Genomic DNA, 57671 nt, shown 5'->3' on the forward strand with positions numbered 1-57671 from the left:
GAAAGGATCCCAGCAAGAACGAGGCTTGTTAGCCTTCTACCTTGCGAGGGATCCTTTTTTCTATGAAAGATGAAATTTATTTTTGGCCGCAAAAATCCCTTGTCTGGATTTTTACAGCCGCACTTTTGATCAAGCTGTTTTTTCCGTTATTTTTCCCTCAAACTTCTTTAGTTTTTCATTGAGAAAACGATAGTATTTATTTATATTCCTTCCGATTGCATACAGCATGAATTCTTTGTACACTTTATCTGCAGAACGGTAATTAAAACGGCGGAAGTTTTCGTTTTCTTTGATATCACCGAAATGTCCTTCTGTCTGGATCGAACGTGTCTGCCGTTTTAGAATCCCGCGCTCACTTTGGATGTTTGCATGGGATTTTTCACGCAGTTCTTCCCACTGTTCATTGATCTTCATTACCTTATTTTTCTCAACATCCTTTTCGGCATTATATTTATACAGACAGCGGGCTTTATGTTCGCATCCGCTGCAGTCGGCGCAGCCGTAAACCTCAAAGGTCTGGGTATAGCCATCCTGCTCTTTGGTTTCCGTTCTTATGTGACGCAGTTCACGTCCGTCATGGCAGATATAGAACTGCTCATCTTCAAATACCTCAACCTTCATGTTGTAATATTTGCTGATATCTTCCGCATATGCACGTGTTTTACGTTTCTCATGATCCTGCAGTTTTATATAACTTTCTATCCCTTTTTCTTTTAAATAAAGCAGATTTTTCTCACTACAGTATCCGCTGTCAGCAGTCACCTCTTCCAGGACGCTGCCAAAAGCCTCCTGGTGTTTTTCCAGGACTGGGATCAAGGTATTGTAATCCGTCCGGTCATTACTTACATATCCGTGAACGATGAAATAATTTTCCACGGCGATCTGTACGTTGTACGCCGGCTTTAACTGTCCGTTCAGCATATGGTCCTCTTTCATCCGCATAAAAGCAGCTTCCAGGTCTGTCTTGGAATAGCTGTTCCGGTCTTTTCCCATGATCTCAAAGCATTCTTTATATCCCATCAGACGCTGGCCGAGATGCTCCAGTTCCTCATACAGCTGCTGGATCTCAGGTTTTCTTTTTCCTTTTCCATAAACGAACTCTATCCCTTCTCCAGTGGCAATCGTACTAGAGCGTGTTTGAAAAAGGCTTTCTGCAAGATGTGCGTCACAATTTGTGGGAGATTTTGTCCGGATGAGGGCGCCGTAGCGGGCTACGGCAACTGAATTCGGGCAAAATATACCGCAAAGTGGGGCGTGCAGATTGCGGGAATGATTTTTCAAACACGCTCTAAGGTTCTTCTGCAGTTTCAGGATTTCAAGCGGAGAGCAGTTATCAATCTCAATAACTGTATTATTTGCAAGTTTCTTATGTTTTGACAGCTTCCGTTTCCGGTTCTTTTCTATAACACTGCGGACTTTATCCATTCCCTCGATCACAAACATCTGTGCATTCCCGATATCATACTTTGGCCCATAACCATTCTCCTGCAAAAATGTATTATACCTGGCAAAGTTCAGCTCAATAGAATCTAGCAGACCAGCCAGATGGTAATTGATCGTACCGCGCCAGACAAATGTATAACGGTTTGCATTGGCTTCGATCTTAGTCCCATCAATAAAAAGTTCTTTTAGTGTAACAAGGCCTTCTTTTTGAAGCCGGAGCAAAAACTGGTAATTAAGATCATCCAATATTTCAGAAGTTAGCTTTTTCCCTTTAAATCCATAAAAAGCGTCCCGTTTTGGTTTCTGCCCATGGGTCAGCCAGATAAAAGCGAGATCTCTTTCACATAATTCTACAATACGGTCAACAGAACGTACCCCTCGCATGTTTGCGTAAGTAACCACAGCATACATCATAATTGGGTTATACCCGGTTCTTCCCTTATCTGAACAATTGGCCAGCAGACCAGAAAAATCTAAATCCTCCATCACTTTTTTCAGGGTATAGACTGGATCGTCGTCGGGTAAACTCAATTCATAGAAATTAAAGTTAATTTTCTATTGCCCTAATTCAAAAAAGTCGGTATAATAATTAGTTGTTAGCATAGTTACATTATAACATGTAACGGGGAGAAAGATGGTTGTCGGTAACCATCTTTTTTCTTTTTTTGATAAAAAATTTCGGGATGGTGTGACTCGGTATGAGTCACACCCTCCCTCTCTTAGAACTGTCTATTTCCCGACAGCCCCTTATTATATTATTTCTTACTGCGGTATGCTTCTGCTTCCCAATGTGTAATAAAGTATGTAATATCATCTGTCATGTGAAGCGGTCCGCCAAAGCTTTCTGCATATACTGCAAGCTTGATGGCATCTTTTACAAGAAGCTGTGCTTTTGCAGCTTTTCCCTTATCATCTTCCATAATAAAGGCGCCAACTCCCTGTACCAGAATCAGTCTTGGTTCTTTGTCATTCTCTGCCATAAATGCGTCCAGCGCTGCTTTTGACTGATCAATATTTTCTACAAATAACGGATATGGTCCACAATATACAATGTGATCCGGTGTAAACGGCTTCAGAAGCGGTGCAGCCGCTGCTTTATCTTTTACAAAATGATCAGCTTCTGCTGCAGGTACCACTTCTACTGCATGTCCCAGTAACTGAGAAAGCTTCTCTGCTGCCTGCTCTTTTTCAGGTGTAACCACATCACTGACATCAGCAGTTCTCTTTACCTGTTTCTCTAATTTACTGATCACATCATCAAATAACACTCCGATTTCCTCTACAGTATTTGCCGCAACGAAAATTCCGTGATTCTGAAGCAGAAGAACCTGAACATCTTTTCCGTATTCTTCTTTATAAGCATTCATTTTCTCATAACAGATACGCGCAAGTGTATATCCGGGTTTGCAGATATCGATCCAGAGTACATCTTTTCCAAGAAGCTGTTCGCTGAGTTCCTTTGCCCCTTTTCCGCAGGTCAGTCCATTGACAAGTGTAGGATGAACATGCAGTACATATGTATAGGCAAATAAATTATGAAGCAGTGCTTCCACACTTGGACGTTTGGTTTTGTCAGCATCTGTTACTGCAGCCATAACATCTGCAAGATACAGTGATTCACGTTTGACATCATCTTCAGGATAATCTGTCTTCATGATCTCATTCAAACGTGCTCTGCTCATTTCCACAAATTCCTCTGACTTGATTGTAGCAAGCTGTGTACCAGAGCCTTTTACATACAATGTGGTGTCGTCTTTTACTGAAGTATTACCACCGCCTGCAAGAACATAAGCAGGGTTGCTTCCATAAGTATTTGACATTTTTACTAGGGTTGAAAGATCCATAGTTAAAATTCCTCCCGTATTTATAATAGTTTTGTTGTTCCCCATTCCATTGTACACGATATCCTGCTTTTTTCCAAGTGTTATGGAGTAAACAGTAACGTTATAATAATCCCGCAAATAATCTCATAAACAGTTGTCCCAATCGCAGATATGCGCTGCGTCCGGTACTGTACTGTTCTGTGACTTCACGGCATTCATCCATTATTGCTGCAAGATCATTTCGGATATCCAGAACTGCCTGACAGTCTGCCATAAAGCAGCCGTTTTCAAAATGATGATACAGACTTCTGTAATCCAGATTTATGGTTCCGCAGGTTGCCATACAGTCATCTGCCACACTCATCTTTGCATGACAGAAACCAGGTGTCCATTCATAGATACGCACTCCATGTTTTACCAGTCCATGGTAAAAGGAACGTGTGATATTGTAGATTATCTTTTTATCCGGAATACCAGGTGTGATGATCCTCACATCTACCCCACGCTTGGCAGCCAGACACAGCGCATGGCTCATTTCATCTGTGATGATCAGGTACGGTGTCATAAACCAGCAGTATTTTTCCGCTTTATTCACCATACTGATATACACCTCTTCGCCTACCTGTTCATGGTCCATAGGACTGTCCGCATAAGGCTGGATAAAGCCTGTCTGCTTTGCCTGATAATCTGTCTGAACCAGAAATCCGGTAAAATCACTGTCATTTTTATCCTTATCACTGACAGCATTCCACATCTCCAGGAATGTTACTGTTAGGGAACGGACTGCCTCCCCCTCCAGACGGATACCTGTATCCTTCCACTGTCCATAAGGATGTGTGAAATTAAAATATTCGTTGGCAAGGTTGTAACCGCCGGTAAATCCCACTTTTCCATCGATCACTGTGATCTTGCGGTGATCCCGGTTATTCAGGAACACATTCAGACCCGGAGTAAAAGGGTTGAACACTCTGCAATGGATTCCCACATTTTCCATTTTCTTAATGAAGTCTGTATTGATAAACCCAATGGAACCCATGTCGTCATAAAATACTCTGACTTCTACGCCTGCCTTTACGCGGTCTTCCAGAACTCTCTGGATTTTATGCCAGGCCTGTGCATCCTCAATGGCATGATATTCCATAAAAATGAATTTCTCTGCCTTTGCCAGATCTGCCAGCTGAGCCTCCAGCCCTTTGACTGCCTCATCATAATAAATAACATCTGTATTCTGATAGACCGGATAGGAGGCATTTTTCTGTATATAATCAGAAATATTGCCTGCCTTCGGGATTTTCCTGCCAAGCTTTTCCCTGCACTCACTGTCATTGGGAAGCAACGGCAGAAGTTCCCTGTCGATCTGGTCATAACGCTCCCGCATTTTACGGGTACCGCCATTGAGACCAATCAGTAAGTACAATCCCATTCCCAAGATAGGGAATACAAGGATCAAAATAACCCAGGGCATTTTCATAGATGAAGTCTGGTCTGACGCATACAGCTTAAGAACCAGTACACCTGCAAGAAGCCTTGTCATCAGATTGATAATCTCCGCATATTGATTCAGCTTTGTGATCATAGCAATGATAAAAGCTGCTTCCAGTAAAATACATACTGCGGAAAAGCATAATCGTTTTACACCATTTTTCGTTTTCGCCCTGCCTTCCAGGGTATCCTGTTTCATATTCTTTCTCTCTCCCTCTGTCATTGTACGTTAATATTCACTCTATTCCCAGAACACATATCAGACGGATAAAATCATCCGCTCTTTTACTTGCTTATAACCGCTCCGCAGTTTCAGTCAGGAAAGATTTTCTGCACATTTATTTGTGCCTATATACTCTGCTACTTTATCTGTTACTTTATTGCAGATTACCGTATAGGCTGCTCCCAGTACATTGGCACCTATACGAAGTGCTACTGCTGCCGGCATTCCGAAGATCCCTGCTGCAATAGATAAAGCTCCAAAAGTATTAAATGCAGTCTGCCACGGATATCCTGCTGAATATCCAACTCCGATTCCTCCGATCATTCCAATGTACGGATACATGGATTTAGGAAGTACCAGATACAGCACAATAAACAGCAGACAGCCCACAACATTAAACATTCCTCTGCTCACAGACCTTGGGATACAGTCCTCTGTAAAAGGCAGACATACAGACATACAGGCGATTCCTGCCCACATTGCTCTGGGAAGTCCCAGAAGATTCATAAACAGCATTGCGCTGGATACGATCAGTGTCAGTTTCACATACCATCTGCTTCTTGCTGACTTAAGATCAAATTCCCGGAACAGATCCAGGAAGGTTCTTCGATAAGCTCTGTTTCTCTGATTCTTATAGAAGACGATCATACAGATCACCATTCCCACCAACAGACCGATCACACGGAAGGTATATTCCTTTCCTGTCACATCATAGCCCAGAAGCAGCAGATAGCCCAGAACAAAGGTGGAATGATTGTACATGATCACATTGTGACAGCCCAGTATCATCAGCAATAAGATACACACTACATTCACTGCAAATGCAGCTAACGGAGGTGCCATATTTGCCAGACGGGGGCCTGCCATAAGTATACCGAAGATCCCTGCAATGGAAAGCAGTCCATGTGTTGTCCTGATCCCGAAATCTGCCTGCCGCAGCACAAGCACTGCCAGCAGAACAGTAACACCCACTACACTGTTGTTGTTCCCTGTAAGCTTGCTGTATATGCTTACCACTGCCACACAGAATGCCATGACCAGATACACTTTAAAGTTATAGATCAGAATGTGCCGTCTTTTCTCTTTGGGGTCTGTGGTGTTTCTGATCAGCTGTTTGGAGCCGGTCGAACTCAATTGTAATTCCTGATAAAATGTCATGTCTCGTTACCTCTCTTTCGCGAAAATCTATAAAATAGTAACGAGCACTATACCGCAGTTCCCTCTGTTAGTCAAGACTTAATTATTTCTCCAGTTCTCTCCCAATTATTCTGTTAAGTTTCTTCTGATTATTGTGCCAAGTCTCTCCAGATCCTCATTGTCAGGATGAGATAACGCCCTGTCAAAGTTCTGGATCAGTTCTTCCAGGTTCGGCGCATGATCCGGTTTCTCCTTCATCTTTACATATCTGTCCCTGACTGACTGGGGCATTTTCCCCTGACACATAAATTCTCCCATTACTGTATTACTCTCATCCACAGATTCCTTAACTTTCCCGAGAACCTGCTGGAAATAGGCTTCACTGCCTCCGAAGCCTGCTGTTCCAAACAGAAAAATTTTCTTATTTTTCAGGCTTTTTAACAGTTCAAGTGTTGCAGGATCTGCATTCCCTATATCTGTCCAGAATCCAATGTATAATATATCGGATGAGAGAGCCTTCGCGCCTTCTGTTCCAAAATAATCACAGTTTTCCTCAGGCAGTATCTCCCTGATCTTCTCTGCAAGCTTCTTTGTGTTCCCTGTTTTACTGCTGTACAGAATTGAATATCTTTGTGTTTCCATGCTGTTTTACTCCTTTTGTTTATACACTCTCGGAGTCTTCCTTGTATTTGCTTTTGTGAGAAGATTCCGAGAGTACATTTTTATCTGCATTATTTATATCAGTTATACCTCTTCATCAGACACTCCATCCCGGAACATTTTCAGCAGTTCTTCCAGGCTTTCTCTCAGCTTCTCATTCTTATTATACTGAACCAGTACCACCGTAGCAATGACAGACAGGATCATGCATCTGCGGATCAGTTTTCGGATGCGGATACATCTCTTCACATCTTTTCTTCCCTTTTCATAGAGCTTCTCTGCCATCCTGTCAGCTCTGGCATCTTTGCAAGCAATATAATCATCAATCACCTGCTTATCCTCCTCACAGATATCCAGATTCTCATACTGACTCCTCAGCTCCTCGAGTTCTGCATTATTCTGTCTGATCACGGTATCTTTGCGGTTAATTCTCTCTGCTGCACTCCGGCTCATTCTCTCTGTTCGTTTACTCATGAAAAAAACCCCTTTCGTTTATTTTTTATTATCTCCTATTTTATACTTTTCTCAGGCTTTTCTCAATAAAATAATCAAGCAGATATTCGCAATGGCCTTCTTCTTTAAACTCTCTGAAATACAATCCTAAGCCTTAGTATTATATTTACACATTTTATTTTCTCTCCGACGGATACATATGCAGCCAGGGCACCGGCGATGTAATTTTATGGAAATTTTCTCTTGCAATTTCCCTCTTTTCCCCATTCTCCCCAAGAATCAGCAGGCGATCTGCCATTGCCAGGGAATCCGACAAATTCAAAGATAAGATCACAACTGAAATCCCCTTATCCAGAAACTTTTCCAACATACTCCAGATAAACATCCGGTGGGCAAGATCAGCGCCGCGGAAAGGCTGAATACAAAGCAGAATCTCTGGTTTCTGCAAAAGTACTCTTGTATACACCAGCTGATACTTCTGCTTTTCACTCAGCTCCTCCACCGGCATTTCAAAAACATCTCTCCCTAATATGGGACTGTACTCATTTCGAATACTTTTCCTAAGACATTTGTTATGCCAGATTGAAGGAACTTTCTCTGCCAGACAAATACAGAGATTATTCATATAATCCAGTTCTGGAAAAATCATAGTTTTTGTAGTACGTTCCTGGATTACTGCAATCCTGCCATTTCTCGGAATCTCTGTCTTCTTCCCATTCAACAGGATTTCTCCACTTTCCGGTAAAATATCTCCGGTTAAAATTCTCCTCAGTTCTTCCATTCCACCAGCATCCATAATCTGTACTGCCAGACATTCTCCCTTATGCACATCAAAGGAAAACTTGCAAGCTGCATTCTCTCCGTAGCCCTTCCACTGAAAAACAACTGGTGCAGCCTGCTGCCCTTCCCTTTTTTCTGTATGATAACGGACCATGTCATTATATTCCGTCATGTAAGTTACAGGCGGATCATTGAACAGTTCCTCTCTTTCCAGAATCTTCTGGATTCTTCCATTTGTAAACAGCGCACATCTGTCACAGATACTGGAAATCTCCTCCAAATGAGAACAGATATAAAGAAAAGAAAAACCTTTTTTCACATAATGACGGATAATTGCATGAAGCTTTTTCAACTCGTCATCACTGACAAGGGCTCCAACCTCATCCAGCACGATCAGATGATATCCCATAATCACTGCCCGGAGCAATTCTACAATGATCCGTTCAAAAGCAGAAAGCTTCTCCACATCTTTATCAAGAGGAATGTCCATTCCGATATCTTCGAAAAAGGGCTTCATCTGCCGGTTCAGGATCTTTGTGCGAATCATCCACTGACGAAAGCCCGGACGCAGCACAAAAATATTATCTGCAATATTCAGATTTTCTGCCAGAGAACTTTTCTCCTGGATAATGCTGATCCTGTTTGCTGCCTTATAATTTTCTTTCCAGGTATTTACCTTTTCCCCTCCATAATATATATAACCGTCATAGAGGGGAAGATTCCGTTCCAGAAGCTTCAGAAGAGCTGTTTTCCCATGACTGTTAACAGGCAGAAATCCCATAACCTCCCCCTGAAAGATCTGAAGGTTGAAGTCCTTCAGCTTTACAACCTCATCCTCTTTATACGTCACACGCTCCATTCTGAGAACTTCATTTCTCATGCCAGCACACTCCTGTTTTTTACCTGTCTGTCGTCAGTAAGTATAGGGATGGTGATCTCCACATCTGTTCCTTCTCCCGGTACAGAATAAACGTGCATACCATATTCATCCCCAAAAATCAGATGGATTCTGTTATTCACATTCACCAGAGCGATTCCGCCCTGTTTTTCTTCGTTGTCGTGAAAAGCTTTGGTTGACTTGCCCAGCTTCTGGTTCAGCTTTGCCAAAGTCATCTCATCCATTCCCACACCATCGTCGGAAATACGAATGAGCAGGCGATCCTTTGTACACTGAAAACGGATGTAGAGATTTCCGCCACCAACCTTCAGTTCCACGCCATGGATAATGCTGTTTTCCAGAATAGGCTGCAACGTCAGTTTGGGGATTCTACAGTTCATGATCTTTTCATACTCTGCAATATCATAATCAATATGAAGCTGCAGCCGATCCCCGAAACGATATTTCTGAATTCCAAAATAAGTCTCACAGTTGTCCAGCTCTTCCTCCACAGAAACCAGATTCTCCACCTTGGTAATGGTGTAACGGAAAAATCTTGCCAGAGCTTCTGTCATATCTGCAACGCTGTCCAGGCCTGCAATAATAGCTTCTCCACGGATGCTTTCCAGTGTATTGTAGAGAAAGTGGGGATTGATCTGATTCTGCAAAGCCAGGTACTGAGCCTGTCTTTTGTTCAGATCCATATATTGGGGAGAACGCACAATACGGTCTACCATTTTCATCTGCTTCTGGATGCTTGGAGTCAGGTTCAAGAGCTCCATATCTTCTTTTTCGGAAAAAATATAACCATCCAGAAAACGATTCGTCATTTTTTCACAACGCATGTAAGGACGGTGAATCCACAGCCAGAATACAATTGGAAACAAAATTGCAAATATTGTTATAATTATGGCCATCCACCAGGGTGTTTCTCCTTTATATGCCAATAGCAGCTGAATTACCGCCAGAATAATAAAAACTCCGAAGATCACCGTTCCAAGAACAAGAGCACGGTTGGATATGTATTTTAATTTTTCTTTGAATTTCATTTTTGATTTATCCATACAATTTTCTATATGTAGAGGGTTTCACCCCTGCCGCTTTCTCAAAGGTATGTGTGAAATGTTTCGGATCGTTATATCCTACCTTCCGGCAGATCTCTGTTACTGGAAGATTGGATTCCCGAAGGAGCAGCTTGGCCTGTTCCATTCTCACGTTGATCAGATATTTGGCAAAACCTTCTCCTTCTGTCTTCTTGAATAAGGCACTGAAATAAGCAGTGCTAAGTCCCACCATCTCGCTGACTTCCTCTAAGGTCAGCGGATCACTGAAATGGTTCTGAATATATTCCTTTGCCTTGCGAACCGGGCGGATAGTATCATTTTCATAGCGTTCAGCCTGCTCCTGGATATATTTTTGCTGAAAATCCCCAAGACAGGAAAAAATTTCCTCTATTTTTCCACATTTGTCACACTGTTTACGGAATTCCTCCACAGTGGCAGTGCGCTCTGGAATCCGAATACTTGCTGCAAAAATATCAGCTGCTGCATATACCAGTTCGAAAATCTCGCTGCCCCGGATTTCTTTCGCCTTATTTACCGTATCCTGCAAATCCTCTACTGCTTCTGCTGCATTCTGAATGCTGGAAATTTCTACGGCATGGGTAATCTCACGAAGATACTTTTTCAGCAGCTCACTCTCCTGGATTTCTGAAGCTTTTCCCATACAGTCGAGAACCCGTCCATCCCCTTTTACCAGTCTTTCCTGGATCAGTTTTCGGGCTTCCTGCATAGAGTCTGCCAAACGCTCTGCCTCTTTGTATGCTGCTCCAACTGCCATGGAAAAGCTTACATGCTGAAACATGTTTTTCTGGATTTCCATCTGGGTAAGACTGCTCTTCATGCTTCGGCGGATGGATTCTTTCTCACTTTCCGGATAGTTAAGAATACCATAGCAATAGTCATCACGAATCAGAAGAATTAATTCGCGACTGTCATTTTTCAGATTTCGTTCCAGGGCCTCGCGAACTTTTTCCATAAGTACCTCACTGGAAGTGGAGCTGATTTCTCTCTCGCCAGCCATACCTGTTGTTCCATCCATTCTGCCGCCAGAAATGATCTTTCTTCCATAATCCACTTTTACGCAAAACGCCTGGTATACTCCCTGTCTTGCTTTCAGATGATAAATGCTCGTCAGTGTGTCCTGTGAAACCGGCATATCCGGCTGATCCAGCAGCCGGTCGATCAGATTCGCCCGTAAATGGTCATCATCTCTTTTCGCCTTATTTACAAGCTCCTGGTGATTCAGTTCCGACTCCTTGCGCTCCCCGATCTTTTTCTGCAATTTCTGCAGGGTAGCAGTCAGTTCCCCCTTGTTTACCGGCTTCAGAAGATAATGTCCCACGCCGTAACTGATAGCCTGCTGTGCATACTCGAAATGGGCGTAACCGCTGATTATGATCACTTCCAGAGCAGAATCCAGCTCCTTCACCCTTTTTACCAGCTCCAGACCACTGCAGCCTGGCATGCGGATATCTGTGATCAGAATGTCCGGCTGTGTCTGCTGTACCATTTCGCAGGCATCCTCTCCGTTGTGGGCAATTCCTACCACCTTCATTCCCAAAGAATCCCAGTCAATCAGTGCCTGGATCAGCTGGCAGATCCGCACCTCATCATCTGCAATTACTACCTTTAAAATCTCCATGTTCTCCGTCCCCATTACATAATTACTGTGAAAGAATTTTCCTATTTCCATAGAAACTCTTTCCATTTTTCTTATTTATAATGATAATCCATTTCAGCAATTTAAGCAAGAAAACCGCCGGAAAAACCGACGGTTTCTTGCTCCTTATATTACTGTTCCAGTCATCACCACATACATGGTATTCCATGAACAATATTCTTTTTATTTCAGATTATTTATCAGAATCCTTTGTGATCACAGATACACCTGTATCTGTAACTTCTCCACCAAGCTCCTCGCCGTTGATTGCTTTTACAGCTGCTTTTACGCCTTCAGATCCCATAACATCCGGGTTCTGAGCCATTGTGCAAAGAAGATATCCGTCGTCGATCAGATTCAGAATTGCATCAGATTTATCAAAACCAACACCGATGATGTCAGCGTTTCCAGCTGCTTTGATGGCATTTCCAGCACCAGTTGTGGAGCCTTCGTTACATCCAAAGATACCAACAACACCCTGTGTAATGTAGTTCTCTGCGATACTCTGGGATTTTGCAGCATCACCTTCGCCGTACTGTGTTTCCATGATCTCGAAGTCTGTGCCGTCAAATGCTGCGCGGAAGCCTTCCTCACGGTTTACGCAGGAATCAGTAGCTGCGTTTACATTAATAATACCGATTTTTCCGGATGTAATACCAGCATCCTCAAGAGCCTTCTTCATTTCTTCTCCTGCTGTTGTTCCAGCTGCTTTGTTGTCTGTGGAGAAAGTAGCTTCTGCCTCTACATTTGCAGGGGAGTCAACATATACAATCTTAATTCCCTGGTCTTTTGCTTCCTGAAGTGCGGAAGAAATAGCGTCTGGTCCGTTTGCAGCAACCATGATCGCGTCATAGCCGCCTGCTACTGCGTTATTTACACACTCAATCTGCTGAGCATCATCCTTTGTATTTGGGGACATGAAGTCAACTGTTACCCCAAGCTCTTTAGCTTCTTCCTGAGCGCCTTCATTCAGGGTGATCCAGTGCTGGTCGATAGAGTCCATTGTAATCAGCGCAATTTTCTCATCACCTGTAGCCTTAACATCATCTGATGCATAAACAGTAGCTGCTCCAAGGGAAGCGATCATAGATACTGCACATACCATAGCTAAAAGTTTTCTTTTCATTGTAAAAATCCTCCTAAAAATTATTTTTTATAACTACCCGCCTTCTCCATTTGCGGTTTAGTTTCATAACAGGTTATTTTTTTCTGTGTTTTCCAAACTGGCCGTTTCTTACAACTACATCCAGCAATACGGCTGCAACTACGATCACGCCGATTACAACTCGCTGGATACCAACCTGTGCACCGATCATGTTCAGACCATTTTCCAATGTCTGCCAAACGGCTGCACCTGCGAAGGTTCCAAGAAGGATTCCTGTTCCTCCAAGTGGGGAAACGCCACCGATTACGCCGGCAGCTACGCCGTACATCTCGTACATGTTTCCAGCTTCCATATTTCCCATACCAGCCTGTGCGCAAAGGATAAGGCCAACCACACAGGAGCATACGGAGCTTACCAGATAAGTCTTTACTGTGGTGGAAACTACGTTTACACCAGAAAGCTTTGCTGCGTCCACGTTAGAACCGATTGCGTAAATATGACGGCCTGTACGCGTCTTGGATAAGATAAAGAAAAATATAACAAAAATAACAAGTGCAATCCAGAATGTGTTATAAATGCCAAGTGTTTTTCCGTAATAAAAACATTTTTGGAATGCATCAGCCGTTTCTTTTCCAACACCTGTTGCAATGGCATCTGTATTTCTGTTTCCGTTTACCATGTAGGCAATTCCTCGTGCTACGAACATGGTTCCCAGTGTTGCAATAAATGGAGGAAGTTTAAATTTTCCAACCAGATATCCGTTTACCACACCAACTACCAGACAGGCAATCAGTGCAATCACGATTGCAAGGAATGGTGCCATTCCTGTTGTCATTAAAGTAGCTGCGATCATAGCGCTCATTCCAACCATGGATCCAATTGACAGGTCAATGTTTCCAGTGATCAGTACGTAACTTTGCGCAATACCGATCAGCAGGTACTTGGACATGGAACGCAGCAGGTTCAACACATTCTGTCCAGAAAACACCGCCGGGTTAATGATGCCAAATGCGATATAAATAATGACCAGCCCCACGAACGCGGTAAGTGCTGCCCCCATTCCCCTGATCCCCAATAACTTCTTTAAGGGGCGTTGCTGTTTACTATTCATTTTTACTTCCTCCCTCAGTTTCCTTAATACCCTTGTTTTCAAAGGATGTTGCCATTGTCAGGATCTCGTCTTGGGTGGCTTCCCTTGCTGAAACCTCACCGGTGATACGTCCGTCACACATTACGATGATACGGTCTGCAATCCCCATGACCTCCGGCATTTCAGAGGATACAAACATAACTGCAATTCCCTGTTTTTTCAGCTCATTCATCAGATTGTAAATTTCTACCTTTGCACCAACATCAATTCCTCTTGTTGGTTCATCGAAGATAACAACTCGTGAATCTCTTGCAAGCCATTTTCCAACAACTACTTTCTGCTGGTTTCCACCGGAAAGATTGCCGGAATCAATTTCCACGTTCGGTGTTTTGATCCGGAGATCTTTCACTGCTTTTTCGCAAAGAGCATCTTCTTTTCCTGAGTTTATCACACCCATCTTGTTACATACAAGGTCAAGATTTGGCAGTGCCAGATTCTGGCGAATGCTTAATTTCGTACAGAGACCGTCTTTTTTACGATCCTCAGGGGCAAGTACAACACCATTTCGGATAGCATCCATTGGACAATTGACTTCGATTTTTTTACCATCCACATAAAGCTCTCCGCCGTCTTTCGGGTCAACACCGAAGATAGCTCTTGTAGTCTCTGTTCTTCCGGCTCCCATCAGTCCCGCAAATCCTACAATCTCACCTTCATATAAAGAAAAATTAATATCGCGGACCATTTTTCCGGCATTGAGATTTTTCACCTCAAAAATCTTCTTACCTTTCTCACATTCCACTCTCGGGAATTTCTCTTTGATCTCACGGCCTACCATATTTTTGATAATATAGTCCATGTCCATGTCTTTGAAATTACCGTCTGTTATGTATTGTCCATCTCGCATGATGGTAACTCTGTCCACGATATGGGCCAATTCTTCCAGTCTGTGTGAAATGTAAACGATTCCTCTTCCTTCATCCCTCAGCTTACGGATGATACGGAAAAGATCATCGATTTCTTTTGCTGTCAGAGAGGATGTAGGCTCGTCCATGATCAGAATCCTTGCATTGATGGAAAGTGCTTTTGCAATTTCAACCATCTGCTGTTTGGATACTGGCAGATCTCCTACGATCTGATCCGGACTGATGTCAATTCGAAGATCGTCCAGAACCCTCTTGGCTTCTTTCCGCATCTTCGCATTATTTAAGGATAAACCACCTTTTACTTCTCTTCCAAGGAACATGTTCTCCGTTACCGTTAAGTGCTTGCACATGTTCAATTCCTGATGAATAATGGCTACTCCTGCTTCCTGGGCCTGCTTTGGTGTCAGATCGTCATAGGATTTTCCGAAGATTTCCATCGTTCCTTCGTCTCTGGTATATACACCGCTGAGGATTTTCATCAAGGTTGATTTTCCGGCTCCGTTTTCCCCAAGCAGCGCCATAACTTCTCCAGAACGCAGCTCAAATTTCACATGATCCAGGGCCTTTACGCCCGGGAAACTTTTGCTGATATTGTTCATGGAGACAATGACCTCATTCATTCCATTCCCTCCTCATTTATTTGTTTTTGCTTTCCTTTGTTGATATTATCTTAACTCATATGGCAGGTTTAGGATAGAGGGGGAGAGTTTGGGTTTATGGGGGGATTTTTATTGTATTAAGGCTATGTATAAAAAAACAGGATCCTACTTCATGCAGAATCCTGTCAGCTTTAACAGATGCTTTATCTCGCTGAATTTAACCGCCTGACTTTATAAGTACTGGCTGAACTCAACCTTCTCTTTATTCGGTCCCTCAATTGTAAAGAACTTTACCCCGTTTTCCCAGAAAGGAAGAAAATGAACAATATCATTGGTCGTATTTAATCCTGCCTGATTAATCATTTCATATACTTTTTCAATATCTTTTACATCAATCGCCATATGATCGATTGCACCGGATTCCATCTTAGCCGCTTTATTTTCATATGTCTCAACAACAAGTGTATTTAATTTCAAAAAAGCAACCTTTTCATCCGCTTCCTCATTTACTGTACGAAAAGCAATTTCGAATCCAAGAACCTCATAAAAATCAATCGTTGCTTCAATATCATTTGTCGGAATTCCAATATGTTGAATTCCATTAAGCTGTTCTTTTAAATTCATTTTTTACCCTCCAGTCTTTCTTCCACTTGCGTTAACTTCGGCATAGCCGGAATTGCACCTTTTTTCTCCACACAGATACTTGCTGCTGCATTTCCAAACCGTGCATATTCTGCCAGTTCTTCCAGAGTCAGTTCATCTATTCTTTTATCAGATTGGCTGAGTTTGTACAGGAAACTGCCCCAGAAGGAATCACCTGCTCCATTTGTATCTGCCACATACTCTACTGCAAATCCCTCAACTATACGTCCACCATCCTTATTATAAATATAAGTTCCATTTCTTCCAAGTGTTATTGCTACAATTTTTACTCCCTGACGATATAATTCTTCTGCTGCTTCAATAACATTCTCGTATCCTGACAAAAGCTCTGTTTCTTCGTCTGAAATTTTCATAATGTCAACATATGGAAGCAGGCTTCTCATATGCTCTTTTGCAATCTCTTCATTTTCCCATAATGATGACCTGTAATTGGGATCATATGAAATAATACTTCCCTTGTTCTTTGCTCTTTTTACTGCATAAAAAGTAGTATCTCTTGCAGGCTGATCTGTAAGTGACAAAGACCCAATGTGAAAAATGTTAGTCTGGTCAAGGATATCAACATCAAGTTCTTCTTTCTGGATCTGTGTATCTGCTCCCGGCTTTCTTGCAAACGAAAAAGTTCTCTCACCTGATTCATTTACTTCCACAAACGCAAGTGTTGTAAAATATTTTTTGTCCAGCAGCATTCCTCTGGTATCCACATTTTCCTTCTGAAGTACAGACCTGAGAAATTCCCCATGCATATCCTCTCCTGCTTTTCCAATAAATGCAGTATGGGCTCCCAGTCTGCTGGAAGCAACAGCCACATTTGCCGGTGCACCTCCTGGATTTCTCGCATATAGCATCTGCCCATCCTCATTTAATCTCTGAGAGGTGAAATCAATCAATATTTCTCCAAATACAGTGATATCATAAATGGATCGACAGGCTGCATCATTTGTGTCCATCAAAAGATCTGCCTCCAACAGCTTATGAAGGATCTGTTCACACTCTTTATCATTATCCGTATGGACATGCAGCTCCCCTTTCTCAAAATCAGGCATACTCAATACGCCAAGCATAGATTTTGCATTTACTGCATAACGACCACAGCACAATTCTACATCACAGGGGATTGGTTCTACTATACTTACAAGTTTTCTCGCATTCTGCATGGTTTTTAAAACTACTTTTACGATCATCCGCTATACTCCTTATGCAAACAGGCTGATTACAATTGCACAGATCAATCCTGTAAAGCCTATAATAGTTTCCATCATTGTCCATGATTTTAAGGTTGTCTTTTCATCTATCTCAAGCAGAGAACTTACCAGCCAGAATCCGGAATCGTTCACATGGCTGAATGCTGTTGCTCCTCCATTGATAGCACAGACCATAGCTGCCAGATAAACAGGAGATAATCCTGCCACGCCTGGCATAGCTGCCATAATACCGGCTGCCATTGTCATAGCCACTACTGCTGCGCCTACAGATGCACGGATTAATGCTGCGATCAGAAATGCCACCAGCACCAGTGGAAGACCGCTTTTCTCCAGTGCCGGTCCAATGATGTCACCCATACCACAGTCCTGCAATACCCAGCGGATAATTCCTCCACCTGTGATAACAAGCAAAATCTGCCCTGTAGGGCGCAGGGAACGATCCATGATCTTCTTTAACTGTTCTCCATCATAATTCTGTTTTTTGCCAAGAAAATACATTGCTGATAATACGGCTATGATCAATGCTACAAATGGTGTTCCAAAAAATTCCAGAACAGGACGAATAGCATCAATTCCCGGAATATACGTAGAAAGTGTATTGCATAGAATTAAAATCAGCGGAACAAGGATAATACACAGCACAGTAGAAAATGCGGGAAGATTCGCTTCATCTTCCTGTTTGACCTCCTGAATATTAAACGGAAGTCCTGTATTAATACGGCTGCCGATAAATTTTGACCACAAAATCCCTGCAAAAATCAAAGAGAGAATACCAACAGGAACACCCACTGCAATCATAACTCCCAAATCCACATTGAGCATATTTGCAACAAGTACAGAGCCTGCTGATGGCGGAATAAACGCAAATCCAGTTGCAAGACCTGCCAATAAAGGGATCACATAATATAATGTAGATTTTTTGGTTTTCCTGGCAAGTCCGAATGCCAGTGGAATCAGGATTACAACACCAGCTTCAAAAAAAACAGTTGTACCAACTACAAGTCCTGTGATTCCAAGTGCAATTCCTGCTTTCTTCTCACCAAACTTATTTACCAGTGTCTGGGCAACACACTGCGCTCCTCCTGACACCTCCAGAATCCCTCCAAATAAAGATCCCAGTCCAATCAACAATACGATTCCCTGCAGAGTTTCACCTGCCCCCTTCTCTACTGTGCTGACCAGAGTCGGAACCGGCATACCGGCTCCGAGCCCTATAACCAAAGCTGAAATCAGCAGGGATAATACTGGGTGAATTTTAAATTTAATAATAAGTAACAGTAACAATACAATGCCTGCCGCTGCTGCGATTAACAGCCTTGATGGCTCTGCTGCAAATGCTGCTTCTGTCATTTCAATTTTCCTCCTGATAATCAGTTATAATCTCTGTCTGATGAAAATCATCCAACATATTTGTGTATTGTTGCTCTTACAGCTCCAGGTCCTGCAAGCATCTCACGGAACATGCCCTCAATCTTCTCTCCCACACCATCTTTATAAAGATCAGTAAAGAACAGGCGCTCATTGGAAAGAATTGGTTTTAACTGATCTGTGAAAGTCTCAGGTTTACCTACTACAATATCCTTAAACTGTTCCTGCAGTTCCTCATTCATTGGGTCCGGTGCAAGTTCAAATTTATCTCCTTCATCATCTACACCAAGCATATATCTGAGCCATCCTGCAATTCCGAGAGGTATCGCAGTCAGTCTGGAAGCATCTCCGAATTTCTGTACATATGCTTTAATAGTTTCACCAAAGCGGATACCAACCATCTGAGATACATCTACTGCCAGACGAAGGTTTGTGTCTCCCAGATATTCATTTGGAAAACGATCGTTAAAAAGCTCATCCACAAATGCCTGCGGAGAGAGAATTCCAGGATCAGCAACTACCGGAAGACCTTCATCATAAGCAACCATACGCGCCATTTTCATCATATCTTCATTTGTATTAAGCATATGTGCAAACAGATCATATCCAAGAACTACTCCCAGAGGACCTGTAGCAGAATGGACCGGATTCAGGCATACTGTTACCTTCATACGTTCAGAAAGGTTAACTGTATTTCTGTCCGCCATATATACGCCGAAACCTTTTTCCAAAGCCGGACGTCCGTTTGGGAAGCTGTCCTCAATTACAAGATACTGTGGTTTCTCAGCATTGACAAATGGCGCAATGTATGTCTTCTTGCCTGTGATCACCGGCTGCATCTTCTCAACACCCAGATTTTCAAGGTCTGCTGCAATCTGCTCACTTGGACGAGGTGTGATCTTATCAATCATTGTCCATGGAAAAGCAACTACTTTTTCATCACTTACATAGTTCACAAATCCCTCATCAACAAATCCTGCTTTCTTCCACTCTTCTGTCATTGTCATTACTGACTCACGGAGCTTTGCGCCATTCTGTGAGCAGTTATCCATGGAAACCAGTGCGATCGGATATCTGCCAGCCTTATATCTTTCATAAAGCATTGCAACCAGAACTGCCATGGCACCACACGCTTTATCCGGTCCATTCTTGATATCTGCCTCTACAAACGGGAACCATGTTCCGTCAGCTTTCTGCAATGCATATCCTTTCTCTGTAATTGTAAAGGAAACCATCTGCAGGGATTTACTGGTAAAAATCTCCTTCAGCCGACTCCACTGGACTTTATCAGAAGACTGTGCTTTCACTGCTTCTGCAAGAGCTCCGATCACTTTATATTCACGCGTACCATCACCATGCAGGATTACACTTAATCCCAGATTATCATATGGATCATAAATCTTATCTACTACATCATAATCAAAGGTTTCCACACAGGTAATGCCACGATCCAAAATTCCTTCTTCCAGAAGGCCATCTGCAATCCCACCGATAAATATGCGGAAAATATTTCCGATACCAAAATGAACCCAGCCTGGTTCTTTCTTTGCCTTCTCCGAAACTGCTACCACATCATAACCCGGAAGGGTAATCCCTGCATGCTTCCACGCTTCCTGTTCTTTAATTCCATTAATTGATAACTTCATGTTATATCCTCCTTTTTCTTCCTGCAACACTTATTATTTGTTATTACGCTTTTTACTTACACGTATATCTAAACCGTAAGTTGAGTATATATCTTTTCTTTTCAAAAATCCATTGACAGAGATTCTAATTTTTAAATAACTTTTTTGTCTATTTTTACCATAAATATGTTGTTAATCCGGTTCTCATTACAATCTTGCAGAATATATTTTTTCATTACAATTCATTTGTATTGCTTTTTTTTCGTTCTGTGCTACAATAAATTTGAAACTTAACATTATCTTGCAACATAATCAGGAGAACATTATGAGTGAAAAGGGATTAACCAACATTAGCCTCAAAAAAATAAATAAATCAAAGGTTTACCAATATATTTACAGAAAAAAAATGACCTCCAAGCTGCAGATCGTTCAGGAACTACAGATGGGCTTATCCACTGTCAGTCAGAACCTGAACCTCCTGGAGCAGGAAGGTCTTATAGAAAAAAATGGTTTTTTTGAATCCACCGGTGGCAGAAAAGCAAATGCCATTCAGATCGTATCAGATTTTAAAATTTCCATTGGTATCGGTATTTTAAAAGGTATGTTTCATATTACTGCTGTAGATCTGTACGGAAATGCTTTCTATACGGATACCATTCCGCTTCCATATTCTAACACGCCAGATTACTATAAACAGGTTACTGATACTGTAAAGGAATTCATTTCATCACATCAGTATGACAATGACAAAGTACTTGGCATCTCCATTGCCACACAGGGTATCACATCTCCGGATCATACTACTGTATTATATGGGGATATCATGAATAACGCTGGCATGAAACTGGATGATTTTTCCAGATATCTTCCTTATCCCTGTTATCTGGAGCATGACTCAAAATCAGCTGCATTCCTTGAATTATGGAAGCATCCGGAGCTTGATAGTGCTGTTATCATCCTGCTGAACCGAAATCTGGGCGGCGGTATCATTACTGATCATCAGATTCACCAGGGAATCTCCATGCACAGTGGAACTCTTGAACATATGTGTATTAATCCTGATGGACCACTTTGTTATTGCGGTAGCCGTGGCTGCCTGGAAACCTATTGTTCTGCCAACGCACTGGAGCAGGCTGCAGGTATGCCTGTCAAAGAATTTTTCCCTCTTCTGCGCGAAAAAAAATCTCCCCAGATCATACAGGTCTGGAAAGATTTTTTAAACCATCTGGCATTTGCCATGAAGAATTTAAACCTTATTATTGATGCACCGATCATCCTCAGCGGCTACCTTGCACCTTATTTCACAGCGGAAGATATTGAATACCTGACAGAGCATCTCCATACTGCTGCACCATTCATACTGGATAAAATCCAGATACTGGTCGGTACTAATGGGCAATATACACCGGCAATTGGAGCTGCGCTACATTATGTAGAGAAATTTGTTCAATCAATTTAATGATACCAGTGTCAAAAGGTCAAAAGGGGCTGTCGGGAAATAGACAGTTCTAAGAGAGGGGCTGTAAAAATCCAGACAAGGGATTTTTGCGGCCAAAAATAAATTTCATCTTTCATAGAAAAAAGGATCCCTCGCAAGGTAGAAGGCTAACAAGCCTCGTTCTTGCTGGGATCCTTTCAATTACTACTGGGGATACCGAAATGTGGTATTAACCGACAGCCCCCTTTTGTTGTTTCTGTATTTTATTCCTGCAAAATCTGTTAGAAAGCTTACTGCCAGCGATGCTCTGCCTCTTCCATTTCCTCGATAAACATAAGAAGGAAGCTGATGAGGAGCAGGATGCTGGAAACCCAGATGGCTTTTGGGCCGTAGGCTATGGAAAGTCTGCCGCCAACTCCTGCGCCGATGGCAAACAGAAGAATGATGGCGAAGTAGCACAATGCCTGATGAAGCAGTCTTGGCTTCTTTTCCCTCATGTAGGCGGAAAGGGCTGCGGTGCCGCTTCGAAGGTTTCCGATGCACATGGTGCTGGCATAAGCGTTTCCTTCTACCTTACGGAAGGTCTGTACCTGCAGGGCGCAGGAGAAGGATACCAGAGTGGTCGCAAAAACATTCATGTTCCCAGGTATGAAGCCTACCAGGAACAGCAGGATAATTTCTACCAGAAGGATTCCCTGGCGCCAGTGAAGGCGTTTGGCGTAGCGGAATTTGTCCTGAATGCGTTCCGCTAAAAGTACTCCAAGGAAAAAGGCGGTCAGGGGAATCAGATAGTGTAATCCTGCTTTTACTTCGCCGTTCATAAACCGCTCACTCATCAGTACCACGTTTCCGGTCTGGGCGTTGGAGAAAACGCCGTCGCGAGTGAAGTAGGTATAGGCATCCTGAAATCCTCCCGACACTGCAAGAAATGCACTGTTTATGAAAGTTTCTGAGGTCTGTACCCTCTTATGATGGTCCATAATAAGTTCCTTCTTTCGTTGTTTTGTCTTTTGTTCTCCATACATATCTCCAAATTATAGAATATACAGGGATTTCTGTAAATACCTAATTTGATATATGGAGTATATCTATCTTATATATCAAGACAAAATATCCGATCAGTCGGCTTTGTGCTCGTCCAGATATTCCTTGCGTCCTTCTTCGTAAAGGTTGTTGCCTTCGCTGTCGATGATGACTACAAGAGGCATGTCCTCTACATAAAGCTTGCGCAGGGCTTCTGCGCCAAGATCCTCGTAGGCGATCAGCTCAGCTTTTTTGATGCATTTGGCAAGAAGGGCGCCGGCACCTCCGATGGCACCGAAGTAAACACCATCATATTTTTTCATGGCTTCTACTACTTCCGGGAGACGGGCTCCTTTGCCGATCATGCCGCGGGCACCTACGGACATCATGGTTGGAGCGTAAGCATCCATACGACCGCTGGTTGTAGGGCCTGCGGAACCGATTACGGCACCTGGCTTTGCTGGAGTTGGTCCTACATAGTAGATGGTTGCGTCTGTCGGGTCAAATGGAATCTGCTCTCCCCTTGCAAGAGCTTCGCACATACGCTTGTGGCCTGCGTCACGGGATGTGTAGATGGTTCCGGTAAGCAGAACCTGATCTCCTGCGTGAAGTGTTTTTGCCAGTTCTTTTGTCAGAGGCAGTGTAATACGTCTTCTTTCCATAATCAGATCACCTCCGTTTTATGACGGGTAACATGACAGTTGATGTTGACTGCACATGGCATTCCCGCAATGTGAGTAGGCATTGTCTCAATGTTCAGACCGATGGCTGTGGTCTTTCCGCCAAAGCCCTGTGGTCCGATGCCAAGCTTATTGACTTTCTTAAGCATTTCATCTTCCAGGTCTGCGTAGAATGGATCCGAGTTGTGGGAATCTAATGGACGCATCAGTGCTTTCTTTGCAAGAAGGGCACATTTGTCAAAGGTTCCTCCGATTCCAACCCCCACTACCATAGGCGGACATGGGTTCGGGCCTGCAGTCTCTACTACTTCCAGGATAAAATCTTTGATTCCCTGAAGTCCTGCAGATGGCTTGAACATACGGATCATACTCATGTTCTCGCTTCCGAAGCCTTTCGGTCCTACTGTGATCTTAACCTTGTCGCCAGGAACAATCTCTGTGTAGATCATAGCCGGTGTATTGTCACCTGTATTTCCACGGCGTACCGGATCTTTTACAACAGATTTGCGAAGGTAGCCGTTTGTATATCCGCGGCGAACGCCTTCATTGATGGCGTCGGTAAGGTCTCCGCCAACAAAGTGTACATCCTGTCCGATTTCAAGGAAGACGCATGCCATTCCTGTATCCTGGCAGATCGGCACATTCTCGTTATCTGCAATGTCAAAATTCTCAATAATGTTGTCAAGGATGCCCTTGGCAATCTCTCCGTCTTCGCATGCGCGGCATGTTTTGATCGCGCATTTTACGTCTTCCGGAAGATGTTCATTTGCTTCGATACAGAGTTTTTCGATGACATCTGTAAGTCTGCTTACTTCTACTTCACGCATTTTGGTAAGCTCCCTTCTTTTGTATTTTTATCGCTGCTCGTGACGGGCGTATTTCGGAAGAAGCAGCGGAGATACCTTATCTGTATGGATATCTGCTTTTTTCAGTTCCTCATCATAAGCATAAATATGATTCAGGTTCATTTCTCCAAGCTCTACGTCCTTGCATTTTACAGCTGCTTTTTTACCGGCATTTCTTCCGAATACGATAACGTCCAGAAGAGAGTTGCCCATCAGTCTGTTTCTTCCATGGATTCCGCCTGCTGCCTCTCCTGCAACCAACAGGTTTGGAATTTCTTCTGAGAATCCGTCTCCGTCAATGTTCAGGCCGCCGTTCTGGTAGTGAAGAGTCGGGTAAATCACGATCGGAACTTTTCTCATGTCAATGCCGTAGTTCATGTACATACGGAACATAGCCGGGATTCTCTTCTCGATGGTTCCCTCGCCTCCAAGGATCTCGATCATCGGAGTGTCAAGCCATACGCCTTTGCGTCCGCCAGGAACCTCTACACCGCGGCCTTCCTCGCACTCACGGATAACACCGGAAGCGTTGACGTCACGGGTTTCAAGAGGATGGATGTAAGCTTCTCCATTTGCATTTACAAGCTGTGCACCAACGGAACGAACCTTCTCTGTCACCAGTGCGCCAAGGATCTGGGACGGATAGATGGCTCCAGTTGGATGATACTGGATGGAATCCTGATAAAGTAAAGATGCACCAGCTCTGTATCCAAGTACAAGTCCGTCAGCAGTTGCACCGTAGTGGTTGGAGGTTGGGAATCCCTGGTAATGCATTCTTCCTGCACCGCCTGTTGCGATGACTACCGTCTTTGCTCTTGCAACGGAGTAGTCGCCTGTTTCCATGTTGAGAAGGACTGCACCTGCAGCCTGTCCCTTTTCGTCTTTGATCAGCTCAACAGCGGAAGTAAATTCCACTACTGGAATGCCAAGGTTGAGAACTTCGTCACGGATGGTACGCATGATCTCAGATCCGGAATAATCCTTTGCAGCATGCATTCTCTTTCTGGAAGTTCCGCCGCCGTGTGTGGTAACCATGGTTCCGTCTTCAGCTTTGTCGAACTCAACGCCAAGGTCGTTCAGCCATTTGATCGCGTCCGGGGCTTCCATTACCAGTCTCTTTACCAGCTCTGGCTTTGCAGCAAAGTGTCCGCCGCCGAAGCAGTCCAGGTAATGCTGTACCGGGGAGTCGTTTTCTTTGTCTGCTGCCTGGATTCCGCCTTCTGCCATCATGGTGTTGGCGTCACCGATACGAAGCTTGGTAACGATCATAACGTTTGCGCCTGCATTGTGTGCTTCGATGGCACAGGAGGATCCTGCTCCGCCGCCGCCGATTACAAGGACATCTACGTCATAATCGATTTTGTTAAGATCAATTTTTTCGTTCATCAGACGGCTTTCAGAATGAAGCATTTCTGCTAACTCCAGGGGAGCTTTCTGGCCTTTGTTTGGTCCTACTTTGATTTCTGCAAATGCGTCTGGGTTATAGTCCGGATGGAATTTCTTAAGAAGCGCGTCTTTCTCATCAGCAGTCAGACGTCTTGGCTCAGTTGCCATACGCTGTGCTCTTGTAGCCTCTACCTTTTTGATGGATTCCATCATATTTTCTGGATATGGTGCATACATGTTTTTACGCCCTCCTTATTTCTCAATTTCTCTGTTGTTGTAAAGTTCCTGCATGTCTGTGATTGGTTTCTGCATGATCTGTTCGATCAGGTCGTCGTATTTGCCTTCGTGGATTTCTTCTACACGTTTTTCAAGGTGTTCGCTCTTTGGTGCGATGTATTTTCCGGTGAGACGTCTTGCAAGAAGACCTACCATCGGGTGGGAAATTCCGGCCGGGCATCTTACGGAGCAGCATCCGCAGCTTACGCAGTCAAAGGATTCTTCTGCGCATTTTTCAAGCTCGCCTCTCTGGGCGTAGGCGATGTACTGCATAACGTTTAAGCTCTGGGTACATGCTTTTGTGCAGGCGTTGCAGCCGATGCAGCTGTAGATTTCCGGGTAGAGTTCCATCATGACCTGCTGGTTTGGCTTGAGGTCTTCGATGTTGTAGAGGCGCTTGTCTGTTGGGAAGAATGGGATGCTTGCTACATACATGCCTTCCTGTACCTGGGTCTGACAGGCGAGACAGGTTTTGAGTTCGTTGTCGCCTTTGATTCTGTAGATGGTTGCGCAGGCGCCGCAGAATCCGTGGCGGCAGCCGCAGCCTCTTTTGAGGGTGTAGCCTGCGTATTCCATGGCCGTCATGATGGTCAGGTCAGCAGGTACGGTGTATTTTTTACCGAAGAAATATACGTTTACCATATTTTCCATGTTGGGAGTTCCTTTCTTCTGCTTGTTTAAACCGTACGCCTTGTGAAATGGGTATCTCGCACGTGCCCGTCGCAACGCTCTGCTGAACTAATCGCTAACTGCGACTAAGGAGTTCAGGAGAGCCTTCACTCCTAAGTCTTCGTAAGCGCTGGATTTCAGCGCCGCTAAAGGCGCTCCTGAAATGGGCAGCTTGGCGAGATACCCATTCCACAAGTCTGTGTACTGGCAATAACTGATTCATTTGTTCGAAAGTTTCTTAAGATTAAAAAATTTAGTACTCGTCAGGTAACTGATCTATCTCGTCCATTCGGAAAACCGGGCCGTCTTTGCATACGTACTTGGAACCGATGTTGCAGCGGCCACATTTTCCGATACCGCACTTCATTCTAAGCTCCAATGTTGTGTAAACCTGGGTTCGGGTGAAGCCAAGTTCCTCCAGGCCCTGGAGGACGAATTTGATCATGATTGGCGGGCCGCAGACGAGGGCTACTTTGTTGGTGTCGAAGCCGATCTCTTTTAAGTAGGTGGGGACGAAGCCTACGTGGCCGTCCCAGCCTTCCTGCTCGCGGTCGATAGTCAGGTAGACGTTTACGTCTTTGGCGTTCATCCAGACTTCCTGGATCTCTTTTAATTTTACAAGGTCATCTGCGGAACGGGAACCGTAGAGGATGTCTACGGTGCCGTAGTCGTCGCGGTTGTCAAGGACGTAGTTGATTACGGAACGGAGTGGGGCAAGACCGATACCTCCGGCGATGAACAAAAGGTTTTTGCCTTTCAGCTTATCTTCAACCGGGAAATGATTGCCGTATGGTCCGCGGACTGTGATCTCATCTCCAACCTGAAGGCTGTGGAGATAGGAAGTCAGCTCACCGCATTTCTTAATACTGAATTCCTGATACTCTTTGTTTGTAGGAGAAGAAGTAATGGAAAACATACCCTCGCTTACGCCTGGTGCGCAGACCATTGCGCACTGTCCCGGCATATGCTCGAAAAGCTTTCCTCCATCCGGTGCAGTTACGCAGAAGGTTTTTACATCCGGTGTCTCCTCATGAATGTCTGTGATCACGCCAACCTGCGGGATCAGAGTATCCAGAGTATAATTTTTATGACAGGTACACTCGCTCATTACTTTTCACCTCCATGCTTTTCAAAAGCCTTGATCACCTTCACAATGTTCAGGGATGACGGGCATTTTTCCACGCAGCGGCCGCATCCTACACAAGAATACATGCCGTTATTGTTGGCCGGGAAATAAACAAGCTTGTGCATGAATCTCTGACGAAATCTCTGCATCTGGCTGGTACGGTTATTTCCGTGAGCCATCATTGTGAAATCGGAATACATACAGGAATCCCAGCAGCGGTAACGCTTGATTCCGTGTCCGGTATCATAATCCTTGATGTCATAGCACTGGCAGGTCGGGCACACAAAGGTACAGGTTCCGCATGCCAGACATGGCTTATAAAGGGTCTCCCATACAGGAGAGTTAAATTTCTCATCTGTAGCATTTCCATCCCATCCTTCCAGGGAAAGATGTGTGTATGGAAGCTGCTCTACAATATTATGGATCGCATCTTTTTCGGCGGAAACTTTTTCTTCATCAGAAGCATCCGCATCCGTAAGAAGCTCCTTCACAGCCTCAGTAAGAGCCTCACCCTTTTCGGTAAGGGCTTTCCAGTAAAGGGAATCCTGAACCATCCATACCGCTATATCAGCCACACCGTCTGCATCTGCTGACGGATCTGCTGCGTCTGTTCCGAATACTTTACAGAAGCAGGACTCTTCCGGCTCATGGCATGCCATGGCAACGATGGTTCCATGGTCTCTTCTTGCTGCATAGAAGGTATCTACAGGATCTGCAAGGAATACCTTGTCCAGAACTGCCACGCCTTTTACATCGCAGGCTTTCATGCCAAATACAACAAAAGGACGATTTCTAAGCTCTTCTGGTTCTACTGTCAGTTTCTTTCCATCACGTACAACTGTGTAAAGGGTCTCACTCTGTGGGAAAAAGGCATCTTTACCGGATTTTACGGTTTTCAGTGTATCCAGATCTGCCTCTTCTTCCTCATTCCAGAGACCGAAATTTGTCTGTCCTGCCTTTTTAACCGGAAGGATCAGATCCTGGCTTTCTGCGATTTTCCGGAATAATGCTTCCAGATTTTCTTTTTCAATCTTATACATACATTATCCCCTTTCTGCCACTACGCCAGGCTCTACATCCTCGAATGTAAAGCTGGTCAGCGGGCCTTTTGACTCAGCATCAGCTCCAGCCTGATACTCGCCGTAGAAGGTATCAATATCCTTGATAAACTTACGGTTGAACAGGTGAAGGGGGATACCCTGCGGGCAGACACGGCTGCACTCGCCGCAGTCTGTACATCTTCCGGCAACATGGAAAGCACGGATGATGTGGAACATTTTCTCCTCGAAGGAATCCACGTTTGCTTTCTGTGCGCTGTCAAACTTGGTGCTGTCAAATACGCATTTGCGGCAGCTGCAGGCCGGACATGCATTACGGCAGGCGTTGCAGCGGATGCATTTGCTAAGCTCCTTCTGGAAAAACGCGAAGCGCTCTTCCGGGCTCATTTTCTCGATCTTCTCAACTTCCGCGAAACGGTCTGCATCCTTTGTATCCTTGGATTCGCCGATGATCTCATCGTAGATCATGTGCTCTTTTCCCTTGCATACATGGCAGCGCTCCAACATAGCGTCCTTGTAAGCTACGGTCTTGTCGCCGTAAATTGTGGAAATGTGAAGTGTCTCGCACTCATCTGTCAGCTCTGCACCGGAAATGCTTTTGATTCCCTTGATTCCTAACTGGCGAAGCTTTTCCACATTCAGCTTTCCTTTACATCCAACACCGATAATGTAGGCTTTTTCACGGTCTACACGGTGTTCCTTGATCAGCTGGTTAAAACTATAGGTATCACAAGGCTTCAGACAGACAAGTGTTTTTCCCTCTAACTTGGAAGCCTCGATCATCATCTTGCTTAAGTTTGCACCGCAGAAGCCGTTGTAGACAAATTCGTCCAGGCTTTCTGCAGTCTCGAAGTATGCTGCTTCCGGATTGTAAGGCAGGTCTCCGGCTTTCCAGCCAAGAACACGCGCTACGGTTCCATCAGCCAGCAGTTCTTTTGCACGGGTGATCAGTTCCTGCATCTTAAATCCTCCAATCTGACGTTTTTACCCAGAGAATAAATTTTTTCCACAAACTCATTCATGGTCTGGGAGAATTTTACACCTTCAGCGGCAGATACCCACTCTACACGGGTACGTCCGTTTTCCACACCAATGAAATCCAGCATGGAGAAAAGAAGGGTCATACGTCTTCTTGCATAATAATTTCCTGTTGTATAGTGACAGTCTCCCGGATGGCAGCCACACATGATCACTCCGTCAGCACCCTTTTCAAAGGCACGGAGGATGAACATTGGATTTACACGGCAAGAGCATGGCACACGAATAATCTTTACATCAGCCGGATAGGAAAGACGGCTGCTTCCTGCAAGGTCTGCACCTGCATAGCTGCACCAGTTACAGCAGAATGCCACGATCTTGGGTCTGAATTCTTCTTTTGCTTCTATCGACATATTGCATCTACCTCCGCTAAAATCTGTCTGTTGGAGAATCCCTGCAGGTCCATTGCTCCTGATGGGCAGATTACGGTACATGCGCCGCAGCCTTGGCAAAGAGCATTGTTTACTACTGCAATTCTTCTTGTTTCACGGATTCCGTGGTCATTTACCTGTTTTTCCTCATAGGAAATAGCACCATATGGACACACATTTGCACACTGAGAGCATCCATTGCAAAGAAGCTCATCAGAGTGAGCGGTACATGGATTGGTTGTCAGCTTGTCCTTTGCAAGAAGGCCGATTGCCTTTACTGCTGCTGCCCCAGCCTGTGCAACGGTCTCCGGAATATCCTTTGGTCCCTGGCATACACCGGAAAGGAAAATACCAGCTGTAGGAGACTCTACTGGACGAAGCTTTGCATGTGCTTCTGTGAGGAAGTTGTTGGTATCAATACTTGCGGTAAGCATAGTTGCAATTTTTCTTACATCCTTGTTTGGCTCAATAGCAGCTGCAAGAACTACCATATCTGCTTCCATAAGGATCTGTTTGTTCTCAAGAAGGTCAGAAGCCTGAACCATAAGGGTTCCGTCTGGCTGCGGGATCACCTTTCCAACCTGGCCCTTGATATAGTTTACGCCGTAATCCTCAACTGCTCTTCTGTAGAACTCATCGAAGTTTTTACCTGGGGTACGCACATCAATGTAAAATACAGTTACGTTTGTATCCGGATATTTATCGCGGATCAGCATTGCATGCTTTGCAGTATACATACAACAGATTTTGGAGCAGTAGCTCTTTCCTCTCTCGTCAGAGCAGCGGCTTCCAACACACTGTACGAAAACAATGTTCTTCGGAGCTTTTCCATCGGAAAGTCTCTCAAGATGACCTTTTGTAGGTCCTGCTGCATTCATAATCCGCTCAAGCTCAAGGGATGTGATGACGTCCTTGCTCTGGCTGTAAGCGTACTCATCATATTTATCAAGCGGAATCACATCGAAACCGGTTGCAACTACGATTGCGCCGTATTTCTGTGTGATGATCTCATCCTTCTGCTCGTAATCGATTGCGCCGGCTGCGCAGACCTTAGAACAGGCACCGCATTTTCCGGTTTTGAACTTGATGCAGTTCTCACGGTCGATTACCGGAACATTTGGAATTGCCTGGGCAAACGGAATGTAAATGGCGCTTCTGTTGTTCAGGCCGCGGTTAAATTCGTTTGGATTTTTTTTGGACGGACATTTGGAGGAGCAGACGCCGCATCCTGTACATTTGTCCATATCTACGCTTCTTGCTTTTTTACGGATATCTACGGTGAAGTCACCGACAAAGCCGCTTACCTTCTCCACTTCACTGTATGTATAGATATTGATCTTCTCATGTGCTGCAGCCTCTACCATCTTTGGGGTAAGGATACATGCGGAACAGTCCAGTGTTGGGAAGGTCTTGTCAAGCTGTGACATTCTTCCGCCGATACTTGGAAGCTTCTCCACAATGTCAACCTCGTATCCAGCCTCTGCAATATCAAGGGCAGACTGGATTCCGGCAATACCACCGCCGATTACAAGCGCACGTTTTGTTACAAGACTCTCTCCCGGCTGAAGAGGAGCATCTAAATTTACTTTTGCGATTGCTGCTCTTGCAAGGATCACTGCCTTTAAGGTAGCTTCCTCCATATCCTTGTGGATCCAGGAGCAATGCTCACGAATATTGGCAATCTCTACCATGTATGGGTTTAAGCCCGCCTTTGCAGCAGCCTTACGGAAGGTAGCTTCATGCATACGCGGGGAACAGGAACATACAACGATTCCTGTCAGATTTTTCTCGTGGATGGCATTGATGATTTTTGCCTGGCCTGCTTCAGAGCACATATACTGATAGTCCTCTGCATGAACAACACCTGGCTCCTTTGCAGCCATTTCCACTACTTTTTTCACATCAACTGTGGCTGCAATGTTGGTACCACAATGACATACAAATACACCTATTCTCTGCACTTTTCTCTCACCTCCTGTATCTTCTGAATGCACTTACCAGGAGCTGCTGAGGTGTTTCCTCATCGATCAGTTCCGGAATCTCGTCTGCCTCCAGATAGTTCTGGCCTCGTTCACGGACAACCAGCTGTCTGGCAGCATCAATCAGTTTTCCTGGTTTTACATCTCTTGGGCAACGCTCTACACAAGCAAAGCAGGAAAGACATTTCCATAAGGATTTGGACTGTGCAAGTGCTTCTATATCGCCATTCTGTACATAAGTTACAAACTGGTGAGGTTTGATATCCATTTCATTAAATGCAGGACAGGTTGCGGAGCATTTACCGCATTTCATACATTTCAGGGGATTTACTCCTGAAATCTCTTTGATTCTTTCAGCTGCATTCTGGGCATTTCCATATGTATAAGCCATTACTTCGCCACCTCCTCTTTTACTCCAAGAGCTTCTGCAAGAAGTTCTGTAAAATAGTAAACAGGGAGAGCGCCGTTTCCGTTCTTTCTAAGATTATACATGCAAAGAGGACAGGCTGTGATCAGCATGTCTGCTTCGAACCCTTTTGCACTGTCCATGATCTTTTCACACATATTCTGTGCCATATCTTTTTCCTTCAGGGAAATGTAGCCGCCGCAGCACTCATTGCGGTATGGATAGACAACTGGTTCTGCTCCAAGGGCGCGGATGAAATCTTCCATGATTGTCGGATTCTCCGGGTTGTCAAATGCCATGATCTTTCCTGGTCTTAAAAGGAGGCATCCGTAGTAGGCACCGATTTTTTTGCCTTTTAAGGGATTGACCACTTTCTTTTTGATCTCGTCAAATCCGACTTCGTCACGGAGTACTTCCAGATAGTGAAGGACATTTGTCTCGCCTTCGTATGGAGCGTCCAGTTTCAGATAATTATTTGCTCTTGTGCGGATGTCTTCTACATTCTTCATGTCGTCATTCACACGTTTGAGCACATGATGACAGGCTGAACAGACTGTGATCAGATCCTGTCCTTTTTCTTTTGCATCGTTTAAAGCACGGACGGAAGAAAGCTTGGTGGCTATCTCATCGCTGCCCAGGGGATATACGCCGCCGCAGCACTGCCAGTCTTTGATCTCTTCCATTTCGAAGCCCAGTGCTTTCGCAGAAGCTCTGGCATAGGCGTCCAGATCTTTTGCCTTATTCTTCAGGGTACATCCTGGATAATAACTGTACTTCATGCTTCTTGTTCCTTTCTTGTTACTGTCCACATGGAGCGTTCTTTCAGGCCCGCCAATGTAAACAGCAGCTGTTTCGGTTGTTCAGGCAAAGGGGAACCCGACTTACCGCTTTTCGCGATAGAAGCCGGGGTATCCTTGCTGATGTAGTTAAATATGATAAGAACCTGGTTCTTAGAGCATGTTTGAAAAAGGCTTTCTGCAAGATGTGCGTCACAATTTGTGGGAGATTTTGTCCGGATGAGGGCGCCGTAGCGGGCTACGGCAACTGAATTCGGGCAAAATATACCGCAAAGTGGGGCGTGCAGATCGCGGGAATGATTTTTCAAACACGCTCTAGAGCTCGATCTGCGCGATTACTTCTTTTAATGCGTTGGCACTCTTCTTAAGAAGCTCTACTTCCTCTTTGTTCATGCGCATCTGAACTTTCCCCTGGATTCCGTTTGGCCCTACAAGAGTAAGGGTACTCAGGCACACATCTTCAATTCCGTATTCGCCATGGAGCATGGAGGATACGGTTGCAAGGGAATCAGAAGCAGCCAGGATCAGGCCTACCAGCTGGCACACAGTTGCGGATACTGCGTAGAAGGTTGCGCCTTTCTTTGCAATAACTTTTCCGCCGGATTTCTGTACATATTCCAGCATGGCTTCTTTGTCCAGAGGTTTTACATCCTTGCCGTGTGCTTTCATTTCTTCGTAGTACTCATCTGTGCTGAGACCGGAAATGTAAGCACCTGTCCACGGGATAAAGGAGGTATCGCCGTGCTCACCGAATACGTAAGCGTGAATATTTCCCTGTGCTACCTGGAAGTGCTCGGAGAGTCCGTAGCGAAGTCTTGCTGTGTCAAGGATGGTTCCGGATCCCATAATCTGATTCTCCGGAAGACCGGAAATCTTGGTAAATACGTAGGTCATGATGTCTACCGGATTGCTTACGATGATGTACTTGGCATTTGGAGCTTCTTTTACAATCTGAGGAGTGATGCTCTTCAGGATGTTGACATTTGTCTGAGTAAGCTCAATTCGTGTCTGTCCAGGTTTACGGGCAATTCCGGATGTGATGATTACGATGTCGGAATCTTTGGCGTCTGCGTAATCTCCTGCTACCAGGGATACAGGACTTCTGAAGCAGGTTCCCTGCTCAATGTCCATGACTTCGCCTTCGACCTTTTCCTTGTTGATGTCGATCAGAACGATTTCGGAAGCGATTTCATCATGTGCCAGTGTGTAGGCGATTGTGGAGCCGACGCTTCCAGCTCCGATAATGGTAATTTTGCTGCTCATAATAAACTCCTTTCGTGGGGTTTGTGGGATTGTGTCAACTTTTCCAGCGGGTTTGGTTGTTTTTCCGTGGGATTCGTTAGGTTTCCCTGTGTGTTGCCCTTTGTTTCTTGTTTATTTTTTAACAATCACAGTTAGAAAAAAAGCGGGTAAAACTTTATTTTCTGCCTTGTGACATGGCCTGACCCAGAAACACAGTATTATTTTGTCCTGTTTTCCTGGGTTAAGTCATGTCACATTGTGTTTTTTTGCAAACTTTTTCTCAACAAAGGACTTTTCCCTCTTTGTCTCCGCATAAAATATTGGTTTTTCTCCGCTTTATTTAAAATACCACAATGACAATCTTTTAACAACATTTTTTTGAAATTTTTTATCATTTTTTAGGGGCTTCTACACATTGTACAAAATTGCATCGGGATTTTTGGTGGTTTTGTTGGGAGAGTTTTTCAGGGCGGACGCACTTTCGCAGCTGCGATTCCACGCAGGTCGGTGCAACATTCCGCCAAGCTAACTGCTAACTGCGACTAAGACGCTCGGGAGAGCCCTCTCGTCTAAGTCTCCGTAAGCAGTGGATCTCGTCTCCATTAAGGGCGCACCTGAAATGACCTGCTTAGGAATAGCAGCTGTGAAAGTGCTGGTCACTGAAAAAAAGCCCCTCCGATAATTAATGTACAATCGGAGAGGCTTTCGTGGATGCCCAAAATTTAGTACTGCTGAAGGGTAGAATTAAAGGGCGTATAATTTTACAATATTCTTCAGGTTTTCGACGGCGTAGTCCATGCCTTCTATCGTGATGTGTTCGCAGGGGCCGTGGAAGGCGTAGCCGCCGGTGCCCAGGTTGGGGCAGGGGAGGCCCATGAAAGAGAGGCGGGCGCCGTCGGTGCCGCCGCGGATGGCTACGGTGACGGGATTGAGGCCGGATTCCTGGACGGCTTTTTTGGCGTTGTCGATCAGGTGCATGCAGGGCTCGATCTTTTCCTTCATGTTGCGATACTGCTCTTTGATGGTAAGGGTGACGGTTCCTTCGCCGTATTTCTCATTGAGAAGCTTGGCGATGTGACGCATCATCTCCTGGCGGCAGGCGAACATGGCGCTGTCGTGGTCGCGGATGATGTAATCCAGGCTTGCATCGGATACGTCACCGCTCATTTCACAGAGATGGAAAAAGCCTTCATACTCTTCTGTGTTTGCCGGAGTGTCTCCTGCCGGGAGCATGCTGTTGAACTCCATGGCAACCAGGGCGGCATTGATCATGGTATTTTTGCTGCTGCCCGGATGCACGGAGAAGCCTTTGATCTTTACCTTGGCGCCTGCCGCGTTGAAATTCTCGTACTCGATTTCATTTTCTGCGCCGCCGTCTACGGTGTAGGCAAAATCAGCTCCGAAGCCTTCTACATCAAAGAAATCAGCGCCTCGGCCAACTTCCTCGTCCGGGGTAAAGCCGATGCAGATTTTTCCATGTGGGATGTTTTCTTTTATAATCTGCTCTGCCATGGTCATGATCTCTGCTACTCCAGCCTTATCGTCTGCGCCGAGAAGAGTGGTACCGTCAGTGGTGATCAGGGTTCTTCCCTTCAGATCTGCCAGATGTGGGAAATCCTTGAGGGTAAGGGTGTATTCGCTTTCTCCAAGCTTTACATCGGTTCCATCATAGTCCGGGATAATCTGGGGATTCACATTCTCCCCGGAAAAATCAGGTGCAGTATCCATGTGGGCAATGAAGCCGATTGCCGGCTTGTCCTCAAGGCCTGCTGTCGCCGGGATGACTCCGTAGACATAGCATTTGTCATCAATGCGCACATCCTGTACTCCAATATTTTTCAGCTCCTTGGCCAGCTGATTTCCAAGATCAAACTGGCGGCTGGTAGATGGCACTATTTCCTGCTCATCCTCACTTGTGGTATATACCTTTACATAATTCAGCAATCGTTCGTATGCACGCATTTCGATTTCTCCTTTTTCATTTTAAATTATCCGTTCAGAGCCTTCATAGTTATACGCTTCACGACACCCCAAAGGCAAAAACGGACATGCCTCTTACAGTTCTTCCAGCTTCGCAAGCTCGCCGCCAAATGAGGTATCCATACACTCCTCAAATGCAGCTTCCTTCTTCATTTTTTCCAGTGCCATTCCGGCTTTCTTTACAGTCTGCACCGTTCCGGCTCCGGCTATACATCCGCCTGGACAGGCCATTCCTTCCAGCAGATAGCCGTTGTACTTTCCTGCTTTGGCGGACATCATCATCTTTTTGCACTCCTGCAGGCCGTTAGCGCTGACTACCTTCACTTCTCGGTCCGGGTCCATACGCTTTATAGCCTTTACCACAGCTGCTGCAACACCGCCGCTGGCAGCGAATCCACGGCCGTCACTGCTTGCCTGGGAAAGAGGCTCTCCTTCCGGAATACTTCCGAAGTCCACATCTTTGGCTTCGAACATTCCCTGTACTTCCTCAAAAGTAAGCACAAAATCCACATAGCTTCGAACGCTCTTACGACTTGCTTCCAGCTTCTTAGCTGCGCAGGGGCCCACAAACACGATCTTGCAGTCCGGGTTCTCCTGCTTTAGAAGTCTGGCAGTAAGAACCATAGGGGTCAGTGCCATGGAAATGCAGCTTGCATACTGGGGGAACATTTTCTTCGCCATTACAGACCATGCCGGACAGCAGGAGGTTCCCATAAACGGGATCTTCTCCGGTACCTCTTCCATGAAGTCTTTGGCCTCCTCAATGGTACAAAGGTCCGCTCCAACTGCTACCTCCTTGATATCCGTGAATCCAAGAGCCTTAAAGGCACCGCGAATCTGGGTATTTTTCAGTGCCGGCTCAAACTGTCCTGCCACTGCCGGCGCTACGATGGCATAGACCGGAGTCTCACTCTTTAACGCCATAATGGTCTGATAAATCTGTCCCTTGTCTACAATGGCACTGAACGGACAGCTTACCAGGCACATTCCGCAGGAAACGCACTTGTCATGATCAATCTCTGCCCTTCCATATTCATCGGAATGGATGGCATTCATTCCGCAGGCCTTGGCACATGGTCTTTCCTGTTTGATAATGGCATTATATGGACAGGCTTCCATACATTTGCCGCATTTGATACATTTTTCCTGATCGATTACAGACCTGCCATTCTCCATATGAATGGCATTCTTGGGACAGACCTCCTGACATGGGTGCTCCAGGCAGCCCTGACAGCCTTCTGTCACCAGGACTCTTTTCTCCGGGCAGGAATTGCAGGCAAATTTGATAATATTAATAAGCGGCGGCTCATAATATTTCTCCTCAATAAGGCTCGCCTCCACCCCTTTGGAAATCGGGGCATGCTCGGAAATGTTGCGCAGGGGCAGTCCCATTGCCACACGCAGCCTCTCTCCTACAATGGCTCTTTCCAGGAAAATACTGTCACGGTATGTGGCAACTTCTCCTGGCAGGATCTTGTATGGAAGCTCGTCCATTTCCTTCTCAATATCGCCCTCGTAGGCAAGACGGGCGATTTCAGTAAAAATCTGGTGTCTGATCTTGGCCTTTGATGAGTATAATCCTCTCATTCTCACTTCTCCTTTATCTGTAAGTTTCGCACCAGCCAGATTTTACCGCATTCAATCCAACTGCTTTTATCTTGTATTTTTATGCCTCCGCTCATATAGATGTTCAGGGCAAACTACCTTTCCCTGCATCTTCCTATATCATACACAAAAATCACCAATTATTCAAATGTCTTTGCGGCTTCTTCCAGATATTCTGTGATTGGCAGGTGCTGCGGGCAGTGTTCCTCACACTGTCGGCATCCTACACAGTCAGATGCTTTTCCGTGGCCTTCTTTTTCGGTACGGTCTTTGTAGATGGATTTAACTGACGCCAGCTGGCCTTCTCCAAACATGCTGATCCGGTTCAGAAGCTTGAAATAATCCGGGATTGCAATTTTCATTGGACATCCGTCTGTGCAATAGCGGCAGCCTGTGCACGGCACCTTTTCTTTGGATTTGATGATTGCCGCAGATTTGGCAACAAGGTCTTTTTCCTCATCGGAAAGCGGGGCAAAATCCTTCATATAGGAAAGATTATCCTCCACCTGCTGCTCATCGCTCATACCGCTCAGTACCATAAATACATTTTCCTGGGATGCAGCAAAACGGATGGCCCAGGATGCCACAGACATTTCCGGTCTGGCGCCCTTTAACAGTGCTTCTGCCTCTGCTGGAACATTCGCCAGCATGCCGCCTTTGATGGGCTCCATAACCAGAACCGGCTTGCCATATTTCACACAGACCTCATAGCATTTGCGGGACTGTACCTCGCTATCCTCCCAGTCTGCATAGTTCAGCTGAAGCTGCACATATTCCATTTCCGGATGTCTTGTGAGGATCTTGTCCAGTACCTCTGCTTTGTCATGGAAAGAGAAGCCCACATGCTTAACAAGTCCCTTCGCTTTCTTTTCCAGCATAAAGTCAAAAGCGCCCCACTCTTCTGCCTGCTTCGCAGCACCTTCATCCAGGGAATGGAGCAGGTAGTAATCGAAATATTCCACGCCGCAGTTTTCCAGCTGTTTTTCAAAAAATCCAGGCATTTCAGAGGCTTCCTTCAGCATGAAAAGGGAAAGCTTATCTGTGATTGTGTAGGCTTCTCTTGGGTAGCGCTTTGCTACTGCCTCCCGAAAGGCCTGCTCACTGTTTCCGCTGTGATAGCATGCTGCTGTATCAAAATAGGTGAAGCCTTCTGCCAGGAACCGGTCCGCCAGATGACAGACTCTTTCTACATCTACCTTGCTTTTGTCTGCTTCGTCCACTGCCGGAAGTCTCATCAGTCCAAAGCCTAATTTTTTAACGCTCATTTCATTATCCTCCTGTTTTTTCATAACGTTGTGCAAAAAATCCGCACAGTGCTTTTGGGGAAATATCTTTATATTGCACGCTTATATGATAGATGTCAATATAACAGCGTATAGATTTTTCCTTTCCGCGTGTGCGGGAAAGACAATAGTCCCACAGGTTTTTGTCCCCGTCAAAATATAAAAAAGGCCAGAATTCCAGTTCAAAATTCTGACCCCTTATCATTTTAATTTCATTCTCATCCACCAATCTGGCAGTCCAGATCACAGACAGAGTGAACCGCTTTCTTTAGAAGCTCCATGTGCTCCGGTTCCGGAGGAAGGATCTCCGGCAGCTTGTACTCTCTTCCAAGCCAGTCATACTTATCCTGTCCAAGGCGATGGTAAGGAAGAAGGTGAATCTTCTTCACTCCCGGTAAAGTGGACGCAAAAGAAGCGATAGACTTGATTTCCTCCACGCTGTCATTAAAGGTTGGAACGACTGGAACGCGGATTACCAGATTGGTCTGCCCGGATAAGGCAACCTTTCTGGCATTCTCAAGCGCCAGTCCGTTGGGCTTGCCTGTAAACTGTTCATGCTTGACCTGATTGGTATGTTTGATATCCATCAGGTAAGTATCCAGATAGGGCAGAACCATCTCAATATTTTTCCAGGGAACACATGCCATGCTCTCAATGGCGGTATTGATTCCCCGCTCCTTTGCAGCGCGGAGAAGGTCACGGGCAAACTGCGGCTGGCAAAGACATTCCCCTCCGGAAAGAGTCATGCCGCCGCCGGAACGGTAATAATAAGGGCGGTCTTTCTCCACCAGCTCGATCATTTCCCGAACAGATACATCCCGTCCCATGGTCTTCACACCGTCCGGGGTTTTCATGGTCTGGATCTTGTATTCCTGGGACTCCGGATTGCAGCACCACTGGCACCGCAGCACGCATCCCTTCAGAAATACGATGGTACGGATTCCCGGACCATCATGGATGGAATAACGCTGGACGTCAAAGATACGTCCTGTGGTATCTAAATATTCCATAGATTTCTCCATTATACGGAAGTGCCGACAGCCTTCTGTGAGAAAAGCCGCCAGCAGTTCCGTTTATATTTTCATTTAGAAGCCCTGCTCTGTTCTGCGGATGATATCGTCCTGTAAGGACTTGGACAGTGTAGTAAACAGCGCACTGTAGCCGGCGACACGTACAACCAGATGCTTATAGTTCTCCGGATGTGCCTGTGCGTCAAGAAGTGTCTCTCTGCTTACAACGTTAAACTGCATATGCATTCCCTTCTGATCGAAGTAGGAACGGATCAGTGCAACAAATTTCTCAAGTCCCTCACGTCCTGACAGTGCTGACGGATGGAACTTCTGATTGAACAGAGTACCATTGGATACAATGAAGTGATCCAGTTTGGCAACAGAGCTTGCTGCTGCGGTCGGTCCGTTCACATCCTTGCCTGCTGATGGGGAAACACCGTCAGCAACCGGAGTGTGTGCATATCTGCCATCTGGTGTGGCACCAGTCTGTCCGCCCAGCGGTACATTTGCAGATACCGGATAAAGTCCAGCCTGATACTGACCGCCTCTTGGATTCTTGAAATTCTGAAGAGGTCTTGTATAAGTATATGCCACATCTCTTGCAAAGTAATCCACTTCCGGAAGATCATTTCCGAACTTGGGAACCTCAGCGATCATGTCGTGGATTTCCTGATATCTTGCCATCTTCTCAGGTGACATCTGGGCATTCATAACAGATTTCAGAACAGCTGCTGCTGTGTCTGCATCTACCTTAGCACCGCTTTCTGTCATCTCTCTTAAGATACCGGTAGTGATATCTCTTACAGACTGCTCGTCCAGGCCCTTGCCATAATTCCATGCAAGAGCTTCCTTCAGCTCTTCCATTGTGAACTTCTTCTCCTGGTAAACCAGCTGGCGGATTGCATACAGGGAGTCTGCCATGTTGGCAATACCAAAGCCCTGAGGACCTGTAAAGTTATATACAGCGCCGCCTTCCTGAACGGTCTTTCCGCGTTTGATACAGTCATCGATCATACTGGAAAGGAATGGAAGCGGGCAACGCTTTGCATGGGCAACGTCAATGGCGTTATCTGCATTTACAAGCAGGGAAATGCAGTATTCCATCTGCTTCTTATAAGCATCGTAAAACTCATCAAAGGTTTCCATCTTGGTAACATCGCCGGTAGGAATACCAACCATCTCACCCTGATCCATACCATTTGCAAATACAAGCTCCAGCGGACGGCACATATTAAAGAATGCTGCGTCATGCCAGCCTTCAGTCTTGCCGGCCTTCTGGGGCTCAACGCATCCGATGATATTGTACTCACGGGCATCTGCCAGGGAAAGTCCTCTGTTCTGCAGTGCCGGGATGATTACCTCGTCATTGTAATATGCCGGAAGTCCGATACCGGTTCTGGTCAGCTCTGCTGCCTTGATCAGAAGGTCGTGAGGGGAGCCGTTCCATACACGGATGGAAAGTGACGGTGCCGGAAGATGTACATGCATGGATGCCTCAATACACATGAAGGAAAGGTCATTGGTCACATCCTCGCCATCCTTGTTCTGACCGCCTACGATCAGGTTCTGGAAAAGGCTGTAGCCTGCGAATCCTTCTGCGGAAGCTGCATCACGAACCTTATTCAGGTCATTTAATTTCACCCAGATACAGTCGATCAGCTCCTGAGCTGCTGTTCTGGTGATCGCACCGCTCTCAATATCCTTCTTGTAGTAAGGATACATATACTGGTCAAAGCGTCCTGGAGAGATAGAATGTCCGCTGGACTCCATCTGAAGAAGCTGCTGTACGAACCAGAAGGACTGACATGCCTCCCAGAAATTAGTGGCTCCCTTGGCAGGAACCTTGCTGCAGTTGGATGCAATCACAAGAAGCTCTGCCTTACGCTGGGGATCTGTACATTTCTCAGCCATCTCAAGGGCAAGCTTCGCATATCTGTTGGCATAGTCTATTACAGCCTGGCAGCTCATGATCACGGCTTCCAGGAAACGGGAACGCTCTGCATAGTCTCCGTCGCCTACATTGCAGTGATCCAGCTCAGCCTGTGCTTTCGCCATAATGCCTTCGTAGCCGATCTCAAGAACTTCCCAGTATTTTACGGTAACATGTCCTACACCATTATAGAAATAGTTTCCTGGTGTAAAAATATTGTGGTCAATTGCGCGGATTGCTTCCGGTGCCATATAAGCGGTGGCAAGCTCACTGGTGGTCTTGCCTTTCCAGTACTTATGCACCTCGCGAAGATCTGCCTTGGCCTGCTCGGAAATATAGAACGGATCCGCGATTCTGGTCTCTACGGTATCCAGCTCATCTTCCAGCCACTGGAATGAAAATTCCGGGAAAGTCTGGCAGCCTCTTGGAGCAATGGAGTTGCTTCCCACGATCAGCTCTTCATCCCGGATGATGATCGGAATGTTATGTAAAATGTGGGAAAAAGCTTTGGCTCTTCTGGTGATGATCGGCTGGTCCTCGGTCTCTTTGTAAGACTCTGTGATCAGCTTGGCTCTGTAAGATTCGATCTCTGGCATCTTGGCATAGAGATGGTCTACCAGACGGGTAATTCTGGAGGATTTGGGAATCTCACTTAAATTGTATTTTTCCATGGTTCTCCTTTCTCATGGAAGTCCCGGGCTCTGCAAATCCATAAAGGATTCCAGAATCCAGCAACATAAATGTCCGCCATTCCATGACATAGTTTTCTATGCTCATTATACGTCATCCCTTTTGCGGTGTCAACATAATTCAACATTACTTTTGTTGTTTTGGTTGGAGTTTTATTTTTGTTTTTGTGGTTTTTCGTTGTTTTCCTGTGAATCGGGCAAAAACATGGCATACAGGGTTCTTGGCATTACTGCTGTATTTCCCTTTATACGAAAGAACTGCTGTGCCTGATTTCTCCAGCACAACAGTTCTTTTGTTTCTGTGGCATATGTAAATGATTCAAACTCCAGTCTTAATTTCCGGCCTTAGTGGCATCCGCCGCAGCTTCCGCAATTGCCATTGCAGCCTTTTCCACTCTTCTTGTCCTTGCGAATGCTTCGGATGGCAAGACCTGCGATTACTACTACGATAGCACCTACAACTACTGTTCCCATACTCTGCTCCTTTCAGGTTCCCTGTAGATCAGTTGTCACAGTTTTCCTCAAAACCACTATGGGGTTCGCCTGCAAACTGAGACAATAGGTTCCTTCTGTTGTTAGTATATTCTAACGTGTATTAGATGTCAATATCTTTTTCTGCACTTTACAAGCAAATTACCGTCCACTTTGCCCGGCAACACGCTTTGTGATGCCCAAAAATGCATTTGCTGCGCAAGCTTAATTCCCGTCTTTTTACACATCCAGCTTCATCTGGCCGTCCTTGATATATCCCATGTTGCGCATTCCTCGATAGATCACATAGGACAGCAGACCGGGAAGCAGGAAATGAAATACTATGATTTTCAAAATAACCAGCACAGGCTCCTCTGTCGCTGTCATGGTCTGGTAAGTCATGATCTGTCCAACCAGGCCGGAGGTTCCCATGCCGGAGCCAGTGGCATTGTTTGTCATATGGAACGGTCCGATAATAGCGATGGGACCTAAAATTGCAGACGCCAGTGTAGGCGGCAGCCAGATCAGCGGCCGTCTCATAATATTGGGGATCTGCAGCATGGAAGTTCCCACTCCCTGGGCAAAAAGTCCGCCCACACCGTTATCCTTAAAGCTTGTCACTGCAAATCCGATCATCTGGCAGCAGCATCCGATGGTTGCCGCGCCTGCTGCCACACCATTTAATCCCAGGATAATTCCAAGGGCAGCCGAACTGATGGGCAGCGTCAGCACCATTCCCATAACAACGGAAACAATAATTCCCATCAAAACAGGCTGCTGCTCAGTTCCCCAGTTTACCAGATTACCAAGCCAGGTCATAAATCTTGACACTCCAGGCCCCACTAAAATTCCAACTGTACCGCCGGACAAAATGGTAACCGCCGGAGTGATCAACAGATCCAGCTTTGTTTTCCCGGCAACCAGTCTTCCCACAGTAATTCCCACATAAGCTGCAACAAATGCACCAAGGGGCTCTCCAGGACCTGCTAATACCAGTGCCCCAGTGTCAGACAGCAAGGTTCCTGCAATCAGATTGGATGCATAGGCACCGATCATTCCCGCTGCTGCCGCGGACAACAGTACATACGTAGACTCCCGGAATTTGTACGCAACTCCAATACCGATTCCAGCTCCGGTAAGTCGCTGGGCAATCACCGCAAAGGTACTTAAATAAGCGCCATAGGTGCCGCCCATCAGATCGCCGATCTGCTTCAGAATGGTTCCGATGATCAGCGTAGAAAACAGGCCCAGGGCCATCCCGCTCAGACCATCGATAAAAATGTTGTTCAAGATTTTCTTAATTGCTTTCATACTCTCTCCTTATCCCCACACAACGTGCTTAATACAGATCCATCTTCTTCCTGCCAAGCTCCAGAAACACCCTGGTTCCTTTTCCCAGCTCGGACTCTATGCGGATTCCATGATCCAGTTTCTTCATGATCTTTCCGCTAAGATAAAGCCCGATTCCGGTTGAACGCCCCTCTTCCCGGCCATTGTATCCGGTAAAGCCTTTTTCAAAAACACGGGGCAGATCTTCCTGGCGGATTCCGATTCCCGTATCCTCAATCACCAGTGTATGGGACCTTGCTTTACTCATATAGATGGAGATTTTCCCTTTTTTCGTGTATTTCAATGCATTGGAAAGGATCTGGCCAATAACAAAGCCTAGCCACTTTTTATCCGTAAGCACCGTTTCTTCCACGCCCTCATAATCCAGGGACAGCTTTTTCCCAACAAAAATCCGGGCAAACTTGTGGATCTGATCCTTTATGATTTCATCCAGATTCACTTCTTCCAGGCAAAGATCCGAGGACAGATCCTGGGTACGAAGATATCCCAGAACCATCTCCACATACTGCTCGATCTTGAAAAGCTCATTCTGGATTTCCCCGGGATTTAGTTCTTCCTCCTGAAGCAGGAGCCTGGATGCCGCAATAGGGGTTTTGATCTGATGAACCCACATAGTGTAAAAATCCATCAGCTCTGTGCCAAGCGCACTGCTCTGGTTCCTGGCCTTGATTCTTTCCTCATCAAGCAGCCTGCAGATGTCCTGGTAAAGCGCCTCATTCTCATTCTCCGGCGCCTCCATGTGCTCCAGTGCAAGGGCGCCGTTGTCTTTTATATACAAAAGATTCTGCTGCTTTTTCCGGTATTTGCAATATCCCCAGATCAGGAATCCTGTCTCACAGATGATTACAAGAACCGCAATATAGCCCACAGGCTCCAGTGGAACATCATACAGGAAAAGCACTATCACCGCCATCAAAAGCATTGCTGCTGCCATCGCCCAGCTCTGCCATCTGGTTTTCAGATATTCTCTCATACCATATACCCCAGGCCTTTTTTGGTTACAATGAAATCCCGGATTCCCAGGCTCTCCAGCTTTCTGCGGATTCTTGTGATGTTTACGGTAAGGGTATTGTCATCCACAAAGCTGTCGCTTTCCCACAGCTTGGTCATAATGGCATCTCTTGATACCACGCGTCCCTGATGTTCAAACAGAATCTGCAGGATTTTCAGTTCGTTCTTCGTCAGGTCTGCCTGCTGCCCATTGGCAGAAATGGTGCCGTTTCCAGGATTCAAAACTACGCCGTTATGTTCCAGAAGACTGCTGTTCTGTCCGAATGCGTAGGTGCGCCGAAGCACAGCCTGCACCTTGGCAGCCAGCACATCCAGGTCAAAGGGCTTGGCAATAAAATCATCTGCGCCACGGCTCATGGCCATAACCATATTCATGTTGTCTGCCGCTGAGGACAGGAACAAAACCGGAACCTGAGAAATCTTCCGGATCTCCTCGCACCAGTGAAAGCCGTTGTAAAAAGGCAGCTTCAGATCCAGAAGCACCAGCTGGGGATCCTTCTGCACAAATTCCTGGATCACATGTGCGAAATCCTCCACCTGAAAAACCTCATAGCCCCAGGACTGCAGATGACGCTTGACAATCTGCACGATGGTCTCGTCATCTTCCACTACTAAAATTTTATACATTTTTTTACCCTAAATATGCCTTCAGAAGCTTCAGCGTATTCTTCGCTCCATCCTTGTGTGATCTCTCATAACCATGAGAAGCATAAACACCAGGTCCGATCAGGCCGTGTTTCATATCGTATCCAGCCTTCAGAGCCGCGTCTACATCAGAACCATAATGCGGATACACATCCACTGCAAATGCAATGTCATTCTCCTGCGCAGCCTTAATAAGACCGGAAACTACCTGGTAGTCGTACGGTCCCATGCTGTCCTTCGCACAGATGGAAACCATCGTCTCATCGCATTCCAATCCTTTACCGACGCAGCCCATATCTACAGAGATCATCTCTGTTACTCCATCCGGGATTGCCGCACATCCGCCGTGTCCCACTTCCTCATAGGAAGTAATCAGAACATAGATGGTACGCTCAGTCTCTACTTTCTTCTCTTTCAGATATTTGGCATAGCCAAGAAGAATGGCTGTGCTGAATTTATCATCCAGGAAACGGCTCTTAATGTATCCGCTCTGGGTTACAACCGTTCTTGGGTCAAAGCAGACGAAATCTCCGGTCATGATTCCAAGCTTTTTCACATCTTCCTTTGTTTTCACCGGCTCGTCCAGGATGGCTTCCATGGTGTCATAGGTACGCTTGGTATCGCTGTACTCTCCGTTTACATGAACCGATGCGTTCTCCAGCTGGAAGGTTGCGTCGTATACCTTGCCGGATTTGGTGTAAACCTTGCAGTTCTCTGCCTCCGCATTGTTGGGGTTCATGCCGCCGATGTTGGTCAGCTTCAGACGTCCATTGTCCATGATCTGGCAAACCATACCGCCCAGGGTGTCCATGTGCGCAGCCAGAACTACTGCATTTTTGTCGTCCTTGCCGCCCAGCTTTACGAGAACTGCGCCTTTCTGTGTAATCTGCGGTTCATAACCAAGCTTTTCGAATTCTTTTTTCACAAACTCTGCTGCCATATGCGTGAAACCGCTTGGGCTTGGCACTGCAAGCAGATCCTGTGCTGTTTTCATAATGTAATCTGTGTATTTTCCCATGATTTTATCTCCTGTTTTTCAAATAATAAAACATTTTTTCTAAATTCTTCAACCTGTTTATGCAATTGTCAGCGGCACCTGACTGCCCCTTTCCTTACATAATTTTCCCATGGATTTCCTGCGGAACTCTCGCTTTCACCATAATTCCGCTGTCTGTATATTCCTCAGAAAGCAGCTGTCCATATTCCCGGATCAGCTGGATCTTGCCGGCTTCCTGATAACCGAAAAGCTTTTCCACATAAATCTGCTCTTCAGAAAGGATTTTCTCCAGAAGTGCCTTCAGTTCGTCCAGGCCATCTCCTGTTTTCGCAGATACCTTCAAAGTGTGATCTGCCATGCTGTCACGCATGCGGATGGCCGCTCCCACATCTACTTTGTTAAACAGCGTAATGGTTTTCTTGCCCTGTACCTCCAGCTCATGCAGCGTATCATAAACCACTTCCATCTGCTGCTCCGCCTGCGGGTTGGAGCAGTCTACCACATGAATAATGTAGTCCGCGTATTTCGCCTCTTCCAGAGTACTCTTAAATGCTTCCACCAGATTGTGGGGAAGCTTGCGGATAAATCCAACAGTATCTGTAAGAAGGATCTGCTGTCCGTCGTCCAGTGTCAGCGCTCTTGTAGTCGGGTCCAGGGTTGCAAACAGCTTGTCCTCGGAAAGCACCCCAGCACCTGTAAGGGTATTTAAAAGGGTGGACTTTCCGGCGTTTGTGTAACCTACAATGGCTGCTGTTTTCATCTTGCCCCGGGTTCTTCCGGTGCGAAGAAGCTCCCTGTGCTTCTCTACCTGGGAAAGTTCTTCCTTCAAAGCAGTAATCCTTTTGCGGATCAGACGGCGGTCGCTTTCCAGCTTCTTCTCTCCGGGACCTCTGGTTCCAATTCCACCACCGAGCCTGGACAAAGAAGCGCCAAGACCAACCAGCCTGGAAGCACGGTAACGGAGCTGGGCAAGCTCTACCTGGATCTTACCTTCGCTTGTGGTGGCATGCTTGGCAAAAATATCAAGAATCAAAAGGGTTCTGTCCATGACCTTGCATTCCAGCTCATGCTCCAGATTGTTCATCTGTGCAGGGGAAAGCTCATCATCGCAGATGATTCCCGTTGCGTCTGTGGCAAGCATCAGAGCGCGTACCTCCTCGATCTTGCCTTTTCCAATATAGGTTCCGGGATGCACGGTCTCACGGTTCTGGATGATCTTGCCAACGGTCACTGCGCCAGCTGTATCTGCCAGTTCTTCCAGCTCATCCAGGGATTCCTTCACATTGTCGTTCTCATCCAGCTGAACGCCCACCAGAATCACCCGCTCCTGTATCTCTTCAATATATTCCATAAATCCTCCTTTCGGACTTTTGTTTTCTATAAGGTAATGTTGCCTGCAGGCAGCATCTCTGTTTATCTGCTTGAGTATAGCACAAAATCTTTATTTGCAAAAGGACCGATAATCCTGTGTGAATTACCGATCCTTTTTTATCGCAGTGCGGCGGCTTAAAACATATGAAAAACTCATTCCGTAATCTGCGCATTCTCTTCTGTGCTTATTCACCAGCTCCTGTCCTGGATTTCAGAAAGGCAAGCTCATGAGCCGCTTCCTCATCCTCCGGGTACATGCCTACATAAGACTGGGCTTTCTCCTGAGCAGTGGAAAAATCAAGCTTTTTCTCATAAACAACGATTTCATTAAACAGAAGGCTCTGCATTTCATCATCCGATGCAGCTGCAATACCGCTGTTAATGTTCTCAAGTGCAGAGTCGTAATTCCCTTCTGCTATATCGCATACAGCCAGGCCATTGTAACCGGAAGCTGCTGTTTTTGTGGAATTCTTCTCTGTATTGTCCTGCATCTTATTGATGTACTGCTGATACATGGCTCTTGCATTTACGTAATCCTGCTGCGCGCCGTAAACCATTCCAAGAAGGAGAACCGCCTCTGTGCTTCCCTTGCTGGATGCATTCGTCAGCTCTGTTTTGGCATTCCCGTAGTCCTCCATATAGTAATAGATCCTGCCGCGGTCACACATGTCATCTGTATCCTTGGCCTCTGAGGACAGGGCGGCTTCCAGATATCTGGTCCCGTCCGCTTCCATATCCTTTTCCAGATAGGTCTCATAAATCTGGATGGCGCGGTCATAGCTGGAATCCTCGCCATAGGCCTGCTCAAAATCAGAGGAAGCCTCATCATACCCATCCATGGCAAGCGCCACCTTGCCGCTCAGGAACCAGCAGTCTGCATCCATCTCATACTTCTGGGCCAGCGTCTGGCAGTCTGCCATAGCATCATCCAAAAGCCCTGCCTGCAGCCTTGCAGTAGCACGATACAGGTAAAGATCCTTCGCCATCGTTTTGCTGACCTTATCAGAACTAAGTGCACTGGTAAAAGCACTGATGGCGTCCTCGTAATTGCCAAGACGCATCTGGCAGATTCCAATTCCACGATAGGAAACGGCCAGACTGATCCCGTTATTTACAGACTGGGTAAATTCATCCAGGGCATACTCATAGCTTCCCTGCTCCAGATCCTTCACAGCTTCATTAAAAGTCTTCTGTTGTTCACTATCGCAGCCTGCCAGAAGGGTCATCCCCATGCAGGCTGCAAGCATCACTGCTGTTTTTCTGATTTTCATTCTCAACCAACGATCAGCCCTTCGGCTTCCATTACATCTACAACACTGTCTACATACTGATGGCAGAGTTCATCTGTCTCAGCCTCCACCATAACACGGATCAGCGGCTCTGTTCCGCTCTCACGAACCAGAATACGTCCGGAATCTCCAAGTGCTTTAGCAGCCGCTTCTACAGCCTCCACTACCTTCGGGTTCTCACGGGCAGTTTTCTTATCTGCTACACGCACATTGCGAAGTACCTGCGGATATACCTTCATCTCTTTTGCAAGGTCGCATAAGGTGGACTTCTTGTCTACGCATGCTTCCATTACCATCAGGGAAGTCAGGATACCGTCTCCGGTAGCTGCATAGCGGCTGAAAATAATATGTCCGGACTGCTCTCCGCCGATGCTGTAGTTGTTTGCAAGCATATTCTCGGCTACATACTTGTCACCTACTGCGGTCTGCTCGTAACGCATTCCCTCACGCTCCAGAGCCTTGTAAAGACCCATGTTGGACATAACAGTGGTAACGACTGTATTGCCGTTTAACTTGCCCTGCTCTTTTAAGTATTTGCCGCATACATACATGATCTTATCGCCGTCGATAATATTTCCGCGATGATCCACTGCGATACAGCGGTCAGCATCTCCATCATACGCAAATCCGATATCCAGTCCGTTATCGACTACATATTTCTGCAGAACCTCGATATGGGTGGAACCGCAGTTTGTGTTAATATTGGTTCCGTCCGGCTGGTTGTTGATCACATAGGTCTTCGCCTGAAGTGCCTCGAATACGCTCTTTGCAATGGCAGAAGAGCTTCCGTTTGCACAGTCAAGACCAACCTTTACGTTCTTGAAGTCACGGCTTGGAATGGAGATCAGGTATCCGATATAGCGGTTACGTCCGGAAGCAAAGTCGATGGTGCGTCCGATGTCTTCCTTGCGGGCAAGAGGAAGCTCCTCAATCTTGCCGTCAATATAAGCCTCGATACGCTCCTCAATCTCAGCCTCGATCTTCTGTCCGTTTCCGTTCAGAAGCTTGATTCCGTTATCATAGAATGGGTTATGGCTTGCGGAGATCATAATACCACAGTCAAAATCTTCTGTACGAACTGCAAAGGATACACTTGGTGTGGTGGTTACATGAAGAAGATAAACATCTGCACCGGAAGCGGTAAGACCTGCAACCAGAGCGTACTCAAACATGTAGCTGCTTCTTCTGGTATCCTTGCCGATTACGATCTTGGCCTTATGGTCACGTCCGTAATACCATCCTACATAACGTCCTACCTTGAAAGCATTGTCAACAGTCAGCTGAACATTTGCCTCTCCTCGAAATCCGTCTGTTCCAAAATATTTTCCCATAACTAATCATCCTCCTATGGCATTAATAAAGTCCGTTTGGATAAACTCCAGCTTCTGTAAGCTCTTTAAATGCCTTGATTACAACTTCTTTATCTTCCTGATATGTAACGCCGAACCAGGTGTCCTTTGTCTCAAGTACATCTACCTGTGCAGCGCCCTTCTGGATCAGCTCATCAATCATAACCGGAAGCAGATACTCTGCCTTGATATCTCCCGGCTTCACATTCTCAAGGAACTCTACGAATCCGTTATATAAAGTATCCATAAATGCCGGTGTCAGTCCCCACATATTCATGGAAACCAGCTCGTTCAGATCCAGCTTCTCTACTGGCTGTCCGTCCTCGCGGCTCTCAGCGCCGTCTGCAGTCTTAAAGATATTGTGAGTCTCTGTTACGCCTGTGAGCTTGCCGTCTGTAATATGGCAAAGACCTCTGGTAACGCTTCCATTGTCGCTCAGTGTATTGCCAAGGCGGAATCCAGCCATGCAGATATGAAGGATATCATCCTCTGGCTGATCTTGAACCAGATAATCATGAACCTTTACATAAGCTTCCTTGCCATAGTAATCGTCTGCATTGATAACTGCAAATGGCTCGGTCAGGAACTCTCTCGCACAGATGACTGCGTGTCCGGTTCCCCATGGTTTGGTTCTGTCTGCAGGCTTGGTGAAACCTTCCGGAAGCTTCTCCATCTCCTGATATGCATATGCTACTTCCGCGATCTTGGATACGCGGGCACCGATGGTGCTCTTAAATTCTTCCTCAAGATCCTTGCGGATGATAAATACGATTTTGTTAAATCCTGCTTCCAGTGCATCTCTGATGGAATAATCCATGATGATCTCACTGTTTGGTCCAACTGGTGCAAGCTGTTTAATTCCATTTCCAAAGCGGCTTCCAACTCCGGCAGCCATAATTACAAGGGCTGTTTTTTTCATAGGTGTACCCTCCCGTTTTAGTCCATGTTTTTTTATTTTAATATATGGTATCCGGAAACTTGTATTTACAAGGTTCCCGGTATACGCCTTTTACTGTTCCTGCAGATTGCTCAGCTTTGCAGCCTGGTCTGCTGCGATCAGACTGTCGATGATCTCATCCAGGTCACCGTTCAGAATATTATCCAGTCTGTGAAGGGTCAGCTTAATGCGGTGATCCGTCACACGTCCCTGCGGGAAATTGTAGGTTCTGATCTTCTCAGAACGGTCCCCTGTACCGATCTGGCTTCTTCTTGCCTCAGCCTCTGCATCGTGCTGCTTTGCAAGCTCCATCTCATACAGACGGGAACGAAGGACCTTCAGAGCCTTATCCTTATTTTTCAGCTGGGATTTCTCATCCTGACAGGAAATTACGATTCCGGTAGGAATATGGGTCAGTCGAACCGCAGAGTCTGTGGTGTTGACACACTGACCGCCGTTTCCGGATGCACGGAATACGTCAAACTTACAGTCATTCATATCCAGATGGAAATCAATTTCCTCTGCTTCCGGCATGATTGCAACTGTACAGGTGGAAGTATGGATTCTTCCGCCGGATTCTGTCTCCGGCACACGCTGTACACGGTGCACGCCGCTTTCGTATTTCAGTCTGGAATAAGCTCCGGCACCGTTGATCATAAAGGTAACTTCCTTAAATCCGCCGATTCCGTTCTCATTCAGACTCATCATTTCTGTTTTCCAGCGTCTGGATTCTGCGTATTTCACATACATTCTGTAAATCTCAGCCGCAAAAAGAGCAGCCTCATCTCCGCCTGCGCCTGCACGGATCTCCACGATAACGTTCTTGTTATCGTTAGGGTCCTTCGGCAGAAGCAGGATCTTCAGCTCATGCTCCAGCTCTTCCACACGCTTCTTGGCGTCTGAAAGCTCTTCCTTGAGCATCTCACGCATTTCCTCATCCTTCTCCTCTTCCAGCATGGAAAGACTGTCCTGAATGGTTTCTTTATTTTTCTTATATTCCTTATAGGTATCCACAATTGGCTGCAGGTCGCTCTGTTCTTTCATCAGCTTCTGGAAACGATCCGGGTTCGCTGTTACATCCGGCTCACCAAGCTCGTTCAGAACTTCCTCGAAACGTATGAGCAAATCATCCAACTTGTCAAACATGGTTTTCCTCCTGTTATTTCTTTCTTTTATCTATGGGGTTTCTGTCCGATCACTACCCGGTCCAGTCCTGCCAGATCCTGGATCACCTGCACCTGGCGAAAACCGGCTTTCTCAAGCAGCTTCGACACATCCTCCCCCTGGTCGTATCCGATTTCAAACAGCATCCAGCCATTTTCTTTCACATAGGCACTACCCTCCGATACGATCCTCCGGTAAAAATACAATCCATCCTCATGGCCGTCCAGCGCAATTCTGGGATCGTGTCCCTTCACTTCTTCCATAAGATCCTCGATCACTGCACTTCTGATATAAGGGGGATTCGAAATAAGAATATCATATACTGGCAGTGCTTTACCAGTAGTTTCTGCAAAAAAAGGTGATAAAAACAAGTCACTTTCCACAAATTCCGCCCGATCTGCCACATTCAGCCCTTTTGCGTTCTGTTTCGCCACCTTAAGGGCGAGAGGGGAAATGTCAGCGCCTGTTCCGGATGCCCCCTCTTTCATGGCAAGAAGACTTAATAAAATACAGCCTGATCCGGTGCACATGTCAAGGATCCGCGGTTTCTCCTGATTCTCCAGAATCTCCAGTGCTTTCTCCACCAGCGTCTCTGTGTCCTGTCTTGGAACCAGCACATTCTCATCCACATAAAATTCAAAGCCCATGAAATACGCCTGATGGGTGATGTGCTGCAAAGGAATGTGACCGGCTCTTAAGACGATCAGCTTTCTGTACTCTTCCGCCTTCTCTTCCTCTACCGCTTTCTTCGGGTCAGCAAAATAAAGAGCGCGGCTTACGCCTGTCACATACTCCAAAAGAAGCCAAGCGTCTAACCTGGCTTCCTGGATTTTCTTTTCTTCCAGAACTTTCGTTCCTTCTTTTAATAATGCTTCCAGGGATGTCATTTGGCAGCACCTGCTTCAGATGCATGCTCCTGACTCTCCCCTTCTGGATTCTCATTCTCATATGGAATGTCCAGACCAAATTCTTCTTTTAAGTATGCTCTCCAGTCAAACACGGCTTCTACTGCCTTGATGGCAACCTCTGCCATATCAGCTGTAGGCTCCTTGGTGGTAAATTTCTGCATTGCCATTCCCGGCTTGCTCATCATAAGGGCAAACTTGCTGTCCGTTCTTCCAGCCCACTGGATGATCTCAAAGGAGATTCCAGATACGATGGGCACCATGAGCAGACGTCCGAAAAGGCGCAGCCAGTAGGATGGCACCAGCACGAAGATAAAGTGCAGGAAAATACTTACCAGCATAACCAGGAAAAGGAAGCTGGTACCGCAGCGTCTGTGAAATCTGGAGCTCTCCAGCACATTCTCTACGGTAAGGGGCTTGCCGTTCTCCACGCAGTTGATGCATTTGTGCTCTGCGCCGTGATACATGAAGGTTCTCTGAATATCCTTCATTCTGGAGATCAGAAGCATGTATCCCATAAACAGTGCCAGCTTCACAAAAGCTTCTACAATGGTAACGATAACTTCAGATGCCCCAACCTTGCGGCAAAGGCTTGCCAGCACATAGGGAAGCAGCATAAATGCCGCAATGGAAATGACAATGGAAATGGCAACGGTCACATACAGCAGTGCCTTGAATGCCTTGTCCTCTTTTTTCTTCTTGGCTTCTAATTCTTCAGCGGAGAGGGAGGCATTTTTCTTAGCTTCCTCCTCGTCTTCCTCATCTCCTGCGATCTCTGCGGAGTACATCAGGCACTTGGTACCTGTTACCAGGGAATCCACAAAGCTTACCATTCCGCGGATAATGGGCTTTCTCCAGATCTTGGCCTTGCCGAAAATACATTTGTAGTCTTCTACTTTCAGCTCAATTTCATTGTCAGGACGGCGGACTGCAATGGAGTACTTGTCCTTATGACGCATCATAATTCCTTCCATAACAGCCTGTCCACCGATATTTGATGGTTTCATTTTATCCTCCTGTAAATCGGACATGTCGCCTGCCGACGACATCACCATAATGAAAGTATGTTTGAAAAATGCTTTCTGCAAGATGTGCGTCACAATTTGTGGGAGATTTTGTCCGGATGAGGGCGCCGTAGCGGGCTACGGCAACTGAATTCGGGCAAAATATACCGCAAAGTGGGGCGTGCAGATTGCGGGAATGATTTTTCAAACACGCTCTAGCCCATCCGATATCCAAGAATTCACTCATGCGAAGCATGGCTCATTCTTGGCTGCCGTCTGGGACTTTCATAGTAAATCGGCAGTAACAAAGAAAGGTTGAGATTTCCCAACCTCAACCTTCTCATTCAGTAATATTCAAATTATTTATTCAGGCCGTATTTCTCATTGAACTTATTGATACGTCCGCGAGCCTGAGTAGCTTTCTGCTGTCCTGTATAGAACGGATGACATTTGGAGCAGATTTCTACGTGGATGTCCTGCTTGGTAGAACCTGTTACAAAAGTATTACCGCAGTTGCAGGTTACAGTTGCCTGATAGTAATTCGGATGGATTCCTTCTCTCATGATTTTCACCTCTCTATATTTATTCTATTTTATTTGCGTTGAATCTGACGAATTCACACTTTACACAGCCTACTGATTATAGCATGCTGTTATGAGAAATGCAAGTTATTTATAAAAATTTCTGTTTTTTTACAGTTTGCACAAATTCTGCGTTGTTTCGAGTACGGGCAAACATGTTCAGGATCTGTTCTACCGCATCCTCAGACTTCATTCCGTTGAGGGCTTTTCGCATAATGTACACAGCTTCCTGCTCATCTTTGCTCAGAAGAAGGTCCTCACGTCTGGTTCCGGATTTCTGGATGTCGATTGCCGGGAATACACGCTTTTCCTGAAGCTTGCGGTCAAGAACAAGCTCCATATTGCCGGTTCCCTTGAATTCCTCGTAGATCACATCATCCATCTTGCTTCCGGTGTCAACCAGTGCAGTAGCAAGAATGGTAAGGCTTCCTCCCTCACGCATGTTGCGGGCTGCACCGAAGAAACGCTTCGGCATATGAAGTGCTCCCGGGTCAAGACCTCCGGAAAGAGTTCTTCCGCTTGGAGGAACGACCAGGTTATAGGCTCTTGCCAGTCTGGTGATGGAATCCAGAAGGATCACAACATCCTGCTTATGTTCTACAAGGCGGCGTGCACGCTCCACAACCATCTCAGATACACGCTTATGATGCTCCGGAAGCTCATCAAATGTAGAATAAATAACCTCTACATTCGGTCCCTGTATTGCTTCCTTGATATCAGTAACCTCCTCCGGACGCTCGTCAATGAGAAGAATGATCAGATGCATGTCCTTGTTATTCTTCAAAATGGACTTGGCAATGTCTTTGAGAAGGGTGGTCTTACCTGCCTTAGGCGGGGAAACGATCATGCCTCGCTGTCCCTTTCCGATAGGACTGATCAGATCTACAATACGCATGGCTGTGGTTCCGCCAGGACGTTCCATGATCAGACGCTCATCCGGGAAAATGGGGGTCATGTTCTCGAAATTGTATCTCTTCTGACCTTCGCTTGGATGGAAACCATTGATGGATGTCACATACAAAAGGGCACTGAATTTCTCACCCTGGGTCTTGATCCTGATATTTCCCTGGATAATATCTCCGGTCTTCAGATTAAATCTCCGGATCTGGGACGGGGAAACATAAATGTCATTCTCACCTGGAAGATAGTTCTCGCTTCTGATGAAGCCGAAGCCATCCGGCATAACTTCCAGAATACCGTTGGCACGCTCACCGCTGTCCAGCTGGACGGTCTCTGCAGGAACGTGATAAGTATTGCTTACATGCTCAGCATGTCCTTCGGCATTCTCGCGAATCTGCTCTGGTTCCTCACTTTTGGTCTCTGCAGGAGGAACAACTTCTACAGGGCGAATGACCGGCTCCTGCCTTGCAGGGCTGTCCTGTCTGGCGTTGCTGTAGCCATTCTGACGTCCTGTATTCTCACCTCTTGCTGCATAGCTGCCGCGAAATTCCGGATTTCTTCTTACAATGGTCCGGGTTCTTGCGGGCTCTTCCTTTTTCACAGGGGCTGCTTCCGGCTCTCTTCTTACAGGTGTACCTGCAGGAGCGTCCTGTACCATATCGGAAGCTTCTTTTTTCACCTCTTCC

51 protein-coding genes and 2 pseudogenes (1 of these 53 running past the window's edge) are annotated in these 57671 nt (G+C 45.8%); 3 read left to right on the top strand and 50 right to left on the bottom strand.

Annotated elements, in window-relative coordinates; all coding sequences use genetic code 11:
- Positions 1-129: 129 nt before the first annotated feature.
- The 16 genes from H8S54_RS19590 to H8S54_RS15145 all read right to left on the bottom strand — a co-directional run bounded on the left by H8S54_RS19590 (position 130) and on the right by H8S54_RS15145 (position 20201).
- Positions 130-1995 (bottom strand): DUF6783 domain-containing protein, encoded by a 1866-nt coding sequence (locus H8S54_RS19590; protein ID WP_456298167.1) that lies wholly within the window; start codon positions 1993-1995, stop codon positions 130-132.
- Between the two features lie 203 nt (positions 1996-2198).
- On the bottom strand, positions 2199-3287 hold the full coding sequence (locus H8S54_RS15075; RefSeq protein ID WP_117851307.1) for a class II aldolase/adducin family protein: 1089 nt from the start codon (positions 3285-3287) through the stop codon (positions 2199-2201).
- Between the two features lie 100 nt (positions 3288-3387).
- A complete protein-coding gene (gene cls / locus H8S54_RS15080; RefSeq protein WP_117851068.1) occupies positions 3388-4947 on the bottom strand; it encodes a cardiolipin synthase in 1560 nt (519 codons plus the stop codon).
- Between the two features lie 117 nt (positions 4948-5064).
- The gene (locus H8S54_RS15085; protein ID WP_117851070.1) at positions 5065-6129 is read right to left on the bottom strand and encodes an FUSC family protein; all 1065 of its coding nucleotides are present in this window, start codon (positions 6127-6129) and stop codon (positions 5065-5067) included.
- Positions 6130-6234: 105 nt separating this feature from the next.
- Positions 6235-6750 (bottom strand): flavodoxin family protein BilS, encoded by a 516-nt coding sequence (gene bilS, locus H8S54_RS15090; protein ID WP_186901749.1) that lies wholly within the window; start codon positions 6748-6750, stop codon positions 6235-6237.
- A 102-nt stretch (positions 6751-6852) separates the two neighbouring features.
- Positions 6853-7242, bottom strand: coding sequence for a hypothetical protein (locus H8S54_RS15095; protein WP_117851074.1), 390 nt, complete (start codon positions 7240-7242; stop codon positions 6853-6855).
- 154 nt (positions 7243-7396) lie between these two features.
- Complete coding sequence (locus tag H8S54_RS15100) at positions 7397-8881, bottom strand: ATP-binding cassette domain-containing protein (RefSeq protein ID WP_117851076.1); 1485 nt, start codon at positions 8879-8881, stop codon at positions 7397-7399.
- Positions 8878-9927 carry a sensor histidine kinase gene (locus H8S54_RS15105; RefSeq protein WP_117851309.1) on the bottom strand — a complete coding sequence of 350 codons (1050 nt, stop codon included), beginning with the start codon at positions 9925-9927 and terminating at the stop codon, positions 8878-8880. Before H8S54_RS15105 ends, H8S54_RS15100 begins: the two co-directional genes overlap by 4 nt.
- Positions 9928-9934: 7 nt before the next feature.
- The gene (locus H8S54_RS15110; RefSeq protein WP_173765720.1) at positions 9935-11632 is read right to left on the bottom strand and encodes a response regulator; all 1698 of its coding nucleotides are present in this window, start codon (positions 11630-11632) and stop codon (positions 9935-9937) included.
- A 160-nt stretch (positions 11633-11792) separates the two neighbouring features.
- Positions 11793-12725, bottom strand: coding sequence for an ABC transporter substrate-binding protein (locus H8S54_RS15115; RefSeq protein ID WP_117851081.1), 933 nt, complete (start codon positions 12723-12725; stop codon positions 11793-11795).
- A 73-nt stretch (positions 12726-12798) separates the two neighbouring features.
- Positions 12799-13815, bottom strand: coding sequence for an ABC transporter permease (locus H8S54_RS15120; protein WP_117851084.1), 1017 nt, complete (start codon positions 13813-13815; stop codon positions 12799-12801).
- Positions 13808-15340: a sugar ABC transporter ATP-binding protein gene (locus H8S54_RS15125; protein WP_117851086.1), complete on the bottom strand. Its 1533-nt coding sequence runs from the start codon at positions 15338-15340 to the stop codon at positions 13808-13810. Before H8S54_RS15125 ends, H8S54_RS15120 begins: the two co-directional genes overlap by 8 nt.
- A gap of 210 nt (positions 15341-15550) precedes the next feature.
- Positions 15551-15943 (bottom strand): VOC family protein, encoded by a 393-nt coding sequence (locus H8S54_RS15130; RefSeq protein ID WP_021926711.1) that lies wholly within the window; start codon positions 15941-15943, stop codon positions 15551-15553.
- Positions 15940-17166, bottom strand: a complete 1227-nt coding sequence (locus H8S54_RS15135; RefSeq protein WP_186901750.1) for a PfkB family carbohydrate kinase — start codon at positions 17164-17166, stop codon at positions 15940-15942. Before H8S54_RS15135 ends, H8S54_RS15130 begins: the two co-directional genes overlap by 4 nt.
- Before the next feature lie 12 nt (positions 17167-17178).
- On the bottom strand, positions 17179-18537 hold the full coding sequence (locus tag H8S54_RS15140) for a GntP family permease (protein WP_117851088.1): 1359 nt from the start codon (positions 18535-18537) through the stop codon (positions 17179-17181).
- 47 nt (positions 18538-18584) lie between these two features.
- Complete coding sequence (locus H8S54_RS15145) at positions 18585-20201, bottom strand: mannitol dehydrogenase family protein (protein ID WP_117851091.1); 1617 nt, start codon at positions 20199-20201, stop codon at positions 18585-18587.
- 304 nt (positions 20202-20505) lie between these two features.
- Here H8S54_RS15145 and H8S54_RS15150 point away from each other — a divergent pair, with 304 nt between their 5' ends.
- A complete protein-coding gene (locus tag H8S54_RS15150; RefSeq protein WP_117851093.1) occupies positions 20506-21639 on the top strand; it encodes an ROK family transcriptional regulator in 1134 nt (377 codons plus the stop codon).
- 269 nt (positions 21640-21908) lie between these two features.
- Here H8S54_RS15150 and H8S54_RS15155 read toward each other — a convergent pair whose 3' ends face one another.
- The 31 genes and pseudogenes from H8S54_RS15155 to H8S54_RS15300 all read right to left on the bottom strand — a co-directional run bounded on the left by H8S54_RS15155 (position 21909) and on the right by H8S54_RS15300 (position 55507).
- On the bottom strand, positions 21909-22598 hold the full coding sequence (locus H8S54_RS15155) for a YoaK family protein (protein ID WP_021924508.1): 690 nt from the start codon (positions 22596-22598) through the stop codon (positions 21909-21911).
- A gap of 138 nt (positions 22599-22736) precedes the next feature.
- Positions 22737-23303 (bottom strand): Fe-S-containing hydro-lyase, encoded by a 567-nt coding sequence (locus H8S54_RS15160; RefSeq protein ID WP_021924507.1) that lies wholly within the window; start codon positions 23301-23303, stop codon positions 22737-22739.
- A gap of 2 nt (positions 23304-23305) precedes the next feature.
- Entirely contained in the window at positions 23306-24148 is an 843-nt protein-coding gene (locus H8S54_RS15165) for a fumarate hydratase (protein ID WP_186901751.1), read from the bottom strand.
- Positions 24149-24175: 27 nt separating this feature from the next.
- Positions 24176-25789: an FAD-dependent oxidoreductase gene (locus H8S54_RS15170; protein ID WP_117851098.1), complete on the bottom strand. Its 1614-nt coding sequence runs from the start codon at positions 25787-25789 to the stop codon at positions 24176-24178.
- A 15-nt stretch (positions 25790-25804) separates the two neighbouring features.
- Positions 25805-26479 carry a 2Fe-2S iron-sulfur cluster-binding protein gene (locus H8S54_RS15175; protein ID WP_117851101.1) on the bottom strand — a complete coding sequence of 225 codons (675 nt, stop codon included), beginning with the start codon at positions 26477-26479 and terminating at the stop codon, positions 25805-25807.
- Between the two features lie 271 nt (positions 26480-26750).
- Positions 26751-27605 (bottom strand): FAD/NAD(P)-binding protein, encoded by an 855-nt coding sequence (locus H8S54_RS15180; protein ID WP_021924662.1) that lies wholly within the window; start codon positions 27603-27605, stop codon positions 26751-26753.
- Positions 27605-28663, bottom strand: a complete 1059-nt coding sequence (locus tag H8S54_RS15185; protein ID WP_173765714.1) for a 4Fe-4S dicluster domain-containing protein — start codon at positions 28661-28663, stop codon at positions 27605-27607. Before H8S54_RS15185 ends, H8S54_RS15180 begins: the two co-directional genes overlap by 1 nt.
- A 3-nt stretch (positions 28664-28666) precedes the next feature.
- Positions 28667-29641, bottom strand: coding sequence for a 4Fe-4S dicluster domain-containing protein (locus H8S54_RS15190; RefSeq protein ID WP_117851103.1), 975 nt, complete (start codon positions 29639-29641; stop codon positions 28667-28669).
- Positions 29629-30072 carry a hydrogenase iron-sulfur subunit gene (locus H8S54_RS15195; RefSeq protein WP_117851105.1) on the bottom strand — a complete coding sequence of 148 codons (444 nt, stop codon included), beginning with the start codon at positions 30070-30072 and terminating at the stop codon, positions 29629-29631. The genes H8S54_RS15190 and H8S54_RS15195 overlap by 13 nt, the downstream gene beginning before the upstream one ends.
- Complete coding sequence (locus H8S54_RS15200; RefSeq protein ID WP_186901752.1) at positions 30063-32051, bottom strand: 4Fe-4S binding protein; 1989 nt, start codon at positions 32049-32051, stop codon at positions 30063-30065. Before H8S54_RS15200 ends, H8S54_RS15195 begins: the two co-directional genes overlap by 10 nt.
- 7 nt (positions 32052-32058) lie before the next feature.
- Positions 32059-32460: a 4Fe-4S dicluster domain-containing protein gene (locus tag H8S54_RS15205; protein ID WP_021924821.1), complete on the bottom strand. Its 402-nt coding sequence runs from the start codon at positions 32458-32460 to the stop codon at positions 32059-32061.
- Positions 32460-33254, bottom strand: coding sequence for a CoB--CoM heterodisulfide reductase iron-sulfur subunit B family protein (locus H8S54_RS15210; RefSeq protein ID WP_117851111.1), 795 nt, complete (start codon positions 33252-33254; stop codon positions 32460-32462). Before H8S54_RS15210 ends, H8S54_RS15205 begins: the two co-directional genes overlap by 1 nt.
- A 227-nt stretch (positions 33255-33481) precedes the next feature.
- Positions 33482-33538: pseudogene (locus H8S54_RS19475) on the bottom strand (DUF6783 domain-containing protein); the annotation flags it as partial.
- A gap of 49 nt (positions 33539-33587) precedes the next feature.
- Entirely contained in the window at positions 33588-34535 is a 948-nt protein-coding gene (locus H8S54_RS15215; protein ID WP_021925581.1) for an L-lactate dehydrogenase, read from the bottom strand.
- 723 nt (positions 34536-35258) lie between these two features.
- The gene (gene pepT, locus H8S54_RS15220; protein WP_186901753.1) at positions 35259-36476 is read right to left on the bottom strand and encodes a peptidase T; all 1218 of its coding nucleotides are present in this window, start codon (positions 36474-36476) and stop codon (positions 35259-35261) included.
- A gap of 93 nt (positions 36477-36569) precedes the next feature.
- Complete coding sequence (locus H8S54_RS15225) at positions 36570-38081, bottom strand: 4Fe-4S dicluster domain-containing protein (protein ID WP_186901754.1); 1512 nt, start codon at positions 38079-38081, stop codon at positions 36570-36572.
- A 158-nt stretch (positions 38082-38239) separates the two neighbouring features.
- Positions 38240-39364, bottom strand: coding sequence for an aldo/keto reductase (locus H8S54_RS15230; RefSeq protein ID WP_186901755.1), 1125 nt, complete (start codon positions 39362-39364; stop codon positions 38240-38242).
- A gap of 236 nt (positions 39365-39600) precedes the next feature.
- Positions 39601-40392, bottom strand: a complete 792-nt coding sequence (locus H8S54_RS15235; protein ID WP_186901756.1) for a glycyl-radical enzyme activating protein — start codon at positions 40390-40392, stop codon at positions 39601-39603.
- 75 nt (positions 40393-40467) lie between these two features.
- Positions 40468-42993 carry a glycyl radical protein gene (locus H8S54_RS15240; RefSeq protein WP_186901757.1) on the bottom strand — a complete coding sequence of 842 codons (2526 nt, stop codon included), beginning with the start codon at positions 42991-42993 and terminating at the stop codon, positions 40468-40470.
- Between the two features lie 363 nt (positions 42994-43356).
- Positions 43357-43485 carry a FeoB-associated Cys-rich membrane protein gene (locus H8S54_RS15245; protein ID WP_021926397.1) on the bottom strand — a complete coding sequence of 43 codons (129 nt, stop codon included), beginning with the start codon at positions 43483-43485 and terminating at the stop codon, positions 43357-43359.
- A 237-nt stretch (positions 43486-43722) separates the two neighbouring features.
- Positions 43723-44793, bottom strand: a complete 1071-nt coding sequence (locus H8S54_RS15250) for a PTS transporter subunit IIC (protein ID WP_021926398.1) — start codon at positions 44791-44793, stop codon at positions 43723-43725.
- A gap of 28 nt (positions 44794-44821) precedes the next feature.
- The gene (locus H8S54_RS15255) at positions 44822-45805 is read right to left on the bottom strand and encodes a sensor histidine kinase (protein ID WP_186901758.1); all 984 of its coding nucleotides are present in this window, start codon (positions 45803-45805) and stop codon (positions 44822-44824) included.
- Positions 45802-46470 (bottom strand): response regulator transcription factor, encoded by a 669-nt coding sequence (locus H8S54_RS15260; RefSeq protein WP_021926400.1) that lies wholly within the window; start codon positions 46468-46470, stop codon positions 45802-45804. Before H8S54_RS15260 ends, H8S54_RS15255 begins: the two co-directional genes overlap by 4 nt.
- A 4-nt stretch (positions 46471-46474) precedes the next feature.
- Positions 46475-47506, bottom strand: a complete 1032-nt coding sequence (locus H8S54_RS15265) for a M42 family metallopeptidase (protein WP_021926401.1) — start codon at positions 47504-47506, stop codon at positions 46475-46477.
- Positions 47507-47600: 94 nt separating this feature from the next.
- Positions 47601-48836, bottom strand: a complete 1236-nt coding sequence (gene hflX / locus H8S54_RS15270) for a GTPase HflX (protein ID WP_173765695.1) — start codon at positions 48834-48836, stop codon at positions 47601-47603.
- Between the two features lie 205 nt (positions 48837-49041).
- Positions 49042-50127 (bottom strand): tetratricopeptide repeat protein, encoded by a 1086-nt coding sequence (locus H8S54_RS15275; protein ID WP_243176848.1) that lies wholly within the window; start codon positions 50125-50127, stop codon positions 49042-49044.
- Between the two features lie 2 nt (positions 50128-50129).
- Positions 50130-51476, bottom strand: a complete 1347-nt coding sequence (gene glmM, locus H8S54_RS15280; RefSeq protein ID WP_021926404.1) for a phosphoglucosamine mutase — start codon at positions 51474-51476, stop codon at positions 50130-50132.
- A 22-nt stretch (positions 51477-51498) separates the two neighbouring features.
- Positions 51499-52413 carry a sugar phosphate nucleotidyltransferase gene (locus H8S54_RS15285; protein ID WP_186901759.1) on the bottom strand — a complete coding sequence of 305 codons (915 nt, stop codon included), beginning with the start codon at positions 52411-52413 and terminating at the stop codon, positions 51499-51501.
- Positions 52414-52503: 90 nt separating this feature from the next.
- Positions 52504-53577 carry a peptide chain release factor 1 gene (gene prfA, locus H8S54_RS15290; RefSeq protein WP_021926406.1) on the bottom strand — a complete coding sequence of 358 codons (1074 nt, stop codon included), beginning with the start codon at positions 53575-53577 and terminating at the stop codon, positions 52504-52506.
- A gap of 26 nt (positions 53578-53603) precedes the next feature.
- Positions 53604-54482 (bottom strand): peptide chain release factor N(5)-glutamine methyltransferase, encoded by an 879-nt coding sequence (gene prmC / locus H8S54_RS15295; RefSeq protein ID WP_117851135.1) that lies wholly within the window; start codon positions 54480-54482, stop codon positions 53604-53606.
- Positions 54479-55507 carry a DUF1385 domain-containing protein gene (locus H8S54_RS15300; protein WP_021926408.1) on the bottom strand — a complete coding sequence of 343 codons (1029 nt, stop codon included), beginning with the start codon at positions 55505-55507 and terminating at the stop codon, positions 54479-54481. The genes prmC and H8S54_RS15300 overlap by 4 nt, the downstream gene beginning before the upstream one ends.
- 49 nt (positions 55508-55556) lie before the next feature.
- On the opposite strand from H8S54_RS15300, the gene H8S54_RS19160 reads away from it, so the two are divergent.
- A complete protein-coding gene (locus H8S54_RS19160) occupies positions 55557-55655 on the top strand; it encodes a DUF6783 domain-containing protein (protein WP_317259435.1) in 99 nt (32 codons plus the stop codon).
- Here H8S54_RS19160 and H8S54_RS19165 read toward each other — a convergent pair.
- Positions 55620-55751, bottom strand: a pseudogene (locus H8S54_RS19165) (DUF6783 domain-containing protein); the annotation flags it as partial. The gene H8S54_RS19160 and the pseudogene H8S54_RS19165 overlap by 36 nt on opposite strands.
- Here H8S54_RS19165 and H8S54_RS19170 point away from each other — a divergent pair.
- The gene (locus tag H8S54_RS19170; RefSeq protein ID WP_334298075.1) at positions 55692-55823 is read left to right on the top strand and encodes a hypothetical protein; all 132 of its coding nucleotides are present in this window, start codon (positions 55692-55694) and stop codon (positions 55821-55823) included. The pseudogene H8S54_RS19165 and the gene H8S54_RS19170 sit on opposite strands and share 60 nt — an antisense overlap.
- A 40-nt stretch (positions 55824-55863) precedes the next feature.
- Here the strand turns inward: H8S54_RS19170 and rpmE are convergent, their stop codons facing one another.
- Both rpmE and rho read right to left on the bottom strand, forming a co-directional pair.
- Positions 55864-56067 carry a 50S ribosomal protein L31 gene (gene rpmE / locus H8S54_RS15305; RefSeq protein WP_117851138.1) on the bottom strand — a complete coding sequence of 68 codons (204 nt, stop codon included), beginning with the start codon at positions 56065-56067 and terminating at the stop codon, positions 55864-55866.
- Between the two features lie 109 nt (positions 56068-56176).
- On the bottom strand, positions 56177-57671 hold the 3' portion of the coding sequence (gene rho / locus H8S54_RS15310) for a transcription termination factor Rho (RefSeq protein ID WP_021924899.1). The gene runs 158 nt beyond the window's last position; 1495 of the gene's 1653 nt are visible here — the last part of the coding sequence; its start codon lies beyond the right edge, outside the window; its stop codon occupies positions 56177-56179.

The sequence above is a fragment of the Blautia segnis genome (assembly GCF_014287535.1).
Taxonomy (GTDB): Bacteria; Bacillota; Clostridia; order Lachnospirales; family Lachnospiraceae; genus Blautia_A; species Blautia_A acetigignens.

Coding starts and splice junctions, on each gene's coding strand:
- H8S54_RS15120 (WP_117851084.1), bottom strand. CDS start 13,815: ATGAATAGTAAACAGCAACGCCCCTTAAAGAAGTTATTGGGGATCAGG.
- H8S54_RS15170 (WP_117851098.1), bottom strand. CDS start 25,789: ATGTATGCACCATATCCAGAAAATATGATGGAATCCATCAAAAAGGTA.
- H8S54_RS15195 (WP_117851105.1), bottom strand. CDS start 30,072: ATGTCGATAGAAGCAAAAGAAGAATTCAGACCCAAGATCGTGGCATTC.
- rpmE (WP_117851138.1), bottom strand. CDS start 56,067: ATGAGAGAAGGAATCCATCCGAATTACTATCAGGCAACTGTAACCTGC.
- H8S54_RS15285 (WP_186901759.1), bottom strand. CDS start 52,413: ATGAAAAAAACAGCCCTTGTAATTATGGCTGCCGGAGTTGGAAGCCGC.
- H8S54_RS15110 (WP_173765720.1), bottom strand. CDS start 11,632: ATGGAAATAGGAAAATTCTTTCACAGTAATTATGTAATGGGGACGGAG.
- H8S54_RS15175 (WP_117851101.1), bottom strand. CDS start 26,479: ATGGAAAATATGGTAAACGTATATTTCTTCGGTAAAAAATACACCGTA.
- H8S54_RS15215 (WP_021925581.1), bottom strand. CDS start 34,535: ATGAGCAGCAAAATTACCATTATCGGAGCTGGAAGCGTCGGCTCCACA.
- H8S54_RS15185 (WP_173765714.1), bottom strand. CDS start 28,663: ATGTATAAGATTGAAAAAGAAAATCTGGAAGCATTATTCCGGAAAATC.
- H8S54_RS15075 (WP_117851307.1), bottom strand. CDS start 3,287: ATGGATCTTTCAACCCTAGTAAAAATGTCAAATACTTATGGAAGCAAC.
- H8S54_RS15240 (WP_186901757.1), bottom strand. CDS start 42,993: ATGGAAAAATACAATTTAAGTGAGATTCCCAAATCCTCCAGAATTACC.
- bilS (WP_186901749.1), bottom strand. CDS start 6,750: ATGGAAACACAAAGATATTCAATTCTGTACAGCAGTAAAACAGGGAAC.
- H8S54_RS15150 (WP_117851093.1), top strand. CDS start 20,506: ATGAGTGAAAAGGGATTAACCAACATTAGCCTCAAAAAAATAAATAAA.
- H8S54_RS15225 (WP_186901754.1), bottom strand. CDS start 38,081: ATGAGAGGATTATACTCATCAAAGGCCAAGATCAGACACCAGATTTTT.
- H8S54_RS15095 (WP_117851074.1), bottom strand. CDS start 7,242: ATGAGTAAACGAACAGAGAGAATGAGCCGGAGTGCAGCAGAGAGAATT.
- H8S54_RS15230 (WP_186901755.1), bottom strand. CDS start 39,364: ATGAGCGTTAAAAAATTAGGCTTTGGACTGATGAGACTTCCGGCAGTG.
- H8S54_RS15140 (WP_117851088.1), bottom strand. CDS start 18,537: ATGACAGAAGCAGCATTTGCAGCAGAGCCATCAAGGCTGTTAATCGCA.
- H8S54_RS15180 (WP_021924662.1), bottom strand. CDS start 27,605: ATGAGCGAGTGTACCTGTCATAAAAATTATACTCTGGATACTCTGATC.
- H8S54_RS15260 (WP_021926400.1), bottom strand. CDS start 46,470: ATGTATAAAATTTTAGTAGTGGAAGATGACGAGACCATCGTGCAGATT.
- H8S54_RS15130 (WP_021926711.1), bottom strand. CDS start 15,943: ATGAATTTAAAAGAACAGCTTAATGGAATTCAACATATTGGAATTCCG.
- H8S54_RS15235 (WP_186901756.1), bottom strand. CDS start 40,392: ATGGAATATTTAGATACCACAGGACGTATCTTTGACGTCCAGCGTTAT.
- H8S54_RS15145 (WP_117851091.1), bottom strand. CDS start 20,201: ATGAAGTTATCAATTAATGGAATTAAAGAACAGGAAGCGTGGAAGCAT.
- H8S54_RS15125 (WP_117851086.1), bottom strand. CDS start 15,340: ATGAATGAGGTCATTGTCTCCATGAACAATATCAGCAAAAGTTTCCCG.
- H8S54_RS15245 (WP_021926397.1), bottom strand. CDS start 43,485: ATGGGAACAGTAGTTGTAGGTGCTATCGTAGTAGTAATCGCAGGTCTT.
- H8S54_RS15190 (WP_117851103.1), bottom strand. CDS start 29,641: ATGCAGGAACTGATCACCCGTGCAAAAGAACTGCTGGCTGATGGAACC.
- prmC (WP_117851135.1), bottom strand. CDS start 54,482: ATGACATCCCTGGAAGCATTATTAAAAGAAGGAACGAAAGTTCTGGAA.
- pepT (WP_186901753.1), bottom strand. CDS start 36,476: ATGCGTGCATACGAACGATTGCTGAATTATGTAAAGGTATATACCACA.
- H8S54_RS15300 (WP_021926408.1), bottom strand. CDS start 55,507: ATGAAACCATCAAATATCGGTGGACAGGCTGTTATGGAAGGAATTATG.
- H8S54_RS15265 (WP_021926401.1), bottom strand. CDS start 47,506: ATGGGAAAATACACAGATTACATTATGAAAACAGCACAGGATCTGCTT.
- H8S54_RS15085 (WP_117851070.1), bottom strand. CDS start 6,129: ATGACATTTTATCAGGAATTACAATTGAGTTCGACCGGCTCCAAACAG.
- hflX (WP_173765695.1), bottom strand. CDS start 48,836: ATGGAATATATTGAAGAGATACAGGAGCGGGTGATTCTGGTGGGCGTT.
- H8S54_RS15165 (WP_186901751.1), bottom strand. CDS start 24,148: ATGCGTGAAGTAGAAGTAAGCAGACTTACAGATGTCATCGAAAAACTC.
- H8S54_RS15250 (WP_021926398.1), bottom strand. CDS start 44,793: ATGAAAGCAATTAAGAAAATCTTGAACAACATTTTTATCGATGGTCTG.
- H8S54_RS15115 (WP_117851081.1), bottom strand. CDS start 12,725: ATGAAAAGAAAACTTTTAGCTATGGTATGTGCAGTATCTATGATCGCT.
- H8S54_RS15255 (WP_186901758.1), bottom strand. CDS start 45,805: ATGAGAGAATATCTGAAAACCAGATGGCAGAGCTGGGCGATGGCAGCA.
- H8S54_RS15205 (WP_021924821.1), bottom strand. CDS start 32,460: ATGGCTTATACATATGGAAATGCCCAGAATGCAGCTGAAAGAATCAAA.
- H8S54_RS15100 (WP_117851076.1), bottom strand. CDS start 8,881: ATGAGAAATGAAGTTCTCAGAATGGAGCGTGTGACGTATAAAGAGGAT.
- H8S54_RS15155 (WP_021924508.1), bottom strand. CDS start 22,598: ATGGACCATCATAAGAGGGTACAGACCTCAGAAACTTTCATAAACAGT.
- H8S54_RS15160 (WP_021924507.1), bottom strand. CDS start 23,303: ATGGAAAGAAGACGTATTACACTGCCTCTGACAAAAGAACTGGCAAAA.
- H8S54_RS19160 (WP_317259435.1), top strand. CDS start 55,557: ATGAAAGTATGTTTGAAAAATGCTTTCTGCAAGATGTGCGTCACAATT.
- prfA (WP_021926406.1), bottom strand. CDS start 53,577: ATGTTTGACAAGTTGGATGATTTGCTCATACGTTTCGAGGAAGTTCTG.
- H8S54_RS15275 (WP_243176848.1), bottom strand. CDS start 50,127: ATGAAAATCAGAAAAACAGCAGTGATGCTTGCAGCCTGCATGGGGATG.
- glmM (WP_021926404.1), bottom strand. CDS start 51,476: ATGGGAAAATATTTTGGAACAGACGGATTTCGAGGAGAGGCAAATGTT.
- cls (WP_117851068.1), bottom strand. CDS start 4,947: ATGAAACAGGATACCCTGGAAGGCAGGGCGAAAACGAAAAATGGTGTA.
- H8S54_RS15135 (WP_186901750.1), bottom strand. CDS start 17,166: ATGATCGTAAAAGTAGTTTTAAAAACCATGCAGAATGCGAGAAAACTT.
- H8S54_RS15105 (WP_117851309.1), bottom strand. CDS start 9,927: ATGAAATTCAAAGAAAAATTAAAATACATATCCAACCGTGCTCTTGTT.
- H8S54_RS15210 (WP_117851111.1), bottom strand. CDS start 33,254: ATGAAGTACAGTTATTATCCAGGATGTACCCTGAAGAATAAGGCAAAA.